Source organism: Bradyrhizobium sp. SZCCHNS3016 (assembly GCF_032484535.1).
In the GTDB taxonomy this organism is placed as follows: domain Bacteria; phylum Pseudomonadota; class Alphaproteobacteria; order Rhizobiales; family Xanthobacteraceae; genus Bradyrhizobium.
Genome location: NZ_JAUETE010000030.1, coordinates 1 through 41,235 on the forward strand (window position 1 = coordinate 1; position 41,235 = coordinate 41,235).

The window sequence follows — 41,235 nt, forward strand, 5'->3', positions numbered from 1 at the left end:
GGCACGATAGTCGTCGTGGCAACCCCACTGTCACAGAAATTATCGTGTCTCACTTAAGGGGGGCAGTCCAGTGCACTCAATTGCTCCCCCCATTCGAACCTGCGTTCTGCCCGCTCATCGCTCGGCCGGCTTTGGCCCGCGCTTGCCGGGCTTGAGCGTGCGCCCCGTCATCTTCTCGATGTGGGCGAGAAAGCGGTCGCTGCCGAGCGGACGGCCGATGCTTTCGGCCGCGCGCAGCTTGCCGAAGAGCTGATCCTCGTCGTCCGGAGCCTTGGTCAGCAGCGCGGCGATGTCCGGAAAGATCTCCCTGACCGGGGCACGTGCGGTCACGCCGTCGTCCCTGTCCCTGAGATGCGCGCGCGTGCTCGACCAGGCCCAGTCCTGCGCACGCGTGACCAGCCGCGCGCGCACTGCGTTGAGGCTGACGTAGCGCAGCGCGGCGGCGAGATGCGCCTCGTCGATCGCCACGGCGCCGAACCGTCCCTGCCAGAAATGACCGCTGCGCTTACGGCGCGCCTGGATGATGCCGGCGTAGCTGCGATGAACGCGCGACAGCGCCCGGCGCAGGCCGTCGGCATCCGACGGCACCAGGATCATATGCACGTGGTTCGGCATCAGGCACCACGCCCAGATTTCGACCTCTGCCGCCGCGCAATGGGTCGCGAGCAGGTCGCGGTAGAGTGCGTAGTCGGCGTCGGCGAAGAACGTCCGCGCGCGTCCGTTGCCACGCTGGGTGACATGGTGAGGCAGACCGGGAACGACGACGCGGGCGAGGCGGGCCATGCATGATCATGCGCGGAAACGCCCGCCGATGTCAATTAAGTGCACTGTCACCGAAAAACGGCCCGACGGGCGATTCCCGCAAGCCCGTCATGCGCAAACTGCCCGTCGAGCCAGTTTGCCGCATGTGTGTCGGCTTGCGGCGCCGGCAAATCACAACGATGATCCCGGCCATCCCGTTCGCGATGAGGAGGGGCGGCTCGGCCGATCGTCACGAGGCGTAGCAGCGGGGAGCGGTGGACGCATCGGGCTTGGGGCTCCGCGCGAGCGGGCCGGCGAGCAGGTCCGGTGCGGACGGTCAAGTCGTAGGGTCCTGGCATCCCGATGCCGATGCCAAGTTCGCATGCAGGCTTCGCCTCGTGCGGATGACGGTGACAGAAAGCCCGGCGCACCGGGGAGACTACGAAGCAGCCGTAACACCATCGCGCAGGGAAGGCCGGGTCGCTCCGGCTGAACCTGTGGTTCCTGCCCCGTGCAATCTTTCCGCACGGGGGCCACGGGTGCCAGTCGGCACCCGGCCTTCCCTGCGCCCTCCGACTGACGAGGAGGGAATGATCGGCAAAGCTCGGGCGCAATCGCGCCGCGAGAGCGGCTCCGTTCGTCTCCGCGTCGACCGCGCTACGCCGTGTGCCGAGCGAGCCTGCTGCCACCGGGCGAGGCCGCCCAGAGCTGAATAATCGGGCACCGTCCGCCACATCTGCTCCACTTTGTCGGCGCAAATCCGCCCGGTATGAATCCCTAAAACTCAGGTAAGCCTTCCAAAAGTAAGATTTTGGCAATCAATCGAACGCTAACTAAGGTTACCAAGTGCTCAACGTCATGCGGAGACTCTGAACGTGAGCGACCAAAAGCCCGAACGGGCCAGCCTTGGCGTGGCCGATACGACTGGCATGGCCAGTGCGAGTGTCGACCTGATGCCGAAGACATCCGCGTTCCCCGATGCAGTCGACCTGGCCGTGCCTGCGATCGCGACCGTCGCCCCGCCCATGATCGCGCCGGATCACGAAGCGCCTGCGGCTGACCGTCCGGGCATCGACCCCAAGGCGGCGATCGTGGAAGCGGTGACCGCGCCCGAGCCGCAGGCCGAGGCCAACAAGTCTGAGATCAAGACCGAGATGACGGCCGATACCGAGATCGGGACGATCAGCGTCAAGCCGGTCAAGCCCGAACAGGTCAAGGTCGAAGCCCTCACGGCCGAGCCGGAAAAGATCGAGCCCGCCAAGATCCAAGCGGCGAAGCCGGAGCGAGCCAAACCAGAGCCCGCGCGGCTCGACCTGGTCAAGTCCGACAAGGGCAAATCCGACAAGGTCAAGCCCGAGCTGACCAAGGCCCAGGCGGCGGGGGGCAACCTTGCGGCGACGGGCAAAGTCGAAGCCGCAGCGAGCTCGAGTGCTGCGAAATCTCCCTCGACGATCCTGGATCTGATCAGGACGGAGCCGGTCAAGTCGGAGCCGATCAAGACGGCTGCGGCCGGTGAGCTCCTCAAGGTCGAGACACCGAAGCTGTCGATGCTCGCGGCCAATGCGCCGAAAGTCGGCCCGATGGCGGCGGCTGCGCCGAAGCCCGAGACGGCCATCAAGCCGGACGCGCCGATCAAGTCCGTGGCTGCCACCAAGACGGAAGCTGTCGTCCGGCCAGAGCCGGCTGCCAAGCCGGAGACTGTTGCCAGGCCAGAGACTGTCGCCAAGTCGGAGCCCGTTGCCAAGCCGGCATCCGCGGCCAAACCCGAGGTGTCCGCGACGCGCGCGGTCACGCCAGTCCGGGCGGATGCCGGGCCGGCGACCAAGGCGGGTGCTTTTGCCGCGGTCGACAAGGCCGCGGCCTGGGCCAAAGCGAAGTTCAAGACCGAGCCCTTCAAGTTCGATGCAACGTCCAAGTCGGCGTCCGCTGCCGCAACGGCGGCCGGCGCGACCGGTGCCGGAGCGGCGCTGCCGCCTCCGCAGCGGGGCCAGGCCCCGCCGCCGCATGCCGTGAACGGCAGGCTCGGCCTTCCGGCCATGGCCGCGATCCTGCTGCTGTCGATGATTGTCGGCGGCGTTGCCGGTGGTCTGGTCACGGCCAAGTTTGTCACGCGCTCCGGCGGCGGTGACGTGGCCGATGCGGCGGCAGGCGAGGCTGCAGACTCCACGCTTGGCGCGACCGTGGCGCGGATCGACAATGATGTCGCCGCGCTGAGGGCGAGTCTCGACCAGACCAATCAGACCAGCCTCGTCGAGCTCAACAAATCCGCCGAGCGTCTCGACCGGCTCGAGAAGATACTGGGTGACCTGTCGACGAAATCGTCGGCCAAGCCGAGCGAGTTGCAGCGTCTGAGCGAGGCCGTGGACCGGCTGCGCGCCGCGCAGGCTTCCGCGACCGCGCAGGCCCCCGCGCGAGACAGCGCGGCGTCCGTGCCGCAGGCGGTGGGCGCAATCAATGCGGCGGCGCCGCCCGCGGGTGTGGCAAGCCGGCAGGAGGCGAGCCGGGCCGAGGCAGCCAGGACCGAGGCGAGCCGGGCCGAGCCGGCGAGGGCGGAGACCGCTCACCCCGAGCCGAGCCGCACGGAGGCTACCAAGCCCAAGGTCGTCGAGGGCTGGGTGCTGCGCGACGTCGGTCGTGGCGGCGCGCTGATCGAGGGCCGCGGTGGCCTCTACGAGGTCTATGCCGGCGATCCCGTGCCGGGCCTTGGCAAGGTCGACGCGATCCGCAAGCAGGACGGTCGCTGGGTGGTCGTCACCACCAAGGGGCTTGTCGTCGCGCGCTGACGGACCATCTGTTTTTGGAGACGAATCTGACGAGGCGCCTCACCGCGACGTGAGGCGCCTCGTCGCACAATTGTCCGAAGCCGCCCGCCTTTCGGCTATCTTCGAGGGCTAGCAGGCCCTCAATTGCATGTTCGTGGAAGCGAGGAGGCGCGTCTTGCGACTGTCGGTATTGGGCCTTGTCATGCTGTGCTGCGGCTCGCTCGCTCATGCGGACGAGAGCGCGCCGATCGAGCGCGGCGCCGCCATCCTCGAGCCGTTCGCGCTGCGTGAGCTCGACAATGGCGCGTTCGGCCTCGGGAAGATGCTTGCGCGCGCGAGCGATGCGCCGCTGACCGACGCGGCATTGTTTGCGATGCCGCCGATGATTCCCGTGCGCAAGGCGCTCGACGCGGAGTTCGACCGCTATGTCGAAAAGCACAAGACCACGCTGCCGAACGAGACCATCGGCGTCGGCACGTCCTACGCGTTCCAGCTGTTCGACCGCACGGTGCTCGATTCGTCCGATGCCCGCTTCGTGCTGGCCGGCGTCGTCAATCGCATGGATCGCGCCTTCGTCGATCCCGACCATTGCGGCGAGGTGCGGCTGCTGTACCGCCTGACGCGGACCACGCCGCCCGAGGCCAAAGATGGCGAGGTCGCCTCGCCGCGGCTGCCGATGACGCTCAACATCGTGCTCAAGGCGCGCAGTGATGCGGAGGCCAAGAGCAATTCGCCGAGCTGTGCCGAGATCGCCAAGCGCTGGCTGGCGACGTCCGATCTGCAACTGACCGGGCCGGAGCTTGCCGCGAAGCTGACGGCGCCGGACGGCCCGCTGGCGCTGATCAGGCCGGAGAACATCCACCGCATCGAGACCAACCTGCAGATCGCGCATGCACCGAAATCGGCGATCCGCGATTTCCGCACCGACTACATGATGAAGGTGTTCGACTATCAGGCCGCGAGCGGGACGTTCGAGGAGGCGGTGCTCGAGGATCAGGTCGATCGCGACCGGCTGCTGGCGGATGCCGCGCTGGCGCGCGAGTTCAAGGCCTGGCTGCTCGACCCCGTCCATCTCGGCGAGCTCGAACGCGGGACCGCGGTGATCCCCGAGCAGTTCCTGGCCAAGGTTGCGGTGGCGCCGACCCCGGTCGGATTCGTCAATTCCGATCTGCTGCCGGCTTATGGGCTGGTGCAGGGAAGCGCGGCCGGGCAGGGCGCGGTGTTCACCGAGGCCGACGTGGTCGGTGCGCTGGAGAAGGCGGCCGCGCAGGGCATCGTGCTGCAGAACATCCGGTCGGTCGCGGGCTTCGAGCGTCGCCTCAACGATTCGAGCTGCGGCGGCTGCCATCAGACCCGCGGCATCGGCGGCTTTCACTTTCCCGGCGTCGACTGGATGGCGGAGAAGCCGTCCAACACCGTCGTGGTGCCGGGCTCGCCGCACTTCTTCGGCGACCAAGTCCGTCGGCGCGACATCCTCAACGCCTTTGCCGAGGGGCGGACTCCGGATTTCTCGCGCGGCTTCGCCAGCCGCCCGCAATTGCGCGGCAGCGATGAGCTCGCCGGCACGGTCTACAATGACGGCTGGGGCGGGCATTGCTACGCGAGCCACGCCGCTGCCGCGGACAACGACAAGAGCTTCTCGACCTGGACCTGCGCCGCGAACCTGTCCTGTCAGACCGGCCCGGCGACGCGGTTCGGCATGTGCTTCATCGCGACGCGCTAGCTCAGGCCACCGCGCCGCGCGCGCGCAGGTCGCGGATGGCCTCCTCGTCGAAGCCGGCGCTGCGCAGGATCTCGTCGCTGTGCTGGCCTATGCCGGGCGGCTTGCGCGGGGTGACCTTGCGCTGGCCGTCGATGAAGATCGGGCTGTTGACGGTCAGCATGGTGTCGTTCTCGAACGGCACCAGCACCTCGTTCTCGATCATCTGCCTGTCGTTTGGAATGTCGTCGAGAATTCCGACCACCCCGAACACGAGCCCGCTGCCGTCGAGGATCTTGCGCCATTCGGCCAGTGGTCTGGTCGCGAACACCGCGTCGAACTCATGGATCAGTTCGACCGAGCGGGCGTGGCGATCGGCCTTGGTGACGAAGCGCGGATCGTCGATCAGCTCCTCTCGGCCGAGACAACGGGCGAGGATCGGCCACTGCTTCTCCTCATTGAGGAGCGACAGCATGATCCAGCGGCCGTCCTGGCACTTGTAATGATTGGCGACCGCGTTCAGCGCGCGTTCGCGTGGCCGCCGCTCGACGAAGGTCGCACCGCAAAGCTTGGCCTGAGCGAGCACGGAGGCCGCCCAGACCCCGTTGGCCATCAGGTTGGAGGCGACATGGCAGCCCTTGCCGGTCTTCTCGCGCTGGTAGAGCGCCGTGACGATCGCGCCATAGAACGCCATCGCGCAGGGGTGGTCGCCCATCCCGGCGACGGAGCGGGCGGGTGTCGTGCTCTCGTCGGCACGGACCAGGTCCATCAGTCCGGAGCGCGCCCAATAGGCATTGCTGTCGAAGCCGGGTTTGTCGGCTTCCTCGCCCTTCTCGCCATACCCGGTGAACGACGCATAGATCAGCCGCGGATTGAGCGGCGCCAGCTTTTCGTGGGTGAGGCCGAGCTTGGCGCGGACCGACGGCGGGAAATTGGTGATGAAGACATCGGCTTCACTTACCAGCCGCTGCAGCACGGCTTGAGCTTCGGATTTCGAAAGATCGAGCGCGAGGCTCCGCTTGTTGCGGGCTTCGAGATACCACGCGTAGTTATGCTCGCTGCGCGGATAGCCCGGCAGGTTCGGCAGGTTGCGGTAGGGATCGCCGGCGCCGGGCGGCTCGATCTTGATGACGTCAGCGCCGAAATCGGAAAGAACGGTGGCGGCTGCGGGGGCTGCGATGAAGCTCGCGCAGTCCAGCACCTTCAGGCCATGGAAAATGCCCTTGTCGTCCATGATGCGTCGCTCCCGTCGCTCGTTTCCGCGCGCTGGAATTCTGCTGACGGCGCGGTTCGAGGCGCATTTGACCCAGGTCGGGCGAGCGAGGCAATGGCGGGGAGGGAGCCGAAACTACAAACAAGCGTAAAGATGTGATCAGGAGCGGGCACCGCTCCTGTCTATTTCGACGTGTCGACAATCATGCTGGCTTGGTGAGGGAAACGATCGCGCCGAAAAGCCGCGAGGCGGAATGGCGCGCCAATTGGTCCGCTACACTTTCAGGTTCTCGGCCGAACTCCTGCCGCGGTTGGCGATCTCGTCGTACTCGATCGTCTGGCCCTCGTTGAGGGTCGTCAGCCCGGCCTTCTGCACTGCGGAGATGTGAACGAAAATGTCCTTGCCCCCGGCCGCGGGCTGGATGAAGCCATAGCCCTTGGTCGGGTTGAACCACTTGACCGTACCTTTAGCCATACGTCGCCTCCGCGGGACCAATCCGAGTACGAGCCGGCGGTCCCCGCAAACCGTCAGGCCCGGAATTCAAGACTACTGCGGTTGCGACAGGCGTGATAGCGCAAACCGCGGGCGGTTTTGGCCCGAAATGATCGATATCGTGGCGGCTTTGCGGCTTTTGACCGCAGCACCACCGTTCCGCCAGTCACCGCGGACCCGCTGCAACCGTTCTCGGTATGACAGCGCAGGCTGCAAACAGGTTCAACGCAACGCGTCATGCCGCGGCCCCCTCGTCCGAGAGCATCGCGAGTTCGGCGGCATCCATGGCCGTCCTGACGCGCATCGGCTCGGCGCGGCCGCGAATCTCGACCTCGCGCTGCGGCAGCACGTCGGAGGCGAGTCGCGCCCGCGCGTAGACCTCGTCCGAGATGATCACCTGGCAGCCGAGGGTCTTCGTCATGTCCTGCAGTCGTGATGCGACGTTGACGGCGTCGCCCAGCGCGGTGAACACCATGTGGTCGCGATAGCCGATCTCGCCGACGATCACCTCGCCGCCGTGAATGCCGATGCCGAAGCGGATCGGCTCATGCAGATCATGGCTGAGGAACGCGTTCAGCTCGGCGATGTTGGCCGCGATGTCACGCGCCGCCTGGATCGCCTGGCCGCAGGCGACATGTGAATCGGCGGCTAGTCCGAACAGCGCGAGCATACCGTCGCCGACGAACTGATTGGGCTGCCCGCCATTCGCCAGCACGGCCTGGGAGACGGCGCTGAGGAAGCGGTTGACGATGAACACCACGTCGAACGGCAGCCGTTTCTCAGCGAGGCCGGTCGATCCGCGCATGTCGACGAACAGGCTGACGAGGTAGCGCTCCTGCCCGATTCCGGCACGCGAGCTGCCGCGCTCGCCGGGTGTCGGGTTCGGCATGAACAGTTGGAAGAATGAAAGATCGTCGGTGGGGCGCAATTGGCAGGCCAGCCTGACCGACGGGTCCGCCGCGCCGATCTGCGCGAGCACGAAGGCCTCGCGAGGCGAGGGGGGCGGCAGCGCGCCGGGATCTCCGATCACCCTGATGCGGCAGGTCGAGCAGCGCGCGCGGCCGCCACACATGCTGGCGTGCGGTACGTTGTTGCGCAGACTGGCCTCGAGCACGGACAAACCCTTTGGCACCCGGATGGAGCGGCCATTGTTGTAGGACAGCGTGACCATGCCGCCACGTCGCTCATGGACTGCTCGCACGCCGCGCGCGGCGAGCGCCAAGCCGATCAGGCCGCCATAGCCGATCAGGAAGCCGTTCATGATGCTCTCCAGCACCGCCTGTTCAGATGGCGTGCCGGTCTGCTTCAATGAAAGATTTTCGGCACGCCACTGCGGTGTTGCGTTGGCGGCGATGACGTCTCGGCCTCCACGGTAGAAGCCGAGCAGCGCCAGCGCCGGGAGCAGCACGGCGCAGGCGAGCAGCCACGGCGCCGCGCGCTTGTAGAACGCCTTGAGCCGCAGCCAGAAGTGCAGCCCGATGCAGCCATGCGCCCATGACGTTAGCAGGGCTGCCGACATCAACCAGATCCGCCAGGACGGGCCGGTCCAATACGAGTACAGAACCTGCGGGTACAGCTTCTCCTGTCCGTACAGGGTCTGTCCGATGCGGACGCCGGCGATGTGGCTGAAGATCAACGCGGGGATGCTGAGGCCGAGCAGCAGTTGCAGCGGTTCCATCGTGCTGCGGCTGAATTGCCGGCGCTGATAAAGCGCCCACACGCCGAGCCCGCCATGGGTAAGAGCGGCCGCATAGAACAGCACGGCGATCGGAAGAAACTGCCAGAACGCCACATGATAGGACACGCCCTCGGCGAGCGCCTGCAGCGAGATGTTGCCGAGCGCATGGTTGAGAAAATGACTGAGCAGGTAGCTGAAGAGTATGAAGCCGCAGATCAGCCGCACCTGCCGCACACCGATGCCGCGACAGGCGGACTGCAAACGATGGTAAATCGAAATGGTCATGTGGTCCGTATGATCTGGAGTCGCAATGCTAGAGATTTATTCCCTGTTGTCCTAGACGGCTGGTGGCGGCGGTCATCCGGCGGCGCGAGCTGCGCGGGAACGTTGACTCGCCCGGCGGAGTCGGGGAAAAGCACCGCGTGACGGCCATCTCCCCAGGCACCGACAGCCCAAAGTCTCGGTCCACGCGCGCTGCGTGGCTGATGGCTGCGGCCGTGATCGCAAGCATGACGATCATCCGCATCGTCTATGCCGGGACGCTCGATCTGCGCACCGACGAGGCCTATTACTGGACCTGGTCGAAGGAGCTGCAGCTCTGCTTCCTCGATCATCCGCCCATGATCGCCTGGTTCATCCGGCTGGGCACTGCCCTGTTCGGCGACACCAATCTCGGCGTTCGCTTTGCCGGCATCCTCGCGATGGCGGTGACGCAGCTCCTGCTCGCCGACATCGTTCGCCGTACCACTCACGATATGCGGGCCGTGATCCTCGCGGTGCTGCTGCCCGAGGCGGCGCTCTACTATGGCCTGCTGATGGCCAAGGTGGCGCCGGACGTCGCGGCGATCCCGTTTGCACTCGCGATGATCTGGGCACTGGTGCGCCTCGCCGAGAGCGACGATGGCCGCTGGTGGCTCGCGGCCGGCCTGTTCGGTGGACTGGCGCTGTTGTCCAAATTCACGGTGGTCATGCTGCTGCCGGGCGTGGCGGCGTTCCTGCTCGTTCCGGCCTGGCGCAGCCGTTGGCTTCTCAGTCCCTATCCATGGTGCGGGGCGCTGATCGCGCTCGCCGTGTTCTCGCCGGTGCTGATCTGGAACGTTCAGCACGACTGGGCCTCGTTCCGCTTCCAGTTCGTTCGCGCCACGGCGCCGCATGAGTTTTCGTTGCGGACGCTCGGCGATTATATCGGATTGCAGTTCGGACAGGTCGGCTTCGTCCTGCTGCCGGTCACGCTGTCGGCGCTGAGTTTCACGGCCTGGCGAGGCTATCGCACGTGTGAGCCGGTCGCGATTCTGCTGTCGACGGCGGTGCTGGTGCCGTTTCTCTACTTCCTCTGGAAATCGTTTACCTTGCGGATCGGCGACACCTGGCCGATGTTCATGTGGCCGATCGGGTTTGCGGCGGTCGCGATCAACATCGTCAAGCTGCCGCAGGATGGCGCATCCGCCTGGTTCGTCCGATCGACCGTGCGCTGGGCGCGGATCGCCGTCGTCAGCGGCATCGCCATGGTGGTCCTGATCTTCCTCTACTACGTCGCAGCGCCCTGGAATTTCCTCGGACGAGCCGATCCGATCGGCGCCGAGGCGGGCTATCAGCAGGTGGCGGCGCGCGTTGAGCAGGAGCTGGCAAAGACCAGCGCCACCTGGATCGCAACCTCCGACTACCGCACTTATGCAATGATGCGGTGGTTCTTCAGAGGGCACGTGCCGGTGGTCCAGATCAACGAGCGTGCCCGCTTCATCGGCTTCCGTGATCCCGGCATGGACCTGATCGCAGGACATGCCGGCCTCTATGTCGTGCGCGAGCCGGACAATGCCGGCCCGCTGCTGGCGGACACGACCGCGCACCGCGAGCCGCTCGGACATGTCGAGCGGAGCTGGCGCGGCCGTGTCATGGACACTTACGCGTTCGGCAAGCTGACGGGCTGGACGCCGGAGCTGGCGCCACCACCGGACTCGCCATTGTACCCATGGCGCTGGCTCGCCGGTGACCTTGATCACACGCCGCGGGCTTGAGCTTCATGCCTGGTCCTCCTGCTTGCGCAGGAGATCCTTGGCGAGATCGGCCAGCGCCGGCCGCGGCAGCGCGGCGAACGGCATCGGCCGCGTCACGTCGATGGCGGCGAGGCCGAGCCGCGCGGTGAGAAGGCCGTTGAGCACGCCTTCGCCGAGCCGTTGCGACAGTTTTGCCGCGATGCCATGCCCCAGCACCTGCTGGATCAGGCTGTCGCTCGCGGCCATGCCGCCGGTGATGGCGAGATGCGCGACGACGTGGCGCAACAGGCTGATCATGCCGAGCGCGCCGGGACGGCCGCCATAGAGCCGCGCGAGCTGACGGATCATCCGCAAGCTTGCCACGAAGACGAACAGCACGTCGATCAGCGCGCGCGGACTGACCGCCGTGACCACGGAGACCCGTTGCGCCGCGACCGACACCAGCCGCCGTGCCTCGATGTCGAGCGGCGCCATCAGCTCGCGCTCGGCGAGCTTGATCATGTCACCGCCGTCGATGATGTCGTCGGCGTGGCCGGCAAGCGCGGCACGCGGACGCGCCAGCCGGGGATTGGCATGCGCGATCCGCAGCAGCTCGACGACGACTTCGCGGCTCTCGGCGCGATCGTCGGACAGCAGCACCGCTGCCGCGCGCTGATGCAGCTTCTCGATGGTGGCGAGCCGCACCAGCCCGTAGGTTTCGCGGGCAGTGACGGCCGCCAATGCAATCGCGGCTGCGGCCGCGAACCCCGCGCCGACATAGCCGAGGGCTTCGCTGCGGGCGAACAGATCCTCGATCAGTCTGACGACGCCGAGGCCGAGTCCGAGCAGGACGAGGCCGGCGACCGAGCCCCAAAAAAGCGCGCCCCAGCCAAAGCCGCGCCGCGCCGGCAGTATGGTCTCGACCTGCACCGGCAGTTGCGCCGGATCGGCCTCCGGCGTGATCTGGATGGTGCCGCGGCCCGGCCGGGTGGCCTCCTCGGCATCGACCACGACGACGTCGGGATCGTCGAGCCGGAAGGTTTGGGGACGACGTGGCTTGGCGCGTTCGCTCATTGCAGCCGGTCTCCGATCAGGAACTGAAGGGCGCGGTCCATGCGGATATGGGGCAAAGCGGGCTCGGCGCCAGGATCGGGGGCCAGCAAAGGCGGGCGGAACCGAAGGAAGCGGAAATCGGTCCCGTCGGCGGCGGCGCTCGACAGGCCGCGATAGGCGCCGCCCTTGAACAGCTCCTCGGCGTCGGCTGGCAGCTCGCCCGGAAAAGTGGCGACCTCGGTGTTGCCGTCGAAGATCTCGCCATTGGCGCTCTCGCCGGCGGCGGGGGTGCCGAGCAGCGAGGGGAGCTTGTCGCGGCCGCGGGCGACCAGCGCCTCGCGCGTCGCCCTGACCGCGGCCAGCGCCACGACGTCGATCGCAGCGCCCGTGCTCTCGGCGCGCGCGACGGCATGGTTGACGGCACGCCGCAGCACCGCTTCGAGCCGGTCGTGGCTGGTGTGATGCAGATGGTCGGCCTTGGTGGCCGCGAACAGGATGCGATCGATGCGCGGCCGGAACAGCGCCGTCAGCATGTTTCCGCGCCCGACGCGGAAGCAATCGAGAATGCCGGTCAGCGCGGCCTCGAGATCATGCAGCGCCTCGGGGCCGGCATTGAACGCCGCCAGCGCGTCGACCAGCACGATCTGGCGGTCGAGCCGGGCGAAGTGGTCGCGGAAGAACGGCCTCACCACGATGTCCTTGTAGGACTCGTAGCGCCGCGCCATCATCGCCCACAGCGATCCGCTCGGCGCCTGGCCTTCGGCCGGCACGTCGAGGGGCGCGAAGGTGAGCGCCGGCGAGCCCGCGAGATTGCCCGGCATCAGGAAGCGGCCGGGCGGCAGCAGGCTCATGGCGAAGCGCTCGTCGCGGCAGGCGCGCAGATATTCGGTGAACAGCCGCGCCGCCTCCAGGGTCGCCGGCTCGTCCTCCAGGCCTTCGGGGGCGAGCGTGGCCAGATGCGCGTGCCAGTCCTTGGCGACATGCGCGCGCGGCTCGCTGCGCGACAGCGCGAGGCTTTCTTGCGCCCACTGCTCATAGCTCTTGTTCAGCAGCGGCAGGTCGAGCAGCCATTCGCCGGGATAGTCGACGATGTCGAGCGTGAGCGTCCGCTCGGCGCCGTTGGCGCGCTGGAATTCGATCACCAGCCTGAGCTCGCTGATGTCGACGGTCGAGCTCGGCCAGCGCCGCTCGGCGACCAGCGCCCGCAAATGACTCTCATAGGCAAAGCGCGGCACGCCGTCGTCGGGTTGCGGCGTCAGATAGGCGCGGGCGATGCGGCCCGATGCCAAGGCCTCGAACACCGGCATGCGCCCGCCGCGAACGAGGTCATGGATCAGCGCGGTGATGAACACGGTCTTGCCGGCCCGTGACAGCCCGGTGACGCCGAGGCGGATGGTCGGGTTGAGGAAGCTCTCGCCATAATCGAGCAGGGCACGGGCCGAGAGCCGCGCTTCCTCGACGAGTTCGGAAAAGGTCACCATGGGAGGAGGGGGAATTCGCAGTTGAAAAGGGCGTGAGCGATTTTTGACAGGTGGCGATGCAAAACGCCGGATTCAAGCTCACAATTCCGGCCCGTTTCCGGATAGAACCAGACTTTGAACGGAACGTTGACCACTGGAAACCATAATCCTTCCGGCACAATTGTCCCGGAAAACCGGCACCAGGTTCTGACATGACCGTATTTCAACTGAAGCAGTTCGCCTCGACCTCCGTCCATGCCGCCACCGGCGCGATGCGCTGGAACTACGACAAGGTCGAGATGATCGCGGACGGCGTCGTCCACGTCGTCGGCATCGCCGCCGGGCTGGTCGCCGCAACCGTGCTCGTCGTGCTGACCTCGATCTATGCCAGCGCCGTCGACATCGTGGTGGTGTCGATCTACGTCGCGGGGCTGCTCTCGATGCTGACGCTGTCGGCAACCTATAATCTGTGGCCGGTGTCGCCGACCAAATGGGTGCTGCGCCGCTTCGACCACTCCGCCATCTACGTCCTGATCGCAGCCACCTATACGCCGTTCATCGCCGCCCTGAAGGATACGGTATTCTCGGCCGCGCTGCTGCTCGGTGTCTGGGGCGTCGCCATCTTCGGCATCGTGCTGAAGCTGCGTTGGCCCGGGCGCTTCGATGCGCTCTCGATCGGCCTGTATCTCGCGCTCGGCTGGAGCGGCGTGATGATGTACGACCGGGTGATCTCGGTGATGCCGGCCTCGGTCCTGGCCTGCGTGCTCACCGGCGGCATCCTCTACAGCCTCGGCGTCATCTTCCACTCGTGGCGGCGCTTGCGCTTCCAGAACGCGATCTGGCATGGTTTCGTGTTGCTGGGCGCCGGCTTTCATTATACCGCGGTGCTCGATCTGGTCTTGACCTAGAAAATTCCACGAGGAGGGCTTTGCATGCAGGTGACCGGCAAGATTGTTGTGGTCACCGGCGGAGCCCGCGGCATCGGCAAGGCGCTGTGCGAGGCCTTCGCGGCCGCCGGTGCGGCCAAGGTGATCGTAGCCGATCTCGACGAAGCCGGCGCCAAGGCCGTCGCTGATGGCATCGGCGGCGCAGCCTTCAGATGCGACGTCTCCCAGGAAGCCGACATCCGGCACGTGATCGAGGAGACCGAGCGGCAGTTCGGACCCATTGCGCTGTTCTGCTCCAATGCCGGCATCGGCGGCGGCTTCGACCCGCTGTCGGTCAATGCCGGCGGCACCTCCGACGAGCCGTGGGCGCGCAGTTGGGCCATCCACGTGATGGCTCATGTCTACGCGGCGAGGCATCTGATCCCGCGCTACAAGGCGCGCGGCGGCGGCTATTTCCTCAACACGATCTCGGCGGCCGGCCTGTTGTCGCAGGTCGGCAGCGCGCCTTACTCCACCACCAAGCATGCCGCGGTGGGATTTGCCGAGAACCTCGCGATCTCGCACAAGGCTGACAACATCAAGGTCTCGATCCTGTGTCCGCAGGGCGTCGACACCGACATGCTGCGCGCGATCCCGAAGGGCCCGCAATCCGGCGACGGCGATCTGACGCCGGAGCAGGTCGCGCAGGACGTGCTGAAGGGCCTTGCCGAGGAGAGCTTCCTGATCCTTCCGCATCCGCAGGTGCTCGGCTACATGCGCAAGAAGACCGAGAACTACGACCGCTGGCTCGGCGGCATGGCCAAGATCCAGGCGAAGATGCGCGAGGAATTTAAGTAGGTCCAAGGGGAGAGGGCGCATTCACTTGCACCGCGTATAAGCTTGCGAATTCTAAGCGTGTAGGGTGGGCAAAGGCGCGCGGGCGATACTGTGTGCATCATGCCGCGCTCCCTCGCGCGCCGTGCCCACCATTTGCTCCGCGTGCGGAGATCGACGGTGGGCACGCGACCGCCCTGCGGGCGGCTGCTTTGCCCACCCTACGGCAGTGTCGCTCAGGCGCGCCCGATTCACATCTCAAACAGCTTCTGACACGACCTTACGCCCTCGCGGCGGATCACGCCCGAGTGGTTCGGTCGACACGACCCTCCAACACATGGGAGGGCGCAGGGAATGCCGGGTGAAGGCCTCACCCATGGCCCGCCTGCAGCAAAAAATGCAGGCGGCAGGTACCACAGGTGCAGCCGATCACCGGCATTCCCTGCGCGATGGTCTTCACGCTTATACGCAGTCTCCCTGGTGCGCCGGGCTGTTGGCCACCATTGTCCGCGCGGCGCATCAGCGCCATCGCGAACGTAACACCAGCATCGGGGTGTCAGGACGCTGCGACTTCACGTCCGCAGCCACGCCGTTCGTCCGCGTAGCAAGCTACGCTGCGGCATCGCCACGGCCATCGCATCCCGCCTCGCGTGTCGTGACGATCGCGCGCAACGCCCCTCCGTGGTGAGGCGGGATGCGCGGAAAGATCGTCCTGATTTGCCCGACGACGCAAGGCCGCATGCTGCGGCATTTCAACACGACGGGCAGTTTCGTCATGGTGCGTATGCGCAATCTGCCCGTCGGGCGCGCTCATGGCTCCGACGGCTGCATGTCCTGCTCTGCCGCGCGCCAAGCTTCGAGCGCGCGGGCGTACAGCAACAGGCCCTCGCACACCGTGCGCTGCTCGGCTTTCGACAGCGACGACAGGGCGCCGCGAACCTGCTGGCGGCCGAATGCGTGCAGCGTGCCGAGCGTCTTCCGTCCCTTCGCGGTGAGGCAGAGCGGCTTGATGCGGGCGTCGCCGGAATCGATTGTCTCCTGCAACTCGCCGCTGTCGATCAGCTTGCGGACCATGCGGCTGATGCTGGATTTCTCGAGATGCAGGATCGTGCCGAGCTGCATCGCTGTCAGCGGGCCGCGCAGGCCGATCTCCAGGATGGTGTGGACCGCCGACGGCGGAAGGTCGGTAGCGGCCAGCGTCGATTCCATGAAGCCGAGCTCGCGCACCATCAGGCGCGAGGCGGCGCGGATGTCGTCGACGAGCGTGAGATCGGGATCCGGCATCTTGACTCCTGCCATATAGTTGTATCATACAACAAATATCCGATGCAACGTGGCATCGACGACGCCATATCGCCGGAGGGTCGGAGATGGGTGATACGCAGCTCACGGCCGAGGCACGCTTGACCGCGGCATCGCGCATGCAGGGGCAGGTTTGCCTCGTCACCGGGGGCGGCTCCGGCATCGGTCGCGCTGCCGCCTTGAAGCTCGCCGCCGACGGCGCGGAGGCGGTCGTCGTCGCCGGGCGGCGCGAGGCCGAGCTGGCCGATACGGCGGCACGATGCCGGGCGCTCGGGGCCGAGGCCCTCGCGGTGAAAGCCGACGTCACGCGCGAGGACGACGTGGCGAGCCTGGTACAGGCAGTGCTGGAGCGCTACGGCCGGCTGGATGCGGCCTTCAACAATGCCGGTGTCCAGGAGCGCCGGGCGCCGATCGAGCAGCAGGGCAACGGCGTCTATGCGGACGTGTTCGACGCCAATGTGCGCTCGGTGTTTCTGTGCCTGCGCGCGCAGTTGCCGATCATGTACGCGCGCGGCCGGGGACGCATCGTGATCAACGCCTCCGTGAGCGGCATGCGCAATCCGAATGCGGGGCTTGCGCTCTATTCGGCCTCGAAAGCCGCCGTCATTTCGCTGACGCGATCGGCCGCGATGGAGGCGGCACCGCGCGGCGTCCGGATCAACGCGATTGCGCCCGGACGCGTCGTCACCGACATGATGCTGCGCGCCGGTGTCGGCGACGTCGCGACCGTCGCCGCCGGCCTGCCGCTGCGCCGGATGGGGCAACCGGACGACATCGCCGAGGCCGTGCTGTGGTTGTTGTCGGACGCGTCGTCCTACGTCGTCGGCCACGTTCTGGCGGCCGATGGCGGCTTCTTGGCTTCCTGAACGGCGGCAACGGGGCAAGACCCGCGATCGCCGAAGCCGGTCTCGGGCGAATGATCGTCGAAACGACATCATGCCGAAGTCCGAATTTCGCCGACTTTGGCGAAGCCGCGCAACGATCGTCCTCGTTTCAACTGATTAGTTCTGTCTGCGAACGCGGAGATGCCGCGGCGCCGCTTCGCGGCGGTTCATTGCGAACACCTCTCAATCTCGCCTGAAATCGTCCCAGCTCGGCAAAACTTCCGCCGACGTTTGCCGGCTATCTGCAAGGCAAGGGGAGCTCGTCGCGTGCATGCGTTGCGTAGTCGTTGCGGCGGCGCCCCGACCTGACGTCGTCGCGTGATATTGGCATACTCTCCGGCATTGCTTTGCAGGCTCATTCACGACAGAAGACCGGCGCGTTCGCGGTGCGGACCAAGCGGCTCATGGTGACGCGATCCCACCGCGGGGTCACGCTCGCGCTCGTCGAGGTGCTGCTCTTGACCGTGATGGTGGTGGATGCCGCGTCCGGACAGCAGACCATCAAGGCCAAGCCGACGGACGTCGTCCCGGGACGCGCCGATCGGCTGTTCTTCCGTCACGTGACGGCGCGCAGCATCTACTACAACGTTCCGCGGATCACCAACGACAGCCGGACGCTGATGATGCGCCAGGACCCGCGTGGCGTGAGCGCATTGTTGCGTCCGGTGCGGGAGGCCGGCGCGCCGTCGCTGGCCGCGCCAGGCAAGCCCGGCGCTCCGGTCGGCAGCCTCGGATTTGGATTCGCGGCGGTTCAGCCAGCCCGTGGCAGGCTCGTGGCCACGGCCGAGCCGGCGCGAGACGCTCAACGCGCCGCGCCGCAACCGGCCGCACGGCAGATCGCGGCAAAGCCCGCTGCGGCCGCCGAGGCGCCGCCGGCCAAGCCGGACGAGACCGTGGCAGCCGCCCAGCCCGCGGCTGTGCTGCGCAACCGCGACGTTCTTCCGGATCGCAATCTGAACACGGTGAAGCCGCAACCGGCGACCGCCGATGCGAAGCCCTACGATCCGACGGGGATGACGGTCGGGTCGTTCCTGGTGAAGCCGGCCGTCGAGATCCAGGCCGGCTATGACACCAATCCCACCCGGCGAAACGGTGGGCAGGGCTCGCCGGTCGCGATCGTGGCGACGGAGGTCGCGGTCCGCTCGCAATGGGAGCGGCATCAGCTCAACGCCGATTTCCGCGGCGCCTACACCGAGGACACCAACGTCCGCTCGCTCAGCCATCCGACGTTCGAGGCGCGGGCGCAAGGGCGCTACGACGTCGCCGAGGGCACCGCGATCACCGGCGAGGCGCGTTTCGTCAACGATGCATTGGCGCTTCCGGGCGCGCTCAAGCTGCCGCGCGCCACGACGTTCGGCGGCAGCGCGGGCGTGCTGCAGAAGATCGGTCCCGCCGAGATCGCATTCAAGGGATCGGCGGACCGGGTCGTCTTCAACGATGCTGTCATCACGGCCAACGTGCCGCTGCGGACGCAGGACCGCAACTACACCCAGCCGGGCGCGCAGGTCCGCGTCACCTATGTGCTGACGCCGAACATCTCGCCGTTCGTCGACATGAGCTTCGATCGGCGCAACCACGATCTGCAGGTCGACTTCAACGGCCAGCGCCGCGATTCCAGCGGCATCACCGCGCGTGGCGGCGCCGTCGTCAACATGGGATCGCTGACCGGCGAAGCCTCGGTCGGCTATCTCACGCGCCGCATGGACTCGCCGCTGATGCCGAACGTCAGCGGCGTGATCGCGGATGCGACGCTCGCATGGGCCGCGACCGACACCACGACCTTCGTGCTGGTGGCGCGCTCGCAGGCCTCGGAGACGCCGGCGCTGAACGTCTCGGGCATCCTGTCCCGCGACGTGATCCTGCAGATGGATCATCAGTTCGAGCCGTGGCTGATCGGAACGCTGCGCGGCGGCTACGGCCAGGATCAGTTCGTCGGCATCGGCCGCGTCGACCAGCGCATGTTCGTCGCCGCCGGCGGCACCTACAAGATGAACCGCAACGTTCAGTTGAAGAGCGAGGTCCGCACCGAATGGACCCGCTCCAACATCGCGCTCAACAATTTCATGGCGGTGGTCGGCGTCGTCGGCGTGCGTGTCCAGTACTGAGCGTGTGATGGGGGCCGTTGGGCTGACCGTCGTCGCCAATATCACCGCCGACCCGCAGGGCTATTGCAGATGGCCTTCCCATGGCGGCGCCCTCGCGGGCCTCATGGTTCTCGGGGCGATGCAGAGCATCGCCTGAACGCGCCGAAGAGCGGCGCTCCTCACCATGAGGTCTGGCTCCGATACCGACGCTCGAAGGATGGCCGCGACATGATGGCTCGGTCGCGCACAAAAAAAGCCCCGCAGGGGGGCGGGGCTCAAGGCATTGCATGCCGGGCGGGTGGGGGGATCGGGGCGTCTCACGCAGCGGGGTGAGGTCAGGTCGCCGACGCGTGCGCCATCCCCGATCGGTTCGGCATGTGGCTGGTGATGGTCTTGTTGTTATGAGCGGGTCCGCGCCACCGGTCGGCGACGCGGACTGCAATGGGCTTTACTGCTCGAGCGCGGCCAGCGCGGCGTTGCCGATCTGCTGTGCCTCGGCCCAGGCGGCCTGGGTCGCCTGCTGGGCGGCGGTGTAGCCGGCCTGGATCTGCTGCTGAGCCGCGGCCCGCAGCGCCTGCTCCTGCTGCTCGCCGGTCTCGCGGGCCTGGGTCAGGGCCTGGTTGTCGGCGTTCAGCGTCGCATTGGCCTGGTTGAAGGCGTTGGCGGTGGTCTGCGCCTTGGCCTGGGCCGCCGCCAGCGCGGCCTGGTTGGCTGCATTGTTGGCGCGCTCGAGGACCTCGGCGGCCTCCTGCGCATCCTGCTTGGCCTGCTGTGCCGCCTGACGCGCCTGCTCCAGGGCCTGCCGGTCGGCATTCACCTTCTGCTCGGCCGCTTCCACCGTCGCATCGATCGTGCCGATCTTCTGGTTCAGCGCGGCCTCGACCGTCTTCTGGTTCTGGGTCGCAGCCGCCTGCGCGGCCTGGGTCTTCTGCTGGGCGACCGCGCGGGCCTGCTCGCCGGTCTTCAACGCCGCCTGCAGCGCGGCCTGCTCGGCGGCTTCCTGGGCCGCCTGGTTCTGCTGGTTGTTGTTATTGTTGTTGTTGCCGCCGTTGCCGGCCGCCGCTCCGCCATTGTTGGCATTGCCGCCATTGTTGGCGTTGCCGGCGGCTTGGCCGGCCTGCTGGGCCGCCTTCGCGGCGGCCTCGGCGGTCTCGCGCGCCGTGTCCTTGGCGGCGTTGGCGGCTTCCTTGGCCTCGTTGGACACGTCGATGTCCTTGTCGAGCTTCTGGAAGGCGCTCTGCAGCGCGGCCGAGGCGGCCGTCAGCTTCGCGGCGTTCGCAGCCGCTGCGGCCTGGTTGGCGGCGGTCGGGTTCTTCTCGGCCTGCTCCTGGGCCTCGATCGCGGCGCCTCGTGCGTTCTGCTCCGCCTGACGCGCGACATCGATCGCCTTGCGGTCGGCGGCGACCTGCGCCTCGGCGGCGGCGGCGGTCTGCGCGGCGGCCGCGGCCGCCGCGTTGGCCTTGGCGACGGCATCGGTGCTGCTCGACGCCGCGGCAGCCGCCTTGGCCGGGGTTGCTGCGGCTGCAGGCGTGGCGGTTGCCTTTGCGAGGGCGACAGTGGTGGTTGCCGTCGCTGCGGCAGCCGCGGCCGGCTTGGCAGCGCTCGTGCTCGTGCCCGTGGTGGTCGCGGTTGCAGTCTTGGCCGTGCCAGTCGTCGTCGTTGCCGCGGTGGCGGCCGCGGCGGGCTTGGCTGTGCTGGCCGCCGTAGTGGTGGCCGCGACGGGCTTGGCCGCGGTGCTGGCCGTTGCAACCGTGGCCGTCGGGGTTGCGGCGGCGGTCTTGGCTGCCGTGCTCGCTGCGGTGGCGGCTGCCGTTGCTGCGGCCGTGGTGGCCGCCTTGGCGGCGGCGCTGGTCGCGGCCTTTGCGGCGGCGTTGGCGGCGGCCTTTGAAGCGGCGTCGGCTGCGGCCTTGGCGGCGGCGTTGGTTGCAGCCTTTGCAGCGGCGTTAGCTGCCGCCTTTGCAGCGGCATCGCTCGCCGCCTTCGCCGCAGCCTTGGCAGCGGCGTCCTGCGCCGCCTTGGCGGCGGCCGCGGCTGCAGCCTTGGCAGCGGCCTCCTGCGCGGCCTTGGCGGCGGCAGCGGCCGCGGCCTTCGCCGCCGCATCCTGCGCCGCCTTCGCGGCGGCGTTGGTGGTGGCCGAAGTGGCAAGGGCGGTGGTCATGGCCTGTGCATGGGCCCGATGCGGCAGCGCCGTCATCGTCAGGGCGGTCATCAGGGCCAGCACGCTGACATGGCGATAGAGATCGGTCCTCGACGCCGCGGTTTGAAGGTTCTTCTTGTCCGCCATCAGCTCAACTCCCTTGGTACGCTGGATTGGATGATGGAACCTTTTGAAAATGATTTTGGCTTGCAGCATGGTCGGACCTTGCAAGCAGCAAGGCGTCCGCCTGCAAGCTGACGGCAGGATTTCGCGATGTTTGCGGCGAGCCGGCCGCGACGAGATGGCGCAGGGGAACAGAAAGCTTTTGAAACAAACGGTTGCCGTCGGTACGCCGGTTGCACGGTTGCGGCGGGCCGATGAGCATTTCGCGGCGAGCCATGCTGCCGCCATTGAAGATGCGACGCATTGTCGCATATGTCATGATTGACAAGTCGTCCGCTGTGCGAACGGCGGATCAGCCTTTTTGCGCGTAGAGCAGCGGGACCGCGGCGTCGACCATCACCTCGACGAGGCTCGTGCCGGCATGTGCGAGGGCTCGCGTCAGCGCACTGGCGAGCTCGGCGGCATTGCTCACGCGCACTGCATCGCAGCCCATGCCTTCCGCGAGCTTGACGAAATCGAGGCCGGGCAGCTCGAGCCCGGGTACGTTGCGCACCTGCATGACCTGGCTGAACGAGCGCATTGCGCCATAGCCGGAATTGTTGATGACGACGACCGTCAGCGGCAGCCTGCGCTGCGTGGCGGTCCACAGCGCCTGCAGCGAATACATCGCCGAGCCGTCGCCGATCAGGCACACCGTGCGGCCCGCGGTGCGCCCCAGCGCCATGCCGACCGCCGCCGGCAGGCTGTAGCCGAGCCCGCCGCTCGCCATCGTGTAGAACGAATCCGCGCCGGGCATCGGCATGTACTTGTGCATCAGCGGCCGATGCGAGGGGATCTCCTCGACCACGGCGCTGCCCGCCGGAAGCGCCTGCGCCAGCGTATGCAGGAGATAGTCGACCGGGATCGGATCGGCCAGCTTCGGCGCGGCCGGCAGCACGCGGCCCTTCGGCGCCGCGCGCCTGGTCTCCGGCAGCAACTCCAGCAACAGCTCCAGCGCCGGCCGCATGGTGGCAATGATGCTGGTGCCGATCGGCGGCACGGCGGCGCCTTCGGCATCGTCGGTGACCTGATAGAGCGTGGTGGCGCCGTCGAAGATCGCGGCATGGCCCTCGACATGGAAGGTGAACACCGGGGCGCCGAACACGACGATGAGGTCGTGCGGCTTCAGGGCGTCGGACAATTGTCCGGGCGAGGCGTGCAGAAAGCCCTGGAATTGCGGATGGCGCTCGGGAAACGAGCAGCGCGCCGAGAACGGGCTGACCCAGACGGCGGCCTTGGCCTTCTCGGCGACCTCGACCATCAGTTCGACGCAGCCGGCGCGGTCGATGCCGGGGCCGACCACGAGCGCGGGATTCTTCGCGGCGGCGAGCGCGCCCGCCAGTTCGTCCATCGCGGCGCGATCGGGGCCGAGCTCACGGCTGACCTTGCGCGCGGCAACGGGCTGCGCCGGATGCATCCAGTCGTCGATCGGGATCGAGACGAAGGTCGGCCCGCAGGGCGGCTGCATCGCGGTGTAGTAGGCGCGGGCGATCGCAGCGGGCACGTCCTGCGGCCGCGCCGGCTCGACGCTGTATTTGACGTAGGGGCGCGGGAATTCGGACGGACGCTCGGCATAGAGAAAGGCCTGTAGAGGCAGGATCGCGCGCGCCTGCTGGCCGGCGGTGATCACCAGCGGCGTCTGGTTGCGATGCGCGGTGTAGATGTTGCCGAGCGCGTTGCCGACGCCGGCCGCCGAATGCAGATTGACGAAGCCGGCATTGCGCGTCGCCTGGGCATAGCCGTCGGCCATGCCGACCACCGAGGCCTCCTGCAGGCCGAGCACGTAGTCGATGTCGTCGGGCCAGTCGCTGAGGAAGGGCAGCTCGGTCGAGCCGGGATTGCCGAAGACTTTTTTGATGCCGAACGCGCGCAGCAGTTCGAACGTGGCCTGCTTGACGGTGACGGGTTTGGTTGTTGTTCTTGTGGTTTTTGGCACGGCGTTTCCTCGAATGACCGTCATTGCGAGGAGCGAAGCGACGAAGCAATCCAGAGTCGCGGGTGGAACTCTGGATTGCGTCGCTTCGCTCGCATTGACGAGACCGACTTCACCAATTCGCGGTGCCCTTCATCGTCGGCTGGCGCTCGGCGTTGGCGGTCCACAGCTCCAGGCCGGCATCGACGGGGTTGGCGTTGACCGAGAACTCGCTGCCCTCGAACAAAGGCTGCACGCCGCGATAGGCGAACTTGGCCGGCGGCTTGCCCTTGAGCCTAGCGGCGAACTCGACCAGCAGCGCGGCCTGCAAAGGTCCGTGGAAGATCAGGCCCGGATAGCCTTCGACCCTGGTGACGTAGTCGCGGTCGTAATGGATGCGATGGCCGTTGAAGGTCAGGGCGGAATAGCGAAACAGCAGCACGGCATCGGAGACACGCGTCTCGCTGTGCTGCGCGACCGGTGGAGGCGGCGGCGCTTTTGCCGGCGCAGCCTGCGCCCCGCTCATGTCGCGATAGACGATGTCCTGGCGCTCGCGGATCGCGACGCCGCGCGGCGTGTTCACGACGTGCTCGACGGCGACGAAGCAGAGCTGGCCGGTCGAGCCGCTCTTCAGGGTGACGTCTGAGATCGTCGAGACGCGGGTGGCGACATCGCCGACGCGCAAGGGATCGATGAACTGCACCTCGCCGCCCGCCCACATGCGGCGCGGCAAGGGTACCGGCGGCAGGAAGCCGCCGCGGGTGGGATGGCCGTCGGGGCCGAGCTGATCGTGCGGAAACACCGGCTGGCCCAGGCACCAATGCACCGTGTAGGGCGCGATGTCGCCGGTCGTCGGCTCGCCGATGTCCTGGAACAGCGTCGCGCGCAGGCCCTTGGTGAGCTGCGCGGTGACGATGTCGGTCGCCTCGGCGCTGCGGCCGACCCATTGCCGGAGATGGTCGAGATCGAGCGTGTCCGTCATGATCATCCCTTGCGCTGATGGGGCGAGGCGGCCTCGCCGATCGCGGGCACTGCGCCGTAATGCCTGTCCTCGCCGACCACGATCGCCGCCGGCGCGGGATAGCTGACGACGCCGTTCGGCGTGTCCACCTCGATGCGCCGCAGATGCGGATGGACCGCGAGATCCGCCATGCTGTTGACCTCGGCGAAGGCGATGTCGGCCGCGGCGAGCTTGCCCAGCAGCTCATCGCGCGACAGCGCCGCGAAGCGCTCCGCGACGATGCCGTCGGTCAGCGCACGATTGCGCACGCGCGCGACCATGTTGGCGAAGCGCGGATCGTCGGGCAGGCCGGGCTGGTCCAGCACCTTGGCGCACAGCGTCTTCCACTCGCGCTCGCTCTGGATCGAGATCAGGATGTCCTTGCCGTCCTTCGAGGTGAACACGCCGTAGGGCGCGATCGAGGGATGGGCGAGGCCGATGCGCTTCGGCGCGTTGCCGGCTTCCGCGTTGAGCAGCGGCACGGTGAGCCAGTCGGCCATCACGTCGAACATCGAGATCCTGATATCGGCGCCTTCGCCTGTGCGGCCGCGCCTGATCAGCGCCTCGAGGATCGCGGCATGCGCCGTCGCGCCGGTGGCGACATCGACGATCGACATGCCGACGCGCGACGGGCCATCGGGGCCGCCGGTGATCGAGGCCAGCCCGCTCTCCGCCTGGATCAGCAGGTCATAGGCCTTGCGGTCGGCATAGGGACCGGAGTCGCCGTAGCCGGTGATGGTGCAGCAGATCAGCTTCGGATAGTCCTGGCGCAGCCGCTCGCGCGCAAAGCCCATTCGGTCCATCGAGCCGGGCTTGAGGTTCTGCAAGAGAACGTCGGCGCCGGCGATCAGCTTCTCCAGCTCGGCGCGACCTTCCGGTTTTGAAAGGTCGACGATGACGGAGTCCTTGCCGCGGTTGAGCCAGACGAAGTAGCTGCTCTGGCCCTTGGCGGCGGCGTCGTAGCCTCGGGCGAAATCGCCCTCGGGCCGCTCGATCTTGATCACGTGAGCGCCGGCATCGGCGAGACGCGACGAGCAGAACGGTGCGGCGACCGCCTGCTCGACGGCGACGACAATGATCCCTTCAAGCGGCAGCATGGCAGGACCTCAATACGACCTGGGCATGCCGAGCACGTGCTCGGCGACGTAGGACAGGATGAGGTTGGTCGAGATCGGCGCCACCTGATACAGCCGCGTCTCGCGGAATTTGCGCTCCACGTCGTATTCCTCGGCGAAGCCGAAGCCGCCATGGGTCTGGATGCAGGCATTGGCCGCCTCGAACGACGCGTCGGCGGCGAGCATCTTGGCCATATTGGCCTCGGCGCCGCAGTCGAGCCCGGCCTCGTATTTGCGCGTGGCTTCCTTGACCATCAGCTCGGCGGCCCGCATCGACGCATAGGCCTTGGCGATCGGGAACTGGATGCCTTGATTCTGGCCGATCGGCCGGCCGAACACGACGCGCTCCTTGGCATAGGCGGTGGCTTTCGCGATGAACCATTTGGCATCGCCGACGCATTCGGCCGCGATCAGGATGCGCTCGGCGTTCATGCCGGAGAGGATGTAGCGGAAGCCCTTGCCTTCCTCGCCGATCAGGTTCTCCGCCGGCACCCGCATGTCGGTGAAGAACACTTCCGTCGTGGCGTGGTTCATCATCGTCCGGATCGGGCGGATGGTGAGCCCGGCCTTCTTGGCCTCGCGCATGTCGACGATGAAGACCGACAGGCCCTCGGTGCGCTTCTGCGCCTGGTCCTTCGGCGTGGTGCGCGCCAAGAGGATCATCAGGTCGGAATATTCGGCGCGGCTGGTCCAGATCTTCTGGCCGTTGACGACGTAGCTGTCGCCGTCGCGCTTCGCGAACGTCTTCAGCGACGAGGTGTCGGTGCCTGACGTCGGCTCGGTGACGCCGAACGCCTGCAGCCGCAATTCGCCGCTCGCGACCTTCGGCAGCCATTTCGCCTTCTGCTCGGCATTGCCATGACGCAGCACAGTTCCCATCGTGTACATCTGGGCATGACAGCCGCCGCCATTGCAGCCGGCGCGCTGGATCTCTTCGAGGATCGCTGCCGCAGCCGACAGCTTCAGGCCGGCGCCGCCATATTCCTCGGGGATCAGCACGGAGAGATAGCCGGCCTGTGTCAGCGCATCCACGAAGGCGGACGGGTAGGCCATCTCGCGATCGAGCTTGCGCCAATATTCACCGGGGAACTGGGCGCAGAGCTTTGCCACCGCGTCGCGGATGTCGGCGTAGTCGTCGGGCTGATGCTGTTCTGTCATTCGCTGCTCCGCCGACCGTGATCGCGCGGCCTCGCGGTCTCCCTATGCTTGTTCGTCATAGCCTATGACGAAGCATGCCAGCCTTGGCAAGCAGGGAATGACCACGCCGCGCGCGTCCGGCCCCGCCACAGCGGCATGGCGCGCCCGCGCCGCGATCGCGTTCTAGCTGACGGGAAATCCGAGATGGCCGCGAAAGCGGTTCTTCAGGAAAACGCCGTCGCGCGGCGGCAACGCGCGGTCGACATGATCGGTCGAGATCGTCACGCGGGCGAAATGCGGACCCTGCAGATCGCGCAGCTTCGGCCGGAAGGCGTCGAGTGCGGCACGCGTTTCGATCGTGCTCACCGAGGGAAAGCCGGCGCCCGCGGCAATCAGCTCCAGCTTCGCGCCGAGCCCGGAATGACTCATCTGCATCCCGGTCTCGCCGAAATGGGCGTTGTCGAGCACGATGATCGAGAGATTCCTGGGCTTCTTCGCGGCTGCAGTCGCGAGGCTCCCGAGCCCCATCAGTTGTTCGCCGTCGCCGGTGATGACGACGACCGGGCGCGATGGCTGCGCCAGTGCGAGACCCAGGCCGATCATGGCCGCGCCGCCCATCGCGCCCCAGAGATAGAAGTTCGCGTCGTGATCGCCCGCGGCGAAGACGTCGTAGGACGACGAGCCGAGGCCGCTGATGACCAGCAGATCGCCGCGATCATGGAGCAGCGCCTTGACGGCGGTGCGGCGGTTGAGCGGTGCTCCCATCACTTCGCCTCCGTCCACTTCTTGGCGCCGATCATGCGCTGGGAGATCAGCACCGCGATCGGCTGATCGCTGTCGAACGCGAGCCTCGCTGCAGCGGCCGCCATCTCGCCGGCGTCCTCGGGACGCTCGAGCCGGAACACCGTGACGCCCATGATCTCGAAGGCCGCCTGCGTCGCTTTGCCCATCGGCACCTGCCACGGATTGAACTCGGCCCATTCGCCGCGCATGGTCACGAAGCTGAGAAACGGGAAGCGGCAGCTCGCCAGCAGCGACAGCATGTTGACGCAATTGCCGACGCCGCTCGACTGCATCAGGAGCACTGCGCGCTGGCCGCCGAGCCAGGCGCCGGCGGAGAGCGCGATACCTTCCTCCTCGGTGGTGAGGACCGTGGTGGCGATCGCGGGATCGTCATGGGCGAGGCCGATCAGGCGGGAATGGCCGGCATCGGGGACGTAGCAGAGCTGCCGGACGTCAGCCGCCTTCAGCGCCTCGTAGATGGCGAGCGGCCAGTCGGTGGTGGGCGTGTCGGAAGCGGCCATGGCGTCCTGAGGTTATGGCGTCCTGAGGTTCATGAGCACCGATGGTGCAGCGGATGATTTAGCCAGAAACGACCGTCGGAGCCCATTGAATCTCGTTCACCCCGCATGCCGGATTCTCATAGGCCGCCGAGGGCCTCGTGGTTCGGCTGGGGAGGCCTCATGGTTCGAGCCGCCGCTGCGCGGCTCCTCACCATGAGGGTAGGCGCGTGCCTGTATGGGCGGGCTCCCCACCCTCATGGTGAGGAGCGCCGCTCGCGGCGCGTCTCGAACCATGAGGCCCCATGCGGCCGACCACGCGATGGTCATGTGGAGTGGCGGGAGTAACAGGAACTCACCCCGGGATCCGCACCGGCAGCGATTCATAGCCGCGGACGAAGCTGGAGTAGACCCGCTTCGGCTCGCCCACGACCTCGATGCGGTCGAAGCGCTTGAGGATCTCCTGCCAGACGATGCGCAGCTGCAACTCGGCGAGCCGCATGCCGACGCAGCGGTGGATGCCGAAGCCGAATGAGAGATGAATGCGCGGCCGCTTGCGGTCGATGATGAAGGCGTCCGGATTCTCGATCACCTCCCCGTCGCGGTTGCCCGAGACGTACCACATCACGACGCGGTCGCCCTTCTTGATCATCTTCCCGCCGAGCTCGGTATCGACCAGCGCGGTGCGGCGCATGTGGGCGAGCGGCGTCTGCCAGCGGATCACCTCAGGCACCATGGTCTCGATCAGCGCCGGATTGTCGCGCAGCTTCTGATACTCGGCCGGGTTCTCGTTCAGCGCCAGCACCGATGCCGTCATGGTGTTGCGCGTGGTGTCGTTGCCGCCGACGATGAGCAGGATCAGGTTGCCCATCAGATTGTCCGGCGTCATGTGCCGCGTCGCCTCGCTATGCGCCATCATCGAGATCAGGTCGCGGCCAGGCTCGGCCTGGCGCGCCTTCCACATCCGGCCGAAGGTCTCGGCGCATTCGCCGAGCTCGCGGCGGCGCTCCTCCTCCGACGAGACGATGCCGCTTTTGGGCAGCGCGGTCGAGACGTCGGACCAGCGCGTCAGCTTGCGGCGTTCCTCGAACGGGAAATCGAACAGGGTCGCCAGCATCTGCGTGGTCAGCTCGATCGAGACCTTCTCGACCCAGTTGAAGGTCTCGTTGCGCGGCAGCGAATCCAACACCTTGGCCGAGCGCTCGCGGATCAGCACCGCCATCTGGTCGAGATGGTCGGGCGTGAACATCGGCGACACCGTCTTGCGCTGCTCGCCATGAACAGGCTCATCCATCGCGATGAAGCTCGGCCATTCGTATCCGGGCGGCACGTCTCGGATCATGATCCCGCCATTGCTGACGTCCGAGGAGAAGATCGCGTGGTTGGTGTCGACATGCATGATGTCGTGATAGCGCGTCACCGACCAATAGGGCTCGATTGGCGCCTTGGTGCAGTAGTGCACCGGCGCCTCCTTGCGCAGCCGCTCGAACCACGGCCAGATCGTGTCGTTCTGGAACAGCCGTGGTGCGCCAGGATGGAAGTCCTCGATCGGGGTGGAATAGGCCTCGAGGCGCGCGTCGCGCAGCAGATCGGCCTTATCGGAGCGAAGCGCGGCCTGGGCGGTCATGGGGGGCGTCCTTTGCTAAACAGTCGCTCGACAATCGAGATAAGTCATAAGTCTGCTCGCCTGTCGTCGCGAGCAGGACGCGTAGGGTGGGCAAAGCGAAGCGTGCCCACCGCGTTTCGCGCCAATCGAAAGATGGTGGGCACAGCGTTCGCGCGATGCGCGACCGCCTTTGCCCACCCTACGGGACCGTTCGTGTCGGACCCGATTCGTCTTCAATACAACTTAAGCCGCAATCCGCACCGGCAATGTCTCATATCCCTTCACGAAGCTCGAATAGACCCGCTTTGGCTCCTCCATCACGTCGATATGATCGAATCGCTTCAGGATTTCCTCCCAGATGATCTTGAGTTGCAATTCGGCCAATCGCAAGCCGACGCAGCGGTGGATGCCGAAGCCGAACGACAGATGCTGGCGCGGCCTGGCACGGTCGATGATGAAGTCGTAGGGGCGTTCGATGGCGGCCTCGTCGCGGTTGCCCGAGACATACCACATCACGACCTTGTCGCCTTTCTTGATCTGCTTGCCGCGGAACTCGGTGTCGGAGAGCGCGGTGCGGCGCATGTGGGCGAGCGGGGTCTGCCAGCGGATGACCTCGGGGACGAAGCTGTCGATCAGCGCGGGGTTATCCTTGAGCTTGCGGTACTGATCCGGGTTCTGGCTGAGCGCATAGATGCTGCCGGACATGGTGTTGCGCGTGGTGTCGTTGCCGCCGACGATCAGGAGCACGAGATTGCCGAGGAAGTTCTTCGGGTCCATGTTCCGCGTCGCCTCGCTGTGGGCCATCATCGACAGCAGGTCGCTCTTCGGCGGCTGGTTGACGCGCTCCTGCCAGAGCCGCGCGAAATAGCGGGCGCAGTCCATCAGCTCGGCCTGCCTTTCGTCCTCGGTCGCGACCAGCCCGTCCGGACCCGGGATGGTGGTCGCGATATCCGACCAGCGCGTCAGCTTGCGGCGGTCCTCCCAGGGGAAGTCGAACAGCACCGCCAGCATCTGCGTCGTCAGCTCGATCGAGACGCGATCGACCCAGTCGAACACCTCGCCAACAGGCAGATTGTCCAGGCATTCGGCGGAGCGCTTGCGGATGTTGATCGCGAGCTCGTCGAGATGTGTCGGCGTAAACATCGGTGCCACGGTCTTGCGCTGCGCGGCATGGCGCGGCGGATCCATCGCGATGAAGCTCTCGCGGCGCAGGTCAGGATCGACGTCGCGAATGGTGATGCCGCCGAGCGCGGACGCCGAGGAGAACACCGCGTGGTTTGTCTCGATCTCCATGATGTCGTCGTATCGGGTGATCGACCAGTAGGGGCCGAACATCGACTCCTTGCAGTAGTGCACCGGATCCTCGCGACGCAGCCGGTCGAAATAGGGCCAGTGCGTGTCGGTGCGGAACAACTCCGGATGACCGGGGTCGAATTCGGCGAGCGGCAACGATGCGGCGCGACTGGCGGCCGCGTCGTTGACGCGCTCGCCTGCTGCGGCGTGTCGCTGTGCCTCGGCCGTCGTGGTGGTCCCGTGCATGGACGTCTCCCTAATGGTCGGATTCTGGCTGTCCGGCGATGTCGGGCGCGATTACATCCTGCCCGGGAGCGCGGGGCAAGCGCGGAGTGCGGCCGCCGGGCCGGTCTTGCGTCGCAACGCTGGTATTTGTCCGGACGTCGGGCGTGACAAGCGCCACGTCACGGAATATGGCTTTGAGCGATTGTTGCAAAGCAGAAGACTAGCAGGAGGCCGCCCCATGATCGCCAACGCGCAGCGCATGTTCAATTTCGATCTCGGCGAGACTGCGGACGCAATCCGCGAGACGGTGGCGAGCTTTTCGCAGGAGCAGATCGCGCCGCGCGCCGCCGAGATCGACCGCTCCAACCAGTTTCCGCGCGACCTCTGGCCCCGCATCGGCGAACTCGGCCTGCACGGCATCACGGTCGAGGAGGAATATGGCGGGGCGGGTCTCGGCTATCTCGAGCACTGCATCGCCATGGAGGAGATCTCGCGCGCCTCGGCCTCGGTCGGCCTGTCCTACGGCGCCCACTCCAACCTCTGCGTCAACCAGATCCGCCGCAACGGCAACGAGGCGCAGAAGCGCAAATATCTGCCCAAGCTGATCTCGGGCGAGCATGTCGGGTCGCTCGCGATGTCCGAGCCGCAGGCCGGCTCCGACGTGGTGTCGATGAAGACGCGCGCCGACAAAAAGGGTGACCGCTTCGTCCTCAACGGCAACAAGATGTGGATCACCAACGGTCCGATCGCGGAAACGCTGGTGGTCTACGCCAAGACCGATCCGCAGGGCGGCCCGCGCGGCATCACCGCCTTCATCATCGAGAAGGGCATGAAGGGTTTCTCGACCGCGCAGAAGCTCGACAAGCTCGGCATGCGCGGCTCGGACACCTGCGAGCTGGTGTTCGAGGATTGTGAGGTGCCGGAGGAGAACGTGCTGGGGCAGGTCGGCCGCGGCGTCAACGTGCTGATGAGTGGCCTCGACTACGAGCGCGCGGTGCTCGCCGCAGGTCCGCTCGGCATCATGCAGGCCTGCATGGACGCTGTGCTGCCTTACGTGCATGAGCGCAAGCAGTTCGGCCAGCCGATCGGCACCTTCCAGCTCGTGCAGGGCAAGGTCGCGGACATGTACACGACGATGAACGCCGCGCGCGCCTATGTCTATGCGGTGGCCAAGGCCTGCGATCGCGGCGAGACCACGCGCGAGGACGCGGCGGGCGCGATTCTGTTCGCCGCCGAAAAGGCGACGCAATGTGCGCTCGATGCGATCCAGCTGCTCGGCGGCAACGGCTACATCAACGACTATGCGACCGGCCGGCTGCTGCGCGACGCCAAGCTCTACGAGATCGGCGCCGGCACCAGCGAGATTCGGCGCATGCTGATCGGGCGGGAATTGTTCGACAAGACGTCTTGAGGCGCCGACCAAGCGGTTGGCGTATGCGGGACATGCGTTCGCCAACCGGCCGGATGCAGATATTTTAGTCATCCTCGTCGAGGCCGGTGTTTTTTTCCGGCCGACTTGCGTAGAAAATACGTCGAACCTCGGAGTCGTCCCGGCGACGAACAATCGAGGTATATTGTAGATCTTTTGCGTGTGTCGGAGGCTTGAGCCGTGAACCAGATGAGCTACGTTCCGGAGCAGCCGCCGCCGCTTCCGCCTCTCACCGCCACCTTCTCAGGTGCGCGTGGCGAGTTCTTCCGGCTGGTCAGCCGCGGGGCGGCCATCGAACTGATCACGCTGGGCTTCTACCGGTTCTGGCTCGCGACCGACATCCGCCGGCATCTCTGGGTCAACACGGCTGTCGACGGTGATGCCGCAGAATATACCGGGCGCGGCAAGGAGCTCCTGATCGGATTCCTGTTCGCGATGGCGATCCTGGTCCCGATCTATCTCGCCTATTTCCTCATCGGCGTCGAGGCCGAGCGCTACCAGGGCTTCGCCAGCGTGCCGCTGGTGATCGCCTTCTACGCCTTCGGCCAGTTCGCCATCTTCCGCGCGCGCCGCTACCGGCTGACGCGCACGGTCTGGCGCGGCATCCGGTTCTGGATGACGGGTTCGGGCTGGGCCTATGCCGGGCGCGCCATGCTGTGGACCTTGTTGACGGTGGTCACGCTGGGGCTGGCCTGGCCGTGGCGCGCCGCCGCGCTCGAGCGCTACAAGATGCGACATTCGCACTATGGTGATCTCAGCGGCGACTTCGAGGGACGCGGCTGGGAGTTCTTCAAGCGCGCCTGGTATCTGTGGGTCATCGCGCCGTTTGCGCTGCTGCTGTTTCCGTTGTTTCCGTTCGTCTATGCGCAGTTCAAAGCGATCGAGTGGCGCTGGTGGCTGTCGGGCATTCGCTTCGGCGGCGTGCGTCTGGAATCGGACCTGCCCGGCAATGCGTTCTATGGTCTGTATTGGAAGGTGATCGGCTGGTGGTTTCTGCTGTCGATCGCCTCCAGCGCCTATTTCGGCGGTGTCGCCGCGCTGATGCTCAGATTGCTGGGGCCGGGGAGTGACGGCCTGCCTCAGGCGCAGGCGCTGTCCGACAACGTGCCGATGCTGGTGCTGGTCGGATTGGGCTACATCGCCTGGATCCTGGCGCTCAACGTCGTGATGCGGCTCTATCTGGTGCGCGACATGTGGGCGACCGTGCTGCAGTCGGTTCAAGTGCATGGCATCGAGGCCATGGCCAATGTCGCCGCCAAGGGCGATCTGGCCAGCGCGCTCGGCGAAGGATTTGCCGATGGACTCGACGTCGCCGGATTCTGATCCCGGGCAGGTGGCCGCTGCTGCGCCGGCCGCCGCCACGCCGGTCGAGCCGGCCGCTCCGCTCGGCGGCCCTGCGGTCTATTTCGACGGCCTGTCCAACCGGCGGCAGACGGTCACGATCGGCTTCGCCAATCAGCTCGTGATGCGCAGCGCCGACAATTTCGTCTCCTGGCCCTATGCCGACATCCGCCGCGTCGACGGCCCGAGCGGCACGCTGCGCGTGAGCTGCCTGTCGGCGTCGCCGCTGGCACGGCTGGAGATCCGCGACGCGGCGTTGTCGGCCGAGCTGATCGCGCGCTGCAGCCATATCGACCAGAACAGGATGACCCGCGGCGCCATCGCGCGCATCGTCGGCTGGTCGCTGGCCGCCGTCGCCTCGATCGTCGCCGTCGTGCTGGTGGTGATTCCGTTCGCATCCGATCGGCTGACGCCCTTGGTGCCGCCGACCATGGAGCGGCATCTCGGCGAGGCCGCCGTGGTGCAGATCCAGACCGTGTTCGGCGACAAGCTTTGCAGCGAGGCGGCCGGGCAGGCCGCGTTCGCCAAGCTGGTCACGGCGCTGCGCCGCCCCGCCGGCCTCGACGACAGCATCGCGTCGCAGGTGCTGGACACGCCGATCCCCAACGCCTTCGCGCTGCCGGGCGGGCAATTCTTCCTGTTCAGGGGGCTGCTCGACAAGGCCAATGACCCCGACGAGGTCGCCGGCGTGCTGGCGCATGAGCTCGGCCACCTCAAGCACCGCGACAACCTGCGGCAGCTGATCCACAATGGCGGCAGCTCATTCCTGATCGGCCTGCTGTTCGGCGACGTCACCGGCGCGGGCGCGGCGATCTTCGCCTCGCGGGCCATGATCAATGCGTCCTATTCGCGCGAGGCGGAGGCGGCGGCGGACGGTTTCGCGATCGACGTGATGCACAAGCTCGGACGGCCGACGCGCCCGATGGGCGAATTGCTGTTTCGCATCACCGGCAAGGAGGACGGCAAGCGCCCGTCGCTGTGGGCCAGCCATCCGCTCAGCGAGGACCGTCTCGCCCGCATGCGCGCCGAGGACCGGCCGCCGAGCGGCCCGCCGCTGCTGAGCCCGGAGGAGTGGCGGGCGCTGAAGGGAATTTGCAAGTAGCCGCCGGCGATCCGGCGCCTCACGCACGGCTGGTCGGGACGATCGACCCTCTCTCATCCGTCATTGCGAGCGCAGCGCGCAGCGAAGCAATCCAGATGTCCTCGGCGGCAAGATTCTGGATTGCTTCGCTGCGCTCGCAATGACGGGGTGAGAGCGGTGCGCGTCTGCTTCGACGCGGGTTGAGCGACGGCACTGCTGGTGAGATGGCAGCGCCGACACCTATTCCGCCAGATTGTTCGTCTTCTTCACCCAGGCGCGGACATCCGTCAGCACGTCCGGCAGCACGGCCTTGACCTCGGCGAGCGTCATGCCGGCCTTGACGCGCGGATCGTACAGCAGGTTGAGGATGTACTGGTCGTAGACGTCGAAATAGCCCATCGAGACGTTGTCGTTGAACATGGTCCAGGGCACGCTCGAAGTGTCGTTGATCGGCCCGAGCGACTGCAGGAGCTCCTCATAGGCGCAGTCGAGAAAGACGAAATCGCCGTTGTCGACGGTGAGGATGACGTCGGAATGCTCGATCTCGAACGCCTCGTTCTTGCGGAAGCCGGACAGGCATTGCGGATCCAGCGAGGTCTTGATCTCGCGCGCGCGCTCGCTGCCATAGGCCTGGCTGATGGTGTGGTAGAGGTCGCGGTCGCGCACCAGCTTGACGCGGACATTGGCGTCGCCGTCGGTCTCGGTCATCGCAATGTCGAGGTTGCGGATGCGGGCGGCGATATCGTTGACGACCTTGGCGAGCTGCGCCTTGCGGTCGGCGCGGCGGCCATCGGCGAACACCCGCACCGGCGCGCTGTATTTCCGGATGCGGTCAACCCGGCCCGCCAGGTGATACTCGGCGCCGAAGGCGGTCTTGAAGAAGCCGTCGGTGATCTCGGCGTCGGTGAAGCTCTTCTTCTCGATGCGCTGGCGGGCGGCGATCGCCGGAATTTCGGTGGTCGACGCCGGCAGCGGGACCATCACGGTCACAAGCGCAGCCAGCGCGGCCGCCACCGCGCTCCGCAGGGGGCGCCAGGAGCACGGCTGCTCGTGGCGAGGATGCGCGCTGTGACATTGCCTCATCGTCGTGGTCGAGTGCGGCTCTCAGTTCTTGACGATCACGGTCGTGCCGACCGAGACGCGGTCGTAGAGGTCGGCGACGTCGTCATTGGTCATGCGGAAGCAGCCCGACGATACCGCCTGGCCGATCGTCTCGGGCTCGTTCGAGCCGTGGATCCGGTACAGCGTGGACCCGAGATACATTGCGCGCGCGCCGAGCGGGTTCTCGATGCCGCCGGCCATGTGGCGCGGCAGGTCGGGCCGGCGCCGCAGCATCTGCGACGGCGGGGTCCAGGCCGGCCATTCCTTCTTCGCGGTGATGCGGTGCACGCCGCTCCAGCGGAACCCGTCGCGGCCGACCCCGATGCCGTAGCGCAGCGCCTGGCCGCCCGGCAGCACCAGATAGAGCCGGCGCTCGCTGGTGTTCACGACGACGGTGCCTGGCGCGTACTGGCTCTGGAACATCACGGTCTGGCGCGGAATCGGGCTGACACCGCTCTGATAGAAGTTCGGCCCGCCGCCGAAGAGGTCCCTGGTGTCGAACACTTCCGCCCGCGCCATCCCGGCGCTTGCCACCGACGCGACCGCAGCAATTCCCAAAGCCAAACAGCGCTTCATTTCCGTCCCCTGGCAAACATCAAGTTCCGTTCGCAGACAGGCCATAAACGGTTGCACTTCGCAACCCACGGCGGCGTGAGGCCGGTATGTGGCGACGGTCCGTGACCCAAATCCCACGGAAGATCGCGCGCGTCCTGGACCAACATCCTGTTAGCCAAGCCCGCGCACGAGCACCGCGGCGATGGCAGCAATGCGGCCAGCCCCTTTGACGCCGCGGGCGAACAATGATTGATCTGCCCAACATTGCAAATAGCGCGCGGAATCAGCAGGAGAAGATGATGAACGGTGCGGAAAGCCTGGTACGGACCCTGGTCGCAGGGGGCGTTGACGTCTGCTTTACCAATCCGGGCACCTCCGAAATGCACTTCGTCGCCGCGCTCGATCGGGTCGAGGGCATGCGCTGCGTGCTCGGCCTGTTCGAGGGCGTGGTGACCGGCGCCGCCGACGGCTATTTCCGCATGAAGGGCACGCCGGCCTCGACGCTTCTCCATCTCGGCCCCGGCCTCGCCAACGGCCTCGCCAATTTGCACAACGCCAAGAAGGCGCGCTCGGGCATCGTCAACATCGTCGGCCAGCACGCGACCTACCACATCGGCTTCAATGCGCCGCTGACCTCGGACATCGAGGGCCTGGCGCGGCCAATGTCCGACTGGGTGCGGACCTCGCCGAGCGCCAAGGCCGTGGCCGCCGACGGCGCCGCCGCGATCGCCGCCGCCAAGAGCGCGCCGCCGCAGATCGCCACCCTGATCCTGCCCGCCGACACCGCCTGGAACGAGGCCGACGGCATTGCCCAGGTTCCGGGAGAGGCGCAGCGCCCGAGCTATTCGGCTGACGCGGTCGAGAAGGCGGCCAAGATCCTGCACGCCCACGGCCCAGAAACCCTGGTGCTGATGACCGCGGGCGCGCTGACCGAGCAGGCGCTGACCTTCGCCCAGCAGATCGCCGGCAAGACCGGCTGCCGCGTGATGGGGCAGACCTATCACCCGCGCATGGCGCGCGGCGCCGGGCGGTTCTCGATCGACCGCATCCCTTACGTGATCGAGCAGGCGCTGCCGATCCTGAAGAACTACAAGCACATCGTGCTGGTCGAGGCCAACGACCCCGTCGCCTTCTTCGCCTATCCGAACAAGCCGAGCATGCTGAAGGCCGAGGGCACCGAGGTGCACCGCATGACCGCCTGGGGCGAGAACTCCGCCGCCGCCCTCGAGGCGCTCGCCGGCCATCTCGGCGCCAAGCCGGCCGATGTGAAGCCGCAGCCACTCGCCGAGCTGATCAAGCCGCTAGGGGCGCTCAACCACACCACCATCGCCCAGGCGATCGCCTATGCGATCCCCGAGAATGCGATCGTGGTCGACGAATCCATCACCACGGGCCGCGGCTTCTTCCCGCCGACGGCGGCCGCCAAGCCGCATGACTGGCTGCAGAACATGGGCGGCTCGATCGGCTTCTCGACCCCGGTCGCGACCGGCGCCGCGGTGGCCTGCCCGGACCGCAAGGTCATGTGCCTCGTGGGCGACGGCAGCGCGATGTACACGATCCAGTCGCTGTGGACCCAGGCGCGCGAGAACCTCAACGTCGTCACGGTGGTGTTCGCCAACAGGATCTACCAGATCCTGCGCGGCGAGTTCGACGGCGTCGGCGCCGGCGAGCCGGGCCAGCGCGCCCAGGACATGCTCAAGATCGACCGTCCGACGCTCGACTTCGTCGCCATGGCGAAGGGCATGGGCGTCCCCGGCCGCGCCGTCACCTCGGCTGACGAGTTCAATGCCGCGCTGGCCGAGGCGAACGCCGAATATGGTCCGCGCCTGATCGAAGTGCAGATGTAAATCCGCAACGCTGGCGGCCGCAAAACGGCCGCCGGCTGAGGGAAGGCCCATCGCCTCATTTATGGGGTTGGCGACTCACGCCGATCGCGTGTTGATGGTGAGGTGTCCTTCTCTCCTGTATCTGAGCGGCATGCACAGTGAATTGAACCGGCTGATCTCTGCGCTGCAGGAGTTCTATGCGCGCGAGCGCTTCATCCTCGACCGTGATCTCGGCGAGCGCGCCTTGACGCATCGGCTGGCGGTGCATCTCGAACGCAACTTCCTGGGGTGGGACGTCGATTGCGATTACAATCGGCTCGGCGACCGCGCCATGCTGCTGCCGCGTGGCACCATCGTCTCGACCGACGATGAGCTGGGAAAATCGGTCTACCCGGACATCGTCGTGCACAAGCGTGCCGTGCCCGACAATCTGCTGGCGATCGAGGTCCGCAAGGCCGGCAACCACCAGCCGCTGGCGCATGACCGCCACAAGCTGATGGCGCTGACCGATCCGCATCTGTGGTTCGCCTATTGGATCGGCGTGCTGGTGATTCTCGACCGCCGCAGCGTGATCACGCCGGAGGTCTATGTCGGCGCCCGGATCGATCCGGTATTGTCGGCCTGGTTCGCGGGGCGATTGCAGCAGATGGGACTCGCCGCCGGCTGAGACATCTCGCAGAAGAGATGCGCGATCGCCGGTCGACGCGAATGAACAAGGGCCGCCCCTGAGAGGAGCGGCCCGATCTCGTCGCGCATGTGGAGCCTGCGGACAGGCGCTCCCACGCCTTACTTCGACATGGCGTCGCCGGACGACTTCTTCGCCGACTTCTTCTTCGTCTTGCTCATCTTCATGTCGTCGCCCCCGCCCATGGCGTCGCCGCTCTTCGCCGACTGGCCGGTGGTCGTCATCGGCTTCTCGGTGGACTGGGCAAGAGCGGCCGACGAGACGAACGCGAGGGCGGCGGTGGCGATGATCAGTTTACGCATGCGGAAAACCTCCGAGGGTTGGAAACGCGCCGGACCATAGGCGAATTCGAGCGCGGCGTTCTGACGCAGGAATCAGGAAAACGTGAGAGTTCCGCCCCGCAAAAGCCGCCTTGCGCCGTCCGCGCGGAGGTAGCAGGCGCATTCTGTGACTGATGTGCTGGATGCAGGGCGCCCATGCGGGGACGAGCGAGGTCAAAATGGCCGGGTGCGGCGATCCAATTGCCTCGATGCACATTCGATGCGTAGCCGCGGCCGTTGCTGCGACGTCGGCCTCTGGTCCAAATGGAATAGCTTCGGGCTTCATGGGGGAAGAACGGAATGTCGAACAACCTGAGCGCGGTCCGCTCTTCCGAGGAGATCGAGACGCTCGCGCGCGATGCAGTCGCCGACGCTCGGGCGGAGCGTCGCGAGCAGGCTTTGCAGAAGCTCGCGCCGTTGCGGAAGGCGCAGACCTGTCAGCGCGAAGCGGCCATGGCGCTGCTGTGGGTGGTCGATCATATCTGCCTGCCGCGGGACGTCGCGGCCGGAATTCTCATGGAGATCGCGCGATCTCACGACGAGGACGCCGACATTCTCGCCAGGGAAGCAGCTCGGACTACCGGTCGACATCGGCCGCTTCGGCCCGCCGGAATGTGAACTCGGCCAATGCAAGGTCAAGCTCGCCGAGCGTCCGCTGGCGGTGCCCCGATCGTCATCATGCGATGGCGGTATGGGCCCCAGATGGACGGTAGTAAACACGGAACGGACGCGCAAATTCAGAGGTCAATGGTGGGCGCACAAGGGATCGAACCTTGGACCTCTCCCGTGTGAACCACAATCCATGGTCCCTAGCCAACCTGAGCCAACCATAGTAAGAAGTAGATAAGCCTCTGTGTTGTATGGGCTTTCGCCATGCGTGACCACAATCGGCCATAGCTGGCATAGCTACATTTTGTATGCCCCCGCTGTGCCCCTGCGTTACCTTCCCTTGGGGCACACAAATCGGGGAGGGTCTGGCCCCCTCTATTCTTCAGGGGCCGTCCTTCCACGCTGGTGTGCCCCGAGGCGGCAAAAGCAAAGGAAAGTCAATGACCACTTTCCCTTCGCTTGGATGATCCGGGCGGTTGCGGGGCACACGGCGACAGGAAGCGCAGGGATCATGCCGGGGCCGACCAACCAGCTGACACTCACCGATGCGGTGATCCGCAACGCCACATTGTCGCCGGGTAGGCGCAGCATTATCGCCACGATGACAAGTTGCCCGGGCTCGCCTTGCGCATGCGCGCCACCGGCGGCCGCACCTGGGTCTACCTTTTCACCAAGCCGGGGGTGAGGGGGACCCAGCGCAAGACCCTCGGCGCGTGGCCGAAATATAATGAGAAGGCTGCGCGCAAGGCCGCCACCATCGCCGCAGGCGAGGTCTTCAAGGGCGTAGATCCGAACGACGCCAAGCGCGAGGCGAGGCGGCAACAGACAGCCGAGAAGCAGCGCACCACGCTGGCCACCCTCATCGTTGAAGATGGTCCCTACCAGACTTCCTTGACCGGACGCCAAGTCGTCAACTGGAAGCCCGCAATGTCGGCGCTGCGGCGCGGGCTCAAGGAACACGCCGAGAGTAGCGTAGGGGACCTGACGCGACGGCAGATCATGGCGGCTGTCGACAAGATTGCCAAGACCGGCAAGCGTGGGGCGGCCAAGGACCTGCGCAAGCACACCCACACCTTTCTCGAATGGTGCGTCGGCGAGGGTTATGTCGACCACAACGTGCTCGCTGGCTATCGCGAGCCCAAGGAAACCCGGGCGCAGCGGGTCTTGCGCCGCACCAAGGGACGCGCGCTGACCGATGACGAGATCATCAAGGTCTGGCAGGCATCCGGCAAACTCGGGGCCTTCGGGCTTCTGACACGAATGCAGCCCTGAAGGATCTCCTGGGAAAGAAGTGGTGACGCCCGCTGCGAAGCGGAAAGCTGTCGCACATCTCATGGGTGTTCACGGGATGAGCGAACGGCGGGCGTGTAAAGCCATCGG

At 66.6% G+C, this 41,235-nt stretch carries 34 protein-coding genes and 2 pseudogenes; 16 read left to right on the plus strand and 20 right to left on the minus strand.

Annotated elements, in window-relative coordinates; genetic code table 11:
* Positions 1-114: 114 nt before the first annotated feature.
* Positions 115-783, minus strand: coding sequence for a transposase (locus QW881_RS31970; RefSeq protein ID WP_315759477.1), 669 nt, complete (start codon positions 781-783; stop codon positions 115-117).
* A gap of 833 nt (positions 784-1,616) precedes the next feature.
* Between QW881_RS31970 and QW881_RS31975 the strand changes: the two genes are divergently transcribed.
* Both QW881_RS31975 and QW881_RS31980 read left to right on the plus strand, forming a co-directional pair.
* Positions 1,617-3,524 (plus strand): hypothetical protein, encoded by a 1,908-nt coding sequence (locus tag QW881_RS31975; protein WP_315759478.1) that lies wholly within the window; start codon positions 1,617-1,619, stop codon positions 3,522-3,524.
* Positions 3,525-3,651: 127 nt separating this feature from the next.
* A complete protein-coding gene (locus tag QW881_RS31980; RefSeq protein WP_315759479.1) occupies positions 3,652-5,226 on the plus strand; it encodes a hypothetical protein in 1,575 nt (524 codons plus the stop codon).
* A 1-nt stretch (position 5,227) separates the two neighbouring features.
* On the opposite strand, the gene QW881_RS31985 is transcribed toward QW881_RS31980, so the two are convergent.
* From QW881_RS31985 to QW881_RS31995, 3 genes are all read right to left on the minus strand, one after another.
* On the minus strand, positions 5,228-6,436 hold the full coding sequence (locus tag QW881_RS31985) for a CoA transferase (protein WP_315759480.1): 1,209 nt from the start codon (positions 6,434-6,436) through the stop codon (positions 5,228-5,230).
* 252 nt (positions 6,437-6,688) lie between these two features.
* Positions 6,689-6,889 (minus strand): cold-shock protein, encoded by a 201-nt coding sequence (locus QW881_RS31990; RefSeq protein ID WP_315734280.1) that lies wholly within the window; start codon positions 6,887-6,889, stop codon positions 6,689-6,691.
* A 253-nt stretch (positions 6,890-7,142) separates the two neighbouring features.
* Positions 7,143-8,870 carry an adenylate/guanylate cyclase domain-containing protein gene (locus QW881_RS31995; protein ID WP_315759481.1) on the minus strand — a complete coding sequence of 576 codons (1,728 nt, stop codon included), beginning with the start codon at positions 8,868-8,870 and terminating at the stop codon, positions 7,143-7,145.
* A gap of 224 nt (positions 8,871-9,094) precedes the next feature.
* Between QW881_RS31995 and QW881_RS32000 the strand changes: the two genes are divergently transcribed.
* Complete coding sequence (locus tag QW881_RS32000; RefSeq protein WP_315759482.1) at positions 9,095-10,600, plus strand: glycosyltransferase family 39 protein; 1,506 nt, start codon at positions 9,095-9,097, stop codon at positions 10,598-10,600.
* A gap of 3 nt (positions 10,601-10,603) precedes the next feature.
* On the opposite strand, the gene QW881_RS32005 is transcribed toward QW881_RS32000, so the two are convergent.
* Together QW881_RS32005 and QW881_RS32010 are read right to left on the minus strand one after the other, a co-directional pair.
* Positions 10,604-11,632, minus strand: coding sequence for a TIGR01620 family protein (locus QW881_RS32005; RefSeq protein ID WP_315759483.1), 1,029 nt, complete (start codon positions 11,630-11,632; stop codon positions 10,604-10,606).
* Complete coding sequence (locus QW881_RS32010; RefSeq protein WP_315759484.1) at positions 11,629-13,092, minus strand: YcjX family protein; 1,464 nt, start codon at positions 13,090-13,092, stop codon at positions 11,629-11,631. The genes QW881_RS32005 and QW881_RS32010 overlap by 4 nt, the downstream gene beginning before the upstream one ends.
* 191 nt (positions 13,093-13,283) lie before the next feature.
* Between QW881_RS32010 and trhA the strand changes: the two genes are divergently transcribed.
* The 3 genes from trhA to QW881_RS32025 all read left to right on the plus strand — a co-directional run bounded on the left by trhA (position 13,284) and on the right by QW881_RS32025 (position 15,459).
* Entirely contained in the window at positions 13,284-13,979 is a 696-nt protein-coding gene (trhA, locus tag QW881_RS32015; protein WP_315759485.1) for a PAQR family membrane homeostasis protein TrhA, read from the plus strand.
* Positions 13,980-14,003: 24 nt separating this feature from the next.
* On the plus strand, positions 14,004-14,795 hold the full coding sequence (locus tag QW881_RS32020; RefSeq protein WP_315759486.1) for an SDR family oxidoreductase: 792 nt from the start codon (positions 14,004-14,006) through the stop codon (positions 14,793-14,795).
* A gap of 352 nt (positions 14,796-15,147) precedes the next feature.
* Positions 15,148-15,459 (plus strand): hypothetical protein, encoded by a 312-nt coding sequence (locus tag QW881_RS32025; protein WP_316173146.1) that lies wholly within the window; start codon positions 15,148-15,150, stop codon positions 15,457-15,459.
* 122 nt (positions 15,460-15,581) lie between these two features.
* Here QW881_RS32025 and QW881_RS32030 read toward each other — a convergent pair whose 3' ends face one another.
* The gene (locus tag QW881_RS32030) at positions 15,582-16,070 is read right to left on the minus strand and encodes a MarR family winged helix-turn-helix transcriptional regulator (protein WP_316159241.1); all 489 of its coding nucleotides are present in this window, start codon (positions 16,068-16,070) and stop codon (positions 15,582-15,584) included.
* Positions 16,071-16,141: 71 nt separating this feature from the next.
* Between QW881_RS32030 and QW881_RS32035 the strand changes: the two genes are divergently transcribed.
* Together QW881_RS32035 and QW881_RS32040 are read left to right on the plus strand one after the other, a co-directional pair.
* The gene (locus tag QW881_RS32035; protein WP_315759487.1) at positions 16,142-16,939 is read left to right on the plus strand and encodes an SDR family NAD(P)-dependent oxidoreductase; all 798 of its coding nucleotides are present in this window, start codon (positions 16,142-16,144) and stop codon (positions 16,937-16,939) included.
* A 422-nt stretch (positions 16,940-17,361) separates the two neighbouring features.
* Complete coding sequence (locus QW881_RS32040) at positions 17,362-19,062, plus strand: outer membrane beta-barrel protein (protein ID WP_315759488.1); 1,701 nt, start codon at positions 17,362-17,364, stop codon at positions 19,060-19,062.
* A 427-nt stretch (positions 19,063-19,489) separates the two neighbouring features.
* Here the strand turns inward: QW881_RS32040 and QW881_RS32045 are convergent, their stop codons facing one another.
* The 10 genes from QW881_RS32045 to QW881_RS32090 all read right to left on the minus strand — a co-directional run bounded on the left by QW881_RS32045 (position 19,490) and on the right by QW881_RS32090 (position 30,929).
* The gene (locus QW881_RS32045) at positions 19,490-21,325 is read right to left on the minus strand and encodes a hypothetical protein (protein ID WP_315759489.1); all 1,836 of its coding nucleotides are present in this window, start codon (positions 21,323-21,325) and stop codon (positions 19,490-19,492) included.
* 4 nt (positions 21,326-21,329) lie between these two features.
* The gene (locus tag QW881_RS32050; RefSeq protein ID WP_315759490.1) at positions 21,330-21,605 is read right to left on the minus strand and encodes a hypothetical protein; all 276 of its coding nucleotides are present in this window, start codon (positions 21,603-21,605) and stop codon (positions 21,330-21,332) included.
* A 48-nt stretch (positions 21,606-21,653) separates the two neighbouring features.
* A complete protein-coding gene (gene mdlC, locus QW881_RS32055) occupies positions 21,654-23,276 on the minus strand; it encodes a benzoylformate decarboxylase (protein ID WP_315759491.1) in 1,623 nt (540 codons plus the stop codon).
* 109 nt (positions 23,277-23,385) lie between these two features.
* A complete protein-coding gene (locus tag QW881_RS32060) occupies positions 23,386-24,234 on the minus strand; it encodes a MaoC family dehydratase N-terminal domain-containing protein (RefSeq protein ID WP_315759492.1) in 849 nt (282 codons plus the stop codon).
* Between the two features lie 2 nt (positions 24,235-24,236).
* Positions 24,237-25,349 (minus strand): CaiB/BaiF CoA-transferase family protein, encoded by a 1,113-nt coding sequence (locus QW881_RS32065; protein ID WP_315759493.1) that lies wholly within the window; start codon positions 25,347-25,349, stop codon positions 24,237-24,239.
* A gap of 9 nt (positions 25,350-25,358) precedes the next feature.
* The gene (locus QW881_RS32070; protein WP_315759494.1) at positions 25,359-26,525 is read right to left on the minus strand and encodes an acyl-CoA dehydrogenase family protein; all 1,167 of its coding nucleotides are present in this window, start codon (positions 26,523-26,525) and stop codon (positions 25,359-25,361) included.
* A 162-nt stretch (positions 26,526-26,687) separates the two neighbouring features.
* A complete protein-coding gene (locus QW881_RS32075) occupies positions 26,688-27,269 on the minus strand; it encodes a thiamine pyrophosphate-dependent enzyme (protein WP_315759495.1) in 582 nt (193 codons plus the stop codon).
* Positions 27,269-27,808, minus strand: a complete 540-nt coding sequence (locus tag QW881_RS32080) for a thiamine pyrophosphate-binding protein (RefSeq protein WP_315759496.1) — start codon at positions 27,806-27,808, stop codon at positions 27,269-27,271. Before QW881_RS32080 ends, QW881_RS32075 begins: the two co-directional genes overlap by 1 nt.
* A gap of 331 nt (positions 27,809-28,139) precedes the next feature.
* On the minus strand, positions 28,140-29,411 hold the full coding sequence (locus QW881_RS32085; protein WP_315759497.1) for a cytochrome P450: 1,272 nt from the start codon (positions 29,409-29,411) through the stop codon (positions 28,140-28,142).
* 222 nt (positions 29,412-29,633) lie between these two features.
* The gene (locus tag QW881_RS32090; protein WP_315759498.1) at positions 29,634-30,929 is read right to left on the minus strand and encodes a cytochrome P450; all 1,296 of its coding nucleotides are present in this window, start codon (positions 30,927-30,929) and stop codon (positions 29,634-29,636) included.
* A 217-nt stretch (positions 30,930-31,146) separates the two neighbouring features.
* Here QW881_RS32090 and QW881_RS32095 point away from each other — a divergent pair, with 217 nt between their 5' ends.
* The 3 genes from QW881_RS32095 (at position 31,147) to QW881_RS32105 (ending at position 34,780) form a co-directional block, all read left to right on the plus strand.
* Positions 31,147-32,319 (plus strand): isovaleryl-CoA dehydrogenase, encoded by a 1,173-nt coding sequence (locus QW881_RS32095; protein ID WP_315734243.1) that lies wholly within the window; start codon positions 31,147-31,149, stop codon positions 32,317-32,319.
* A 207-nt stretch (positions 32,320-32,526) separates the two neighbouring features.
* Positions 32,527-33,660, plus strand: coding sequence for a DUF898 family protein (locus QW881_RS32100; protein ID WP_315759502.1), 1,134 nt, complete (start codon positions 32,527-32,529; stop codon positions 33,658-33,660).
* On the plus strand, positions 33,635-34,780 hold the full coding sequence (locus QW881_RS32105) for a M48 family metallopeptidase (RefSeq protein WP_315759499.1): 1,146 nt from the start codon (positions 33,635-33,637) through the stop codon (positions 34,778-34,780). Before QW881_RS32100 ends, QW881_RS32105 begins: the two co-directional genes overlap by 26 nt.
* Before the next feature lie 219 nt (positions 34,781-34,999).
* Here QW881_RS32105 and QW881_RS32110 read toward each other — a convergent pair whose 3' ends face one another.
* Positions 35,000-35,740 carry a DUF2927 domain-containing protein gene (locus QW881_RS32110; protein ID WP_315759503.1) on the minus strand — a complete coding sequence of 247 codons (741 nt, stop codon included), beginning with the start codon at positions 35,738-35,740 and terminating at the stop codon, positions 35,000-35,002.
* Positions 35,741-35,863: 123 nt separating this feature from the next.
* The gene (locus QW881_RS32115) at positions 35,864-36,436 is read right to left on the minus strand and encodes a L,D-transpeptidase (RefSeq protein WP_315759500.1); all 573 of its coding nucleotides are present in this window, start codon (positions 36,434-36,436) and stop codon (positions 35,864-35,866) included.
* Between the two features lie 278 nt (positions 36,437-36,714).
* Between QW881_RS32115 and QW881_RS32120 the strand changes: the two genes are divergently transcribed.
* A complete protein-coding gene (locus tag QW881_RS32120) occupies positions 36,715-38,262 on the plus strand; it encodes an acetolactate synthase large subunit (RefSeq protein ID WP_315752667.1) in 1,548 nt (515 codons plus the stop codon).
* Between the two features lie 130 nt (positions 38,263-38,392).
* Complete coding sequence (locus tag QW881_RS32125; protein ID WP_315713998.1) at positions 38,393-38,908, plus strand: hypothetical protein; 516 nt, start codon at positions 38,393-38,395, stop codon at positions 38,906-38,908.
* A 119-nt stretch (positions 38,909-39,027) separates the two neighbouring features.
* Here the strand turns inward: QW881_RS32125 and QW881_RS32130 are convergent, their stop codons facing one another.
* A complete protein-coding gene (locus QW881_RS32130) occupies positions 39,028-39,228 on the minus strand; it encodes a hypothetical protein (protein ID WP_315734232.1) in 201 nt (66 codons plus the stop codon).
* Between the two features lie 318 nt (positions 39,229-39,546).
* Here QW881_RS32130 and QW881_RS32135 point away from each other — a divergent pair, with 318 nt between their 5' ends.
* The 3 genes and pseudogenes from QW881_RS32135 to QW881_RS32145 all read left to right on the plus strand — a co-directional run.
* Positions 39,547-39,864: a hypothetical protein gene (locus QW881_RS32135; RefSeq protein WP_315759501.1), complete on the plus strand. Its 318-nt coding sequence runs from the start codon at positions 39,547-39,549 to the stop codon at positions 39,862-39,864.
* 502 nt (positions 39,865-40,366) lie between these two features.
* Positions 40,367-41,118: pseudogene (locus QW881_RS32140) on the plus strand (integrase arm-type DNA-binding domain-containing protein); the annotation flags it as partial.
* Positions 41,115-41,235 (plus strand): annotated as a pseudogene (locus tag QW881_RS32145) (IS3 family transposase); the annotation flags it as partial. The pseudogenes QW881_RS32140 and QW881_RS32145, both read left to right, overlap by 4 nt.

Excerpts from the sequence above, each read along its gene's own strand:
- QW881_RS32125 (WP_315713998.1), top strand. The coding sequence starts at position 38,393 with ATGCACAGTGAATTGAACCGGCTGATCTCTGCGCTGCAGGAGTTCTAT.
- QW881_RS32020 (WP_315759486.1), top strand. The coding sequence starts at position 14,004 with ATGCAGGTGACCGGCAAGATTGTTGTGGTCACCGGCGGAGCCCGCGGC.
- QW881_RS31990 (WP_315734280.1), bottom strand. The coding sequence starts at position 6,889 with ATGGCTAAAGGTACGGTCAAGTGGTTCAACCCGACCAAGGGCTATGGC.
- QW881_RS32030 (WP_316159241.1), bottom strand. The coding sequence starts at position 16,070 with ATGGCAGGAGTCAAGATGCCGGATCCCGATCTCACGCTCGTCGACGAC.
- QW881_RS32135 (WP_315759501.1), top strand. The coding sequence starts at position 39,547 with ATGTCGAACAACCTGAGCGCGGTCCGCTCTTCCGAGGAGATCGAGACG.
- QW881_RS31970 (WP_315759477.1), bottom strand. The coding sequence starts at position 783 with ATGGCCCGCCTCGCCCGCGTCGTCGTTCCCGGTCTGCCTCACCATGTC.
- QW881_RS32115 (WP_315759500.1), bottom strand. The coding sequence starts at position 36,436 with ATGAAGCGCTGTTTGGCTTTGGGAATTGCTGCGGTCGCGTCGGTGGCA.
- QW881_RS32060 (WP_315759492.1), bottom strand. The coding sequence starts at position 24,234 with ATGACGGACACGCTCGATCTCGACCATCTCCGGCAATGGGTCGGCCGC.
- QW881_RS32105 (WP_315759499.1), top strand. The coding sequence starts at position 33,635 with ATGGACTCGACGTCGCCGGATTCTGATCCCGGGCAGGTGGCCGCTGCT.
- trhA (WP_315759485.1), top strand. The coding sequence starts at position 13,284 with ATGACCGTATTTCAACTGAAGCAGTTCGCCTCGACCTCCGTCCATGCC.
- QW881_RS32050 (WP_315759490.1), bottom strand. The coding sequence starts at position 21,605 with ATGCGTCGCATCTTCAATGGCGGCAGCATGGCTCGCCGCGAAATGCTC.
- QW881_RS32130 (WP_315734232.1), bottom strand. The coding sequence starts at position 39,228 with ATGCGTAAACTGATCATCGCCACCGCCGCCCTCGCGTTCGTCTCGTCG.
- QW881_RS32040 (WP_315759488.1), top strand. The coding sequence starts at position 17,362 with ATGGTGACGCGATCCCACCGCGGGGTCACGCTCGCGCTCGTCGAGGTG.
- QW881_RS32110 (WP_315759503.1), bottom strand. The coding sequence starts at position 35,740 with ATGGTCCCGCTGCCGGCGTCGACCACCGAAATTCCGGCGATCGCCGCC.
- QW881_RS32045 (WP_315759489.1), bottom strand. The coding sequence starts at position 21,325 with ATGGCGGACAAGAAGAACCTTCAAACCGCGGCGTCGAGGACCGATCTC.
- QW881_RS32065 (WP_315759493.1), bottom strand. The coding sequence starts at position 25,349 with ATGCTGCCGCTTGAAGGGATCATTGTCGTCGCCGTCGAGCAGGCGGTC.
- QW881_RS31995 (WP_315759481.1), bottom strand. The coding sequence starts at position 8,870 with ATGACCATTTCGATTTACCATCGTTTGCAGTCCGCCTGTCGCGGCATC.
- QW881_RS32000 (WP_315759482.1), top strand. The coding sequence starts at position 9,095 with ATGACGATCATCCGCATCGTCTATGCCGGGACGCTCGATCTGCGCACC.
- QW881_RS31980 (WP_315759479.1), top strand. The coding sequence starts at position 3,652 with ATGTTCGTGGAAGCGAGGAGGCGCGTCTTGCGACTGTCGGTATTGGGC.
- QW881_RS32085 (WP_315759497.1), bottom strand. The coding sequence starts at position 29,411 with ATGACCGCCCAGGCCGCGCTTCGCTCCGATAAGGCCGATCTGCTGCGC.
- QW881_RS32095 (WP_315734243.1), top strand. The coding sequence starts at position 31,147 with ATGATCGCCAACGCGCAGCGCATGTTCAATTTCGATCTCGGCGAGACT.
- QW881_RS32075 (WP_315759495.1), bottom strand. The coding sequence starts at position 27,269 with ATGGGAGCACCGCTCAACCGCCGCACCGCCGTCAAGGCGCTGCTCCAT.
- QW881_RS32010 (WP_315759484.1), bottom strand. The coding sequence starts at position 13,092 with ATGGTGACCTTTTCCGAACTCGTCGAGGAAGCGCGGCTCTCGGCCCGT.
- QW881_RS32025 (WP_316173146.1), top strand. The coding sequence starts at position 15,148 with ATGGCCCGCCTGCAGCAAAAAATGCAGGCGGCAGGTACCACAGGTGCA.
- QW881_RS32120 (WP_315752667.1), top strand. The coding sequence starts at position 36,715 with ATGAACGGTGCGGAAAGCCTGGTACGGACCCTGGTCGCAGGGGGCGTT.
- QW881_RS32100 (WP_315759502.1), top strand. The coding sequence starts at position 32,527 with ATGAGCTACGTTCCGGAGCAGCCGCCGCCGCTTCCGCCTCTCACCGCC.
- QW881_RS31985 (WP_315759480.1), bottom strand. The coding sequence starts at position 6,436 with ATGGACGACAAGGGCATTTTCCATGGCCTGAAGGTGCTGGACTGCGCG.
- QW881_RS32070 (WP_315759494.1), bottom strand. The coding sequence starts at position 26,525 with ATGACAGAACAGCATCAGCCCGACGACTACGCCGACATCCGCGACGCG.
- QW881_RS32035 (WP_315759487.1), top strand. The coding sequence starts at position 16,142 with ATGGGTGATACGCAGCTCACGGCCGAGGCACGCTTGACCGCGGCATCG.
- QW881_RS32090 (WP_315759498.1), bottom strand. The coding sequence starts at position 30,929 with ATGCACGGGACCACCACGACGGCCGAGGCACAGCGACACGCCGCAGCA.
- QW881_RS32080 (WP_315759496.1), bottom strand. The coding sequence starts at position 27,808 with ATGGCCGCTTCCGACACGCCCACCACCGACTGGCCGCTCGCCATCTAC.
- QW881_RS32005 (WP_315759483.1), bottom strand. The coding sequence starts at position 11,632 with ATGAGCGAACGCGCCAAGCCACGTCGTCCCCAAACCTTCCGGCTCGAC.